This window comes from Halomonas colorata (assembly GCF_014897985.1).
Lineage (GTDB): Bacteria > Pseudomonadota > Gammaproteobacteria > Pseudomonadales > Halomonadaceae > Vreelandella > Vreelandella colorata.
Map to the genome: position 1 here is coordinate 1 of NZ_JABUZA010000041.1, position 41,202 is coordinate 41,202.

The 41,202-nt window shown below is 51.6% G+C and carries 24 protein-coding genes; 4 read left to right on the top strand and 20 right to left on the bottom strand.

Features of this window, described 5'->3' with window-relative positions; translation table 11 throughout:
• Positions 1-220 precede the first annotated feature (220 nt).
• The 11 genes from INT33_RS16855 to INT33_RS16905 form a co-directional block, all read right to left on the bottom strand.
• Positions 221-433: a DUF6447 family protein gene (locus INT33_RS16855; RefSeq protein WP_192538839.1), complete on the bottom strand. Its 213-nt coding sequence runs from the start codon at positions 431-433 to the stop codon at positions 221-223.
• A gap of 936 nt (positions 434-1,369) precedes the next feature.
• On the bottom strand, positions 1,370-2,119 hold the full coding sequence (locus INT33_RS16860) for a SapC family protein (RefSeq protein ID WP_193092488.1): 750 nt from the start codon (positions 2,117-2,119) through the stop codon (positions 1,370-1,372).
• A gap of 134 nt (positions 2,120-2,253) precedes the next feature.
• On the bottom strand, positions 2,254-5,532 hold the full coding sequence (locus INT33_RS16865) for a DUF4214 domain-containing protein (RefSeq protein ID WP_193092489.1): 3,279 nt from the start codon (positions 5,530-5,532) through the stop codon (positions 2,254-2,256).
• A gap of 1,594 nt (positions 5,533-7,126) precedes the next feature.
• Entirely contained in the window at positions 7,127-8,020 is an 894-nt protein-coding gene (locus tag INT33_RS16870) for an NAD-dependent epimerase/dehydratase family protein (protein WP_193092490.1), read from the bottom strand.
• Between the two features lie 36 nt (positions 8,021-8,056).
• Positions 8,057-9,088 carry a GDP-mannose 4,6-dehydratase gene (gene gmd / locus INT33_RS16875; RefSeq protein ID WP_192538844.1) on the bottom strand — a complete coding sequence of 344 codons (1,032 nt, stop codon included), beginning with the start codon at positions 9,086-9,088 and terminating at the stop codon, positions 8,057-8,059.
• A 113-nt stretch (positions 9,089-9,201) separates the two neighbouring features.
• The gene (locus INT33_RS16880; RefSeq protein ID WP_193092491.1) at positions 9,202-12,717 is read right to left on the bottom strand and encodes a glycosyltransferase; all 3,516 of its coding nucleotides are present in this window, start codon (positions 12,715-12,717) and stop codon (positions 9,202-9,204) included.
• Positions 12,717-13,997: an ABC transporter ATP-binding protein gene (locus tag INT33_RS16885; protein WP_193092492.1), complete on the bottom strand. Its 1,281-nt coding sequence runs from the start codon at positions 13,995-13,997 to the stop codon at positions 12,717-12,719. Before INT33_RS16885 ends, INT33_RS16880 begins: the two co-directional genes overlap by 1 nt.
• Positions 13,994-14,788 carry an ABC transporter permease gene (locus INT33_RS16890; protein ID WP_193092493.1) on the bottom strand — a complete coding sequence of 265 codons (795 nt, stop codon included), beginning with the start codon at positions 14,786-14,788 and terminating at the stop codon, positions 13,994-13,996. The genes INT33_RS16885 and INT33_RS16890 overlap by 4 nt, the downstream gene beginning before the upstream one ends.
• 137 nt (positions 14,789-14,925) lie before the next feature.
• Positions 14,926-15,306 carry a GtrA family protein gene (locus INT33_RS16895; protein ID WP_193092494.1) on the bottom strand — a complete coding sequence of 127 codons (381 nt, stop codon included), beginning with the start codon at positions 15,304-15,306 and terminating at the stop codon, positions 14,926-14,928.
• Positions 15,307-15,315: 9 nt separating this feature from the next.
• Positions 15,316-16,323, bottom strand: a complete 1,008-nt coding sequence (locus INT33_RS16900; protein WP_192538849.1) for a glycosyltransferase family 2 protein — start codon at positions 16,321-16,323, stop codon at positions 15,316-15,318.
• Positions 16,320-18,017 carry a DUF6311 domain-containing protein gene (locus INT33_RS16905; protein WP_193092495.1) on the bottom strand — a complete coding sequence of 566 codons (1,698 nt, stop codon included), beginning with the start codon at positions 18,015-18,017 and terminating at the stop codon, positions 16,320-16,322. Before INT33_RS16905 ends, INT33_RS16900 begins: the two co-directional genes overlap by 4 nt.
• A gap of 191 nt (positions 18,018-18,208) precedes the next feature.
• Here INT33_RS16905 and INT33_RS16910 point away from each other — a divergent pair, with 191 nt between their 5' ends.
• Both INT33_RS16910 and INT33_RS16915 read left to right on the top strand, forming a co-directional pair.
• A complete protein-coding gene (locus INT33_RS16910) occupies positions 18,209-19,612 on the top strand; it encodes an MBOAT family O-acyltransferase (RefSeq protein ID WP_193092496.1) in 1,404 nt (467 codons plus the stop codon).
• Between the two features lie 30 nt (positions 19,613-19,642).
• Positions 19,643-20,635: a hypothetical protein gene (locus INT33_RS16915; RefSeq protein WP_193092497.1), complete on the top strand. Its 993-nt coding sequence runs from the start codon at positions 19,643-19,645 to the stop codon at positions 20,633-20,635.
• A 45-nt stretch (positions 20,636-20,680) separates the two neighbouring features.
• On the opposite strand, the gene INT33_RS16920 is transcribed toward INT33_RS16915, so the two are convergent.
• The 7 genes from INT33_RS16920 to INT33_RS16950 all read right to left on the bottom strand — a co-directional run bounded on the left by INT33_RS16920 (position 20,681) and on the right by INT33_RS16950 (position 31,850).
• The gene (locus INT33_RS16920; protein WP_192538853.1) at positions 20,681-21,799 is read right to left on the bottom strand and encodes a glycosyltransferase; all 1,119 of its coding nucleotides are present in this window, start codon (positions 21,797-21,799) and stop codon (positions 20,681-20,683) included.
• A 15-nt stretch (positions 21,800-21,814) separates the two neighbouring features.
• A complete protein-coding gene (locus INT33_RS16925; RefSeq protein ID WP_193092498.1) occupies positions 21,815-23,254 on the bottom strand; it encodes a mannose-1-phosphate guanylyltransferase/mannose-6-phosphate isomerase in 1,440 nt (479 codons plus the stop codon).
• Between the two features lie 128 nt (positions 23,255-23,382).
• Entirely contained in the window at positions 23,383-24,759 is a 1,377-nt protein-coding gene (locus tag INT33_RS16930; RefSeq protein ID WP_226940250.1) for an undecaprenyl-phosphate glucose phosphotransferase, read from the bottom strand.
• 9 nt (positions 24,760-24,768) lie between these two features.
• Complete coding sequence (locus INT33_RS16935; RefSeq protein WP_193092499.1) at positions 24,769-26,220, bottom strand: TolC family outer membrane protein; 1,452 nt, start codon at positions 26,218-26,220, stop codon at positions 24,769-24,771.
• Complete coding sequence (locus tag INT33_RS16940; protein WP_192538857.1) at positions 26,220-27,599, bottom strand: HlyD family type I secretion periplasmic adaptor subunit; 1,380 nt, start codon at positions 27,597-27,599, stop codon at positions 26,220-26,222. Before INT33_RS16940 ends, INT33_RS16935 begins: the two co-directional genes overlap by 1 nt.
• Position 27,600: 1 nt before the next feature.
• Positions 27,601-29,361, bottom strand: coding sequence for a type I secretion system permease/ATPase (locus INT33_RS16945; RefSeq protein ID WP_193092500.1), 1,761 nt, complete (start codon positions 29,359-29,361; stop codon positions 27,601-27,603).
• 152 nt (positions 29,362-29,513) lie between these two features.
• Entirely contained in the window at positions 29,514-31,850 is a 2,337-nt protein-coding gene (locus INT33_RS16950; RefSeq protein WP_193092501.1) for a DUF4214 domain-containing protein, read from the bottom strand.
• A 276-nt stretch (positions 31,851-32,126) separates the two neighbouring features.
• Here INT33_RS16950 and INT33_RS16955 point away from each other — a divergent pair, with 276 nt between their 5' ends.
• Together INT33_RS16955 and INT33_RS16960 are read left to right on the top strand one after the other, a co-directional pair.
• The gene (locus INT33_RS16955) at positions 32,127-36,725 is read left to right on the top strand and encodes an ExeM/NucH family extracellular endonuclease (protein WP_193092502.1); all 4,599 of its coding nucleotides are present in this window, start codon (positions 32,127-32,129) and stop codon (positions 36,723-36,725) included.
• Between the two features lie 210 nt (positions 36,726-36,935).
• Positions 36,936-38,369 (top strand): phosphomannomutase, encoded by a 1,434-nt coding sequence (locus INT33_RS16960; protein WP_193092503.1) that lies wholly within the window; start codon positions 36,936-36,938, stop codon positions 38,367-38,369.
• 124 nt (positions 38,370-38,493) lie between these two features.
• On the opposite strand, the gene glyA is transcribed toward INT33_RS16960, so the two are convergent.
• Both glyA and INT33_RS16970 read right to left on the bottom strand, forming a co-directional pair.
• Entirely contained in the window at positions 38,494-39,759 is a 1,266-nt protein-coding gene (glyA, locus tag INT33_RS16965) for a serine hydroxymethyltransferase (RefSeq protein WP_193092505.1), read from the bottom strand.
• Between the two features lie 734 nt (positions 39,760-40,493).
• The gene (locus INT33_RS16970) at positions 40,494-40,922 is read right to left on the bottom strand and encodes an REP-associated tyrosine transposase (RefSeq protein WP_193092504.1); all 429 of its coding nucleotides are present in this window, start codon (positions 40,920-40,922) and stop codon (positions 40,494-40,496) included.
• Between the last annotated feature and the right edge of the window lie 280 nt (positions 40,923-41,202).

Genomic DNA, 41,202 nt, shown 5'->3' on the forward strand with positions numbered 1-41,202 from the left:
CAAGCAGCTTTAGGGCGATGATATGCGTGGCGTGCATAGGCCGCTGCTTGCGAGCCGACTTTTCGTACAGAACCTAACCTATCCCCCCACATTTATAAGCGATGCGAAGACGCTTGCTGACGCTATTTTCTATAGCATGGCTGAAAATGCGGCGTCCTACATCTATAAAAAAAGCACAGCGAAAAAGCTGTGCTTCATTCAATACTTTTACAACTCGCTCTTAATGAGACTTTTTCTCTGGCAGCTCTGCCTTTAACGCGTTCGCGTAAGCAGTGCGTGCCGTTTGTCCAATTGCAAGCTGCTGATTTAATCGCTGAATTTCTTGATCGGTTACACGCAAATTAATCAGTTGATTACGCGCGTTTTCGGATAGATCAGATAAAATGTACTCATGCCCATCAATCGTGACATATTGAGTTTCATCTTTTGCCATGCCAGGCTCCCTTTAAATTAATCATAAAATATCAGGCATATATTGTAGCAGTTATGATGCTATCAAGCTGCCCGAAAAGCTATACTGCATCTACACCAATTCGAGCATTCAGTGCACTCAATAAAGGTTCAATATTAGCATCTGCAGGTAAACGCTGTGATGCTCGAGTTGGGTGGCGTAATGCATACTCTCTTAACACCTTAGCCGATATTGCGTCAGCCAGAGCAGTCACCCTACACCGCCAGACCAGTAAGCGCTTTGTCGAGTGCCTATCTAAGCGAACCTCCCCCCAGCCGCATACACCATAGCCTTTAACATATATCAGCAAACAGTCACCCTCGCGGTAATGCTCGCTTGCGCCAAAGTTTCGCATCAACAGCTGGGCACTTTCCGGAGGCCACGGCTGATGTGCCCACTCAGCAGGTGCCATCTGCCAATAATAGCGCTGCACTTGGGAAGTTTGACTGGTTGGCAGCGACCGACTCAGACTATCTTGACACTGCTTCCGAGCAGCTAAGTAGTAGGCCAAACGATCCTTTAGCTCAGCAATGTGAGCATCCACCTGCTTTAAGTTGATCAACTGCTGACGGGCCTCTGAGCTTAATGCCCAGGTTGGGTATCGGCGACCGCCCACTACAACGCTTTTGGGCAACGTAGACATCATGCTCCACTCTCGTCGCGATAAATAAGCGAACTATTCTACTGAATTAGCATCACGGGGTAAAAAACTGTTTTGCTTAATTTGATAGCCAAGATATATTAGGCCCCGTCTAAAAGTAGACGAGCGAAAGAAAGATAAGGCATAAATCCGCCAAGAAACGGAGTTTACAGAGTAAATGAGCACTCTGAGCCCTTCTCTAATGCCATACTGTCTAGCGCAGGCACTTCTCAGACAAGACCACGGAAGCCAACCCTCCTGCATTAGGCAGATGATGATTAAAAATTAAAATGCAAGTCTTCGTCATTATCTGCAAAGAGCTCATCAATAGATCCAGGCACATTTAGCTTAGCGTGCAACTCTGAACGCTGAGAAAGCTGCTCATGCTGAGCCATAGAAAATAGCTGGCCATATGCTATCGCCAGAGGCACACCTTGTAACTGATAAAAACTTGCCTCCGATAATTTATTCAGTTTTTCTTCGTTAATTTGGTATAGCCCAATAGCGTTGGGCTCATCCTTGCCAGTTTGCCAAGGCTGTAACACACCCTCTTCGGCGAGGCGATGGCATGCCTCATCCGTTTTTTGTCTATTTTTCGCACACTCACCTAAAAAGCTTAATTGCTGTGCGACCGCGCTATTAAGCTCACCCGAATCATTAAATAAAGGCTCTCCCGCCTCATCCGATAAGTGATCGGCATGAACCTGTAAGACCATTTCTCCTGTTGTGTCTTGCTTGGCAAGTCCAAAGGGATGCCCGCGAAAAACGGCAGGAACATAAACGCCCAGCCAACTAGCGTCTTCAGGATGTATATAGTGATGTGAATGTGCACTTTTACCGAGCAGAGCAACCAAGATAAATCGTTCTTCACGCTTAATAAAGCCCATCACAAACTGTGTAACCGCTTGCCTTAGCTCACCCGCTAGAATTGGCACGACGGCATGCTCGGCAGTAAAGTGATAGTTATAACGCGGCAAATAAAATAGATCTGAGTGCCGCTGACGCGAAATGGTAACCCATTTAGACATGCTAACCCCCTCTTTCAAAAAGAAAAACCCCAATCCTTGGATTGGGGTTTTGTGTTCCTAATAAACGATTAAAGAAATCGTAACTAGGAAGCTGGTTGTCACAATAATCAACTGACAACCAGCGTTTTCAACGATTAAGCGAAGTTAACCGCGGATCCATCGATAGTGTTACCGAAATCAACGATACCCACCAGCTCAGCACCCGTGAATTCATTGGCAGTATCAGCGTCATTTACACCGCTACCAGTCAATGAGAACACTTTGTACTCACCCGCGTTGTTGTTATTTTCTACCATAACAACAGCATTGATGGTGTTGCCCACGAGGCCAGCGACGTTACCAACGTCAAGGGTGCTAGACTGCAGGTTGCCATAGTCAGCGCTGTTGGTGCCATTCTGGATAGCAGTCAGCAGGCTTTCAGCAGTCAGGTTGCCCCAAGTCTGGCCGGAGTTGTTACCAGTACCAGCAGCGAAATCATTCAGTGTAATCACGTTGTTAGCAGTAACAGCTGAAGTACCGTTAGAGCCAACAGTTGCGAATACGTCACGCGATTCCGCTGAATTGCTGGTACCTTGGAACTGCTCATTGCCTAAGTAAGCAGTGAAGTCCAGTACATCAGCGCCATCACTGGTGCCATCAGCATCAAAGTTAACAACGGTATTGCGACCGAAGTTCTCTTCGAAAACAATGGTCTCGTTGCTAACAGCGTTGGTAGAAAGAACGATTACGTCCTGACCATCGCCAGCATTGATGAGGTTACCAGTGTTATCAGCGGTAGAAGCTGTACCCGTTAGGCCATCAGCCTGAACACCACCGCCAGTGCCAACACCGTTCATGTTCTGGTGTACAGCGCTCGCAGAGCCGTTTAATACATCTTGCAGGTTGTTACCATTGTAAGCAGAGTCGTTGGACTCTTCACGGATGGCGTTTACCAGACGACCCTGATCAGAAGTGCCGATGTTAGCAATATTAGCTGGCGTCAAAGTGATCTGCAGATCATCAGCATTAAATTCGCCGTCTACCAGCGAACGGATAACCAAGCTGTTATCAGGACCGTTCTCAGCAACCAACAGCTTGCTCAGCACGTTGTGGTTGTTAACAACCTGCATGATTCCAGCATTGATATCAGTCTGATCACCGAATACGCGATCACCCAGGATATCGTTCAGATTGAGGATACCTTCGAAACCATTTGCGAAACCAGCTGCTGCTGCGTTAGTTACAGCACCACCAGTGTTTGCACCTGCCAGAGTTACGGTCAGACGAGCACCGTACAGTACGGCAGGAATATCGTTACCAGCGCCATTCGTAGTCGCACCAGAAGACAAGCCAGCGACAGTACCGCGGATGTCGTTAAAGTCAGTGTTAGCAGCATTTACTAACCAAGTGGCGCCCAGATCACTGTTCATCTGAGACAAACCGCTGTTATCACTGTAAATGGTGTCGTTGCCAGCACCGGCAGTGATGGTTACACCGCCCGCACCTTCAGTCCAAACAGTGTTATTGTCACTGCCTGCATTGATATTGACGTTCTGCTGCAGATCCTGTTGGTTAGGCACGTTGTTGCCAGCGTCGCCCACGGCAATAGTGTGAACGAAGTCATCGCCCGCACCAGTATTAACTGCCAATGAGAAACCGTTAAACTCAGCAGCTTTATCGTGAGAGTAAACAACGGTAACACTATCGTTACTGCCAGCTTCGTTAGCGGTGTTGTAAACGTGAGCACGCGCTTCAGCATTCGGCTCCCAGTCACCAGCAACAGAAGTCATACCAGCCTGGCCACCAACAGTCAGGTTAGCCCCTTCGAATGCAGTGGCATCGAAGTTGTAGACATTGCCAACATTAGTGATCGACAGGTCGCCCTGTGCATCGCCAGAAGTGACTTCAATCTGCTCGAAAGCAACCTTAGTCTCAACATTGTTAACAACACCATGACCCATGCCGAAAGCAGAGAATACGTCGTTAACTTTGCTGCTACGGTCAACTTCCAGGTTCAGCTTTTCAACAACCTTGCCGGAGTTAGACATACCGCCGATAGTAACGTCACCAGCAGTGGAGCCACGGCCAGCATTGTCAAGAATCAGGTTGGTTTCGATCAAGTTGCTGCTAACGGCAGGATCAACTGGTTGGGCATTACCCGCCACCAGGAAGCCATCAGCTACAGGCTCAATAGCAGCCTGGGTAAAGTTCACGCTGCTGAACTCGTTACCAGAAGCGTCGGTAATGAGGATTTCTTGAGCAGTGAACGGCAGAGTTACAGTGTTACCTGCAACAGTTACCTGCTCGTAGGGAGTAGACAAAGCTACATTTACATCAGTCTGACCAGCTTCTGCCAGCTCAGCACGCAGCGCTTCTACCAGACCAGCGTAGGTACCGTCAGTAGACCGGATACCATTAAGCGTAACTGTCTCACCGCCAAGGTTGAAGCTCAGGTTAAGATCAACGTTAGCCAGCGGAGTAGTGGGCGTCTCGGTGCTAACATCAGCAATACGAACCAACAGCTGAGAGTTTAACTGAGTAGCAGGCGCACGAACCAGAGACTGGCTTTCGAACATAGCACGCAGGCCAGAGTCGAAATCCACGTCGCGCATACCGAATGTCACGTCTTTAGTGATATTCAGGTTGCTGCCGTTCAGGTTAACGCCAGAGAACGTCATATCGCTGCGGCTGAAGTTGGACCAGTACTGCTCAACGTTCTGCATACGAGTTGCGTCGAGAGTAGCGTTACCACCATCGGAAGAGTTGCTTTCCAGCGCTTCGATGTAAACTTCTTGAATGTTCTCAGTGATCGGGCGCGGTGCCTGGGTGACACCGTTATCAACTTCGTTATCGTTGATAAGAGAGGCTTCGATAGTGTTGCGGCCACCGGCACCGTCCAAACGGTCGCCAGTAGATAAGGCGTTAGAAATCGCGCCATTCTGATTCTGACCAACGTCACCGATGAAGGTGTCGTCGTTTGCAGTACCAGTCACGTTGTCGCGACCTTCAGTTAGTACATAAGTTTCGCCCGGAGTGCCCGGATCTACAGGATCGGTCGGATCTTCAATTTGAGCTTCGTCAGCAGCAACACGATCATTGAATGCAAGACGATCTGTCGCTGAAGCAGCGGAGATAAACAGCTGCTGAAGTTCGCTGGCAGGTACAGATGCGCCGCCACCGTTCACCCAGTACTCTAGGCCTTCTGCATCAGCTTCACGACCGAACATATTTTGATAGACAGCTTCTACCAGTTCAGCGCGAGTGCGGTCACCGTAAAGTTCGACGTATTCAGGCTGGGCGTCATTTGCCAAGCTAGCACGAAGCTCAGCAATAGAAACGTCTTGCTCCTGCCAGTAATCCAAACCTTCACGATCAACAGGACGACCGAGGTAGGCCGTATAAAGCTGCTGAATTTGAGTATCTGATAAAGCCATTGATGTAACTCCATATTTAGGTGTCGAATCGACATTAGTCGCGTTTTAAGCCTGTATGGAAAACGCGACCGTGAGCGAGGCCTCGCTCCAGAGATTAGGCTGGTAGCTTTCACCAGCGCTAATACTCATCCCTTATGTTTCGGCTTAGACTTCGCAGAATTATCGGCGAACACTTAAGACCGTCACGAAAATTTAATAATGCCATTAGCATTCGCCGCTACGTTTTAACCGTAGCAGGCATAGTAAGTCAATAGCATTACTACAGTTAAAAAACTTGCCTTTGGCATACTATTCGTTTGTCACCAAACGTTACTTTGCAGTGCAGCAATGCATCGCACAACTTTAGTAGCATAAAAATGCACTTTCGTAGCCTACTGTTAATTACTGCATAGTGACTTTTTACCATTGCTCACGTTTTAAAACCATCCATTTTGATATCGAATTTTTGTCGAAAATCGTAAATTACGTTGTGCTATTACCACTTTGGATGCTTCATTTTACTTTTTTTACCGCCAACTTAATCTTAGTCGACTGTTTAGTTTAGCTTAATCCTGCCATATTTCACTATATTTTCCAATAAAAAACACTGTTTTCTATCAGCTGCTTATGGCGCCCCCACCATTTTCTAAAATTTTTTTTCAAGTAAAAACCTCGTCAGCTGGGGCGCTCAGGCATTTAATCGCTTATTAAACGATTTTAGTTCGAGAATTTCGTTAGCCGTACAAAAGCGAGATTAACTCTGACTTTCATGTGATGCTGGACTAACGTTTCCAGCGATGCGATCAAGGCATGCAGCAATACGACCTCACCTCGCACCTCGTTGAATAAGCGGCCACTTACCGCTCACTCAGTCCACTTTGCTAGCAGTTGATAGTAAGCACTTACTATATCCTTAACATCACTAAAATTACGACTGACATGGGTATTAACTAACGCTATGACACTTTCGAGTCGCTTAATATGCTCAACAATTTTCGACTTTAGAGAGTGCGGCGGCTACCCTGACCGGGTGCAATTAAACGCCCTGGCAGTATGCAGCGGGAGCTGTCCTGCGAATATTCTTCATGGTTATTTAGGAGTTGGCTTTGTGCTCAACCGGCCCTGGCGGCACATACTCATCAATTACCGCCTGGGCGTTGGCACTACTGGCGAGTAGTTAGTGCGCGCGGTGACGTTGACAGCGCAATCAGGGCTTGTAGTAGGGCTCCAGTGCCAAGCACGTTAACGCCAAGCGAGGGATGGCCCACTAACGATAGTGCCGCTAAGCAACATACAGATTGAGGTACGGCTTGATTGATGACACGCTGCAGAATGGCTGCATCGTTAATGTCAATAGAGTGAGTTTAATTAGCACCGCAGCTGGCTTGCCAAGCCCACCCAGTGCCTTGGCGTTTTTAGATGAGCAATCAGATTACGGCCCATCAAACCAGCACTTTTTGGCGCAAAACAACATAAATTGCATCGTTCTATTATGGGCGCAGTCATGGGAATTTACTTTGTTATTACCAACCTCGCCTAGGCCAACCGATTCGATTGGCTCAGCATTGTCATTTCTTACTATATCCTTATGATAAAATCATTTTCTATCAAATAGTTATGGTGAATCCAACATTGCCTGCAAGGTTTGCTCAAGGGAGTGCCGCACCAACTGCGGCACCCAGGCTTTTAAGCGTTTATTACACGCTCTTAGCTCTGGAATTTCATTAGACCGCACAAAAGCGGGGTTAACTCTTATTTCGATGCGATGCTGGGCTAACGCTTCCAGTTTTTCTATCAATGTATGCAGCGATACGGCCTCACCACTCCCCACGTTTACCAAGCTGCCACTTACTGCCTGCTCAGGCCACTCCGCCAGTAGTTGATAGTAAACACTTACCATATCGCGAACATCGCTAAAATCACGACTAACGTGAGTATTACCTAATTCTATAACGCTTTCGCGGCGCTTGATATGTTCAACAATTTTAGGCACTAGAAAGTGCGACGCTTGCCCTGGCCCCGTGTAATTAAACGGCCTCGTAATGAGCAGAGGAAGCTGATCGGCATAGATGCGGGCAATATGCTCCATAGCGACCTTGGAGTTGGCGTAGTGGTTAACAGGTGCCGGCGGCACGTATTCATCAATCACCGCTTGAGCGTTAGCTCCATAGACGTTAGCGCTACTGGCAATTAATACACGCGGTGGCGCTGGCAGCTTAACCAATGCTTGCAGCAGGGTTTCAGTGCCGAGTACATTCACGCGATAAAAATCCAGCGGCGTAGGATGCCCCACAAATGATAATGCAGCTAGATGATATACATATTCAGGTGCGACTTGATTGATGACACTTTGCAGAGTGGCTGCATCGTTGATATCAATATGGTGAGCTTCATCAGCACCGCAAGGCTGGCTTGCTAAGGCCACCACACGGTGGCCTTGACGTTTTAGGTGAGCAATCAGGTAGCGCCCCGTAAAACCGCTACCGCCCGTTACCAGGCTGGTTGGCATGGTACCTCCTTGGGCCATCATTAATAGGCCGTTTGATTAAGCGCCAGTGCCGTTTTTAACTCTCTCTAGATCGGCCTCCACCATCATCTTGCATAGCTCTTCTAGGCTGGTGGCGGGCTTCCAACCGAGTTCCTTTGTGGCTTTTGCAGGACTACCAATAAGCAGCTCCACTTCTGCCGGACGGTAAAAACGCGGATTGATGACTACCACACGACTGCCGGTGGCAATATCTACCGCAAATTCATTTTCATCCTGCCCTTCCCAGCGTAGCTCAATGTCTACCGCTTTAAAGGCCAGGGTCACAAAATCACGGACAGTTTCAGTGCGATTGGTAGCCAGCACGTATGTGTCGGGAGTGTCGGCTTGCAGCATACGCCACATACCTTCCACGTACTCTTTGGCATAGCCCCAATCGCGCTTGGCATCAAGGTTACCTAGTTCCAGACGCTCCTGCTTGCCAAGCTTGATACGGGCCACGCCATCGGTAATCTTACGGGTTACAAACTCGCGTCCGCGCAAAGGCGACTCATGGTTAAACAAAATCCCGCTGGTGGCGAACATATCGTAAGATTCGCGATAGTTAATCGTCATCCAGTGGGCATAGAGCTTGGCCACGCCATAGGGGCTGCGGGGGTAAAACGGGGTCGCTTCTGTTTGCGGCACCTCTTGCACTTTGCCAAACATCTCAGACGTGGAAGCCTGATAGAATCGGATTGAGCTGTCCACAATACGAATGGCTTCAAGCAAGTTCACAGCGCCCAGGCCGGTAATTTCAGCGGTGGTCAGAGGTTGGTCGAACGACACCCCGACAAAGCTTTGTGCAGCCAGGTTGTAGATTTCGCGGGGCTTGCACTGCTGCACCAGGCGGATGCTGGAGGAAAGGTCGGTGAGGTCGTATTCGACCAGGTGCAGGTTGGGGTGGCTTTCGATCCCCAGCTCTTCTATCCGCCAGAAGTTGACCGAACTGGTACGGCGGTAGGTGCCGTATACGGTGTACCCCTTGTCAAGCAGCAACTCGGCAAGATAAGCGCCGTCCTGGCCTGTTATTCCTGTCACGATTGCATTCATGACGCAGTTCCTTTCTTGGTAGTAGGTGTAGAGGGTTTGCTGGCGGCCCCGGGGACGGGGCAGCGTATTGAATCAGGTATTGTGGCGGGCCAGGCCCAGGTGTCAACCTGAATTCACTCAGCCGTTTGAGCGAGTGCCTGGTCAACCAGAGCAGCGCCAAGAAGCCCCTGGTAACGCGTGGCCAGGGTGGGCCAGCTACGCTGGGCCAGCCACTGTTCACGCGCGCCATGGTACTGGCTGCGCTGTTCGGCCGGGGCGCCCAGCACGCGGGCAATCCCTTCGGCGATGTCGTGGCTGTCAAACCCGTGGGCTTGCCATACAACGTCTTTTACTTCATCGAAGATGGGAGCGGGCGTGGTCAGGATATTGGCACACACGGCCACGGCGGTGCGTACTGCGGCACTGCTGGATTCCTGGGTGTACTGGTAAGGCAACACCACGGCATTACACTCGCCTAGAAGCTGCTGGACTTCGTCCAGGGGCAGGAATCCGGTGTGCCATTCGATGTGGCCATCAACGCTCAGGCGCTGTGCAGTACGCTGGCAGCGGGCCAGCTCTTCTTGCGAGCTGGATTCATCCAGCACGGAAGTTACCAGGCGCAGGGTGGTGCCTTCGGGGAGCTGTTGCTTCTTGCGCAGCGCGGCAAAGGCTTCGATCAGGGTGTTCACGCCTTTGTGCGGCAGTAGGAAACCGAAGCTGCCGATCACCGGCGCGTGGGCTGGTTGAGTGGCGGCAAGCGTGCCTTCTGCGGGGGTATCAACTTTAGGAGAATCAACGCCCTGGTGCATTTGCGTGACGTTGTCAGTCAGGCCGATGCGCTTGAGGTAGTTGAGGTCATCCAGGGTGTGTACGAATACGCGGTCGAAGGCGGCCAGGGTGGCGGCCACCGTGCGGCGGCGTGTGGCGTCGAAGTCGATGACCGGGCGCGTGGTGTGCAGGGTGATGTATACCCGCTGGCCTTGCTGACGGCATTGCTGCACTTGCTGGTGCAGCTGGCGGTCCAGCTCGTAGAACGCGAAGTGATGCTGTAGCCATACCACGTTGCCGGTGGCGTCTTGCAGGTTTGGGCTTTCGCCGCGCTGCCAACTGCGCGTAACGTTTTCGGAAGCGGCCGGCCGGTTGCCTTTTTTATCCAGCGTTGGGGCATACAGCGTGTAGCTGGCTGCCTCATCTACCGTTTGCAGGGCGCTTAGCAGGTGGCGGCTGTATTCGGCGATGCCGCAGGGCTCGTCCCAGGTGGTGTATACGCTAAGTGAAAGCGCCTGAGCGGGCTGCTGCGCGGCGGCTTGCAGGCGCGTTAACGCAGCCATTACCGAATGGGTGGCGCTGGGCGCGAAGAAGCGTTCCTGAATGGCACCTTGCAGCGAGGCCACAGATGCCGTGGCGCCCTCGCCTTTGCCTCGCAGCTGGGTAATTTGCTGCTGGACCTGCTCGACAAGGCTTGCCACGCTGGGCTCTGCCCATACCGCCTGACCTGCACTGAAATGCGATTGGGCGTGGTCGAAGCAGTAGTTGACCCACCCGCTGTGCGCAGCCGGAGTGAAATCCGTGTGGGCGCCGTAGCCGGTGACCACCAGCGCACGGCCAAACTCGCCTGCTTCAATGGCGGGCATGTTGAGCCCTTCCCCACGCGTGGGCAGCACCACGATATCGGCCTTCTGGTACAGCGCGGCCATCTGCGCGGCGTCGTAATCCTCCATGATGAGGTGCAGGCGTTCGCGCGCGGGCTGGCTCAGGTACTGCTCTGCCCAGGCGTCTACCTGGTTATGGGGATTGGGGAAGGTTTTCAGGGTCAGGGTGATATCGGGTTCGGCGGCGGCCAGTTTCTCGAACGCCTGAAGCAGTACGTCCACGCCCTTGCGCGGAAAGGCGGAGGAGACATGCAGTAGATTGACCGCTTGATGCTGGCTTACCCGGGTCAGGTCATTTACCTGGCTGGTGGCGGCCTGGGGGTTGGCTACCAGCGGCATGGCAATCACGTGAACAGGCAGCTTGCAGCCGCTGTCCATCAGTACCTTCTTGACGAACCAGGCGGTTACCACCACACCGGCGTAATGGCGGTTCAGGGTATCTATCATTTCCCTGGGTACCCAGGACTCTTCCCAGAAAAACAGCGCGATGGGCAGGCCGTGGCGCGGGTCGGGTTCAATCAACGGGTAGTGGTGGTAAAGCGCGACGCGCTGTTCCGGTGCCAGGGCTTGCCAGGCGGCCGGGTCGGTCAGCCCGTCCAGGCGCGTGGTTTCCGCCTCCCCGCCGGGGGTGGTGCGCACGCGCTCTTCCAGGCTGTTTTCGTGAGGCACCAGCCATAGGGCGGGGGCGTCGTCGCTCTGCTGCAAGCGGGTGAGCAGGTGGCGGTTTACCGCGGCCAGGCTGTAGCTGCCGTTGACATGGCCTTCCAGGCGGATACCTTTCAAAAGCACATGGTGCTCAGCCAACGGGGCGTCGCGCAGGGCCGCGGCCTCAAGGCGTACGGCGGCGAGAACATCGCGGTCCAGGTTGATGAAGTCTTCATCACGGAACTGCCCTGCCCGGCTGAACAGGCCTTCGCTTGCGGCCATGCGCTTTAAAACACGCACTTTCAGCGCGGGAAACCGGTTGAGCACTTTCAGCGCCAGCCGCTTCAGCCAGGGGATCTGTGCCATGCGGCGCATGAGCTTGCCGCTTGACATGGTAGACTGGCGCTGAAGGTGCATAACACCGCGCAGGGGTTTGGTTATCCGCCAGGAGCGACTGTTATAAACACTGTTGAGCTCTTGCAGCAAGTGCTCAGCTTGCTGATGATAATGCTGGCGCTCTTGCTCAACCTGCTTAAGCTCAACGCCGCGCTGTGTAAGCTCAGTGTCTCGCTGGGCAAGTTCAGTGTCGCGCCTTGTGAGTTGTTCGGTCTGCTCTTCTATCTTGGCGGCCAGCGTTTCCAGGCTGCCCTGCTGGGCTCCGGTAAGCGTATCCAGGTAGTCAAACCAGGGGGCGCTGGCTTCATCGGCGTGCTTGTGCGCAATCAGGGCGTAATCGGGGTAGGCAGACACCACCCAATCCATGTACTGGCGCAGCGGGGCGTCGCCTTGCGGCGGCTTGGGGCCGTTCAGGCGTAGAATATTGGCTTTGGCATAGCCTGAGTCCGTGGCCACGAAGTGCAGAAGCGGCGGCGGCAGCGGGTGCAGGTGAGTGGGGTCGAGGTAGAAACTCCACAGCCCGACGGTGAGGTTTTCCGGGTTGGGCGTTTCAAGTATCAGTACGCCGCCGGGCACCAGCGTGCGCAGCGCTTCCTGTATCAGGGTTACCAGGCTGTCAAAGGGGATGTGCTCGGCAATATGGAAACCGGTAATGGCGGCCAGGGTATCGCTTTCGGTTTGCTGAAGTGCGCTGAGCGCGTCGTTGACCTCGACCACAAGGCCGCTTTCATTACACGCCTGGGCCATGCTTTCGTTGGTATCGATACCTTTGGCGGGCCAGCCGTTTTCCTGCATCAGCTCGAGCCATTCGCCCCGGCCGGAACCCAGGTCGACCACCTGGGCTTCTGGGTAGCGCGCCATGATGGGCGCCAGCAGCGGAACGTACACTGTGAGGCGCTCTTTGATGGCGTCTTTTTCGCCGCGAAAGTGATTGGTAAATCGGGTATAGAAATCCATTACACTGACTCGTTAGGTTCTGAACTGATCGCGACGTGGCGCTTGCACTCAATAGCGGGCATCACCCAACTGCTACCCAGGAAGAAATCTTTTTCCATATTGACCATCTGGAACACCAGGGCGTGGTCTACCCACTGATAGTTATTCAACAGGTGGGTATCGCTGCTGTGCAGGGAAAGCGACACGGAGTAGCTGCCCGGCCCCAGGTTGGCATCAAAGCGCATGCGATAGGTAAGCTCTTCCCCTTCGCTCAGCTCGCGTTCTACCTGGTCGGTGTGCCAGGTATTGGTGCCGAACACCTCCTGGCCAACGCGGTCTTTCAGCTTGTAGCCCACCACTAACTCGGGCAGGTTGGCGTGAATGGTCACGGTAATGCGCAATTCTACCGCCTGGCCTACGTCCACGACATCTATTGCATTGCCGTTTTCAGCGTGCAGGCTTACCTGCTTGACGCTGGCTTCGCCAGAGCCGGACTGGGTTTGTATCTGGCCACTGGCAAGCGGCGTGATCTCTACCCGGTCGTTCTCTTTTTTGGCGATGAGCGCGTTGTAGTAATCCATAATGTCCTGGGGCAGGCCATCCTCGAGCACCCTGCCCTGTTCCAGCAGAATCGCGCGGTCGCACAGGCTTTGTATGGCGGCCTTGTCGTGGGACACGATCAGCAGCGACGTGCCCTGGCGCTGGAACTCGCGGATCCGGTCGAAGCTTTTATGCTGGAAGTAGGCGTCCCCCACCGAGAGCGCTTCATCAACGATGAGTATTTCGGGGCGAAACGCAGTGGCCACCGAAAACGCGACGCGCATCTGCATGCCGCTTGAATAGACGCGCATGGGCTTGTCGAAGTAGCTGCCTATTTCAGCGAAGGCTTCGATGTCGGCCATAGCGGAATCTATCTGGGCGTGGGTAAAGCCCATGAGCCCGGCGGAGTGAATCACGTTCTGGCGGCCCGTCAGCTCGCCATTAAACCCCATGCCCAGCTCCAGAATGGCGGCCACGCGGCCGTGAGTGCGTATGTAGCCTTCGCTGGGGCGTAGCGTGCCGGTGATCATTTTCAACAGCGTGCTTTTACCGGCACCGTTCTGCCCCACGATACCAACGGCTTCGCCCTGGGCAACATCGAAATTGATATCGCGCAGTATCCAGGTTTCATCGAGCGGCTGTACCGGGCTGAACCAGCTGGCCACGCGCATCAGCTCATTGCGATAGCGCCGGTAGGCTTTGCCCAGTTCGCGTACTTCAAGCAGTGCCTTGGGGGCCACTGTGGTCTGGTCAAGGCTCATAGGGCGTCCACCATTTCCGGGCTTGCTTTACGAAACAGCACCGCGCTGACGAGTACCAGCCCAGCGCCGAGTGCGGTCAGCGCCGCAAGCGCCGGCACGGAAGGCGCATGGCCGTAGGCAAGTACATCGTGATAGGCGCCAATCAAGTGAAACAGCGGGTTGAAGGCAATGATGGCCTGCAGCGATTCCGGGACAATTTCAGCGGGATACACCACGGGGGTAAACCAGAAAAGAAACTGCAACACAATGGGCATAAGCTGCCCTATATCGCGTATGAACACGTTGAGGATGCCAAGCGTCAGCCCCAAGCCCAGGGCCAGCAATACGGTAATGCCGGTGAGCACCAGCACCCAGGGCAGCGTGCTGGGGGTGAAATGCCCAAGCACCGCAAACACGACCAGAATGACCACGAACAGGGCCAGGTTATTGATCAGGCAGGAGCCGGTAATAATAACGGGCAAGGCAATCTTGGGGAAAACCAGTTTTTTCATCAGGTTGGCGTTTTCAATAAACACGCCAAGGCAGCGGTTGAGAATCTCGCTGAACAGGCTCCAGCCCAGCATGCCTGCGGTAAGGTAGATCGCGTAGGCGTATTGGCTTTCAATGCCGGGCAGCTTGGCCGACAGCACCGCCGAGAGTATCAGGGCGTAGATAAGTACCATGGAAAGCGGATGAATGATCATCCAGGCCCCGCCAATTCGGCTGCGGGCAAATCGCGTCACGAGTTCGTGGCGTATTGATGTGGCAATAAACTGGCGATAGCGCCATGCCCCTTTTAGGGATTCCAGCATTCCGTTACCTTTTACCCGAACCAGGTAGTGATTAATTCAAAGGGAGCCATGGTAAGCCAAGCGCTAAGCACACACCACCGTTACTGGCAGCCAAACGTGTTGATAGTTCCCACTTTGCATGGGTTTTAGCGGGTTACTCAGGGCATGGCAAACGTATAATATTTAGCCAGCAGGTAAGTACTCACCGCGGCGGTCGCAATCGCACTGAGCATGGCAAGCAAGGGAGGAAGCGGCGTTAGCAATAGCACCCCGAGCGCCGCGTAATTGATGGCTAATCCAGCAAGCGACATAAATAAAAAGCGGCTTAAGGTTGTTTGACGCTTAAACGTTACTCGCTGATGCCCCCAAAATGAAACGCCAAACGCGACCAGCCAAGCAATAAAATTGGCAAGCGCGATATAATGGCCTTGCATAAGGGTAAACAGCAACGTGGCTACCCCCATGTGTGTAGCCGTTGCGGCTGCACCCACCGCGATGAACCGCAGCGCTTGGAGTACTTCGGCGCGGGTTTTCGTCATGCCAAACATCTACTCATGTTCAGGTGTTGTATGGCCCGATACGACATGGTCATGCGCAGCAGGCAAATGGCTATTATCAGGCTCAGAGGACTCTTGCAGTACATACAGAGGTCGGCCTTTTACTTCGATAAATAGCCGGGCGATATATTCGCCTAAAATGCCAATCGAGAGCAATTGCATCCCCCCAAAAAATAGCACTACGCTCATTAAGGAGGCATAACCAGGCACATCGCGCCCGCCTATCAGCACGCCTGCAACTAGCACTACAATATACAGAAATGCGAGTAAGGCGACCCCCGCACCTATATAACTCCACACCCGGAGCGGAATAGTGCTAAACCCGACTAACCCATCGAGTGCAAAATTCCACAGCTTCCAAAAACTGAATTTACTTTCTCCTGCGTGTCGTGAAGGACGTTGGTAAGGAACACCGGTTGTTTTAAATCCCGCCCAGGCATAAAGCCCTTTCATAAATCGGTTGCGCTCGGGCAGCTGTAGCAATACATCCACCACGCGCCGTGACATTAGGCGGTAGTCGCCTGCGTTTCCAGGAATGGGCGAATGGGTAATACGATTAAATAGGTGGTAAAAGCCTTTGGCGGTAGTGCGTTTTGCAGCAGAATCTTCGGGGCGTGAAGCTCGCACCCCATAGACCATATCGAAGCTCTCTTCGCGCCAAAGTCGCACAAACTCGGGAATCAGTTCGGGGGGATCTTGTAAGTCAACATCCATGGGCACCACCGCATCGCCGGTCGCGTGACGCAGCCCTGCCGTCAGAGCCGCTTCTTTGCCAAAGTTACGGCTGAAAGACACATAGCGAATACGAGCGTCCTGCCGATTAAGCACTTTTAGCTGGGCGAGCGTGTCATCAGTAGAGCCGTCGTCGATAAACAGAATTTCAAAGTTAGGTGCGCAACCTATTAATACAGGAAGCATCTGCTCAATAAACGGCTCCAAGGAGTCACTTTCATTGAGCACTGGAACAATGATGCTTAGGTTCCAACTAATTTCGCTCATTGGGTTTCCTCAGAAGTAAGTTGCCAAGCAAAGGTTGCCATAGGAGTGACAATACACTGCATATTGGCTAGGTTGCAGGCCTGCACAGCTTCAGGATTGGTGATAGCGTAGACCACACTGGGGTCTGGCTGACCAGCCATCAGCGCTTGCTGGGCAGGTGCTACCGCTTGATGAATAATGGTTGGGGTAATCCGAGCCACGTAGGCGACGTTAACGGCCATGCCGTGCTGCCCAGCCAGCCATGCCAGAGGTAACATACCGACAATGTCATCAGCTTGAGTTATATGCAGCGATTGGCGTTGGCTAAGCGCCGCTTGCAAACCTGATGAATCCCAGCCAGTAAAGCGCGGATCTTCTGCCATGTGGTAAGTTGCCGCTTGCTGGCTACGGGTGTGAAAGTAGTGGTGCCAATGCTGCAAGTCAAATAGCTGTATTACCAGCACACATAAAGCGGCCAGAGTGGCATTACGGGGCGTTAGGCGCTGAACAAGTATTGCACCGGCCAAGAAAATACTCAGGTACATTAGCACCCATACCATTCGGCCGCTTGCACGTAAAATGGCCTTTAGTGATTCAGGCCAAGGTAAAGGCAAGTTAACGGTATAAGGACCTATGACGACTTTATCGCTCAGTGCAAAGATAAATAAACCGATAGCCAGCGCCCCTAAACCCTTTACCGGCCATCGGTAGGTAGTAGGTATATGGATAGGACGCCGGATAAATAGCAGCAACGCCATCAACCAAAGCGCCATTATCCCTGCCCCTACATAGCTCATCCCTTCGTATTGACCACCAATGCCAGGTACCCAAACGGGCAAGGCTACTGATGCAGAAATAATGCCCGCCAGGAAGCTGTAGGCATTGAAATACGCGACCAGCTCCGCCGAGTAAAAACCGAATCCATCAGCGCCTGGCGACTCGCCACCGCTATGTAAATAGCCGACACCCCACATGACGAATAAGATAATGAGCGGTTGAAGCAGGCTATAAGCTCCCCATAGCAGCCACCATTGACGATGATAAGCGAGCCCTTTCAGGCGATATTGCTGCGAGGTTCTTAACAGCCACCATAAGCTCCATAGCAGCCCCACCAGTAGAAACAAATAAAAATGTACCAATACGGCAAGCGTCAGCATTAACGACCATTGGCAGCGGGCCTTCCAACCCGGGTCAGTGCGAAAAAGCACTAAATAGATAGCGAATAAAAACGTCCAATGCGCCATTAATGATTCGTGCCCGGCCCCACCCGGCCCACGAAACAATACGGCTGGCATAATTGCCACTACAAGGCTTAGTGCAATCGCCGCAATAGGAGACATCTTCAACCGTGTAAAGATAAGACAAGCGGCGATAGCATTAAGCATCAGATGTGCAACCGATGCGAGTCCTTGATATTGAAAAGGATCAGGTAACCATGCTTGGATTAGCTTTAGCGGTATAGCAAGTAGCGGCAATGAATCGGTAAATACAATGCTGCTACGAACTTCAGTGCCATAGGTGTGCAACGCACCTATTGGCCAGTCCCAGGGTTCGTGACGATAATAATGCCAACCCAGAAAGTGTTGTAGTAAATCCCCCTCTTGCAGTAGCCACTCAACCTTTAAAGGGTTGAGAATACCGGCATATAAATAGCTTCCCAGCAGACCCGCTAAACAGGCAGCAATTACTATGGTTACCCGGCGTTGCATGTCCATTTGCTCGCTCTTACGTCAAAATAATTGAAAAAAGGCATACAACCACTTAATGAAGGATGTCGATGCTACATCTAACCGCCTCATACGTTGGCTATGATATGCTTCGCGCTCAGTGTTGATGCAGCGGTAGCCTTGGCATTGTAATCCTGCGTTACTCTTTTTATCCTCTGCCATAAGTGAGCATCATCGGCATGGTTTTTAGCACACCTGAATTTCTTCTTGTGTTTTTGCCCACTGTTTGGCTAATTTTTTTAATACTTTCAATCTATTCCTCCCAGCGTTTTCTACTTGGCTGGCTAGGCGCTGCTTCGCTGTTTTTTTACGCCGCGTGGGATATTACGCTTTTACCCTTATTACTTGCCAGCATTGGCGTTAACTACTGGCTGGCAGGCTATGTAAGCAGCCAACGCAAATATTGGTTATGGCTCGGCGTGGCCTTTAATCTTGGCTTGCTGGGTTGGTTTAAATACTCGGTCTTTTTACTTTCGGTAGCCGACCTGCCCCCTCAATCGTTTAGTCCGCTGATATTGCCGTTAGGTATTTCTTTTTTTACCTTCCAACAAATTGCTTTTTTGGTAGATGTACGCAGGGGGATCATTCAGCGCGGACCACTTTCGTTATACGGCGTGTTCGTTAGTTTTTTTCCTCAGCTGATTGCTGGACCTATCGTCCATTATCGCGATCTAGCGCCTCAGTTAAGCCGTTTAACACCGCCAACTACTGCGGCTATTCGATGTGGTTTGCTGTTACTGGCGCTGGGTTTAGCTAAAAAGCTAATTATTGCCGATAACCTCGCCCCTTATGTTGATCAACTTTATAGCCTCCCTGCCGAGGCAATCGCGGCAGGTGATACCGTGATGGCTGGCTGGGCATATGGCTTGCAGCTTTACTTTGATTTTTCTGGCTATGCAGACATGGCGATTGGCCTGGCACTTTTGTTTGGCATTAAGCTACCCGAAAACTTTGCGTCGCCTTACAAAGCGCGAGATATCCAAGCCTTTTGGCGACGCTGGCATATTACCCTTTCAGGGTTTCTCCGTGACTATTTATATATTCCGCTAGGGGGTAGCCAACATGGCTTACCTCGCCACCTGCTAGCGCTACTCGCTACCATGCTGCTAGGTGGATTATGGCATGGCGCAGGCTGGCAGTTTGTATTGTGGGGTGGGTTACATGGCAGCTTACTCATATTAATGGTGGTATGGCAGCGGATTACTACTTTTCGGTTACCACTAGGCATCGGATGGGCATTGACTTTTATGGCTGTCATGCTGGCCTGGGTACCTTTTCGTGCTGACAGCCTTGAACACACATGGGCCTTCTACTCGGCGCTTTCAATATGGCATTGGGGCGCCCTAGGCGAGCTGTTGAACGGTTTAAATCAGGGAGCTATGGGGTTACGCGCACCGGGCCTGCTAGTTATAGGGGCTACCTTTACCGTGTTAATCATGCCGAACAGCATGACATTAACCTCATGGCTTGCTCAATCACAGCGTCATTATTACCAAGGCGCCTTGGTAGGCGGGATTTTACTAGTGGTAACAAAAGCCATGCTGGACCTGCCTAGCCAGGCTTTCCTGTATTTCAACTTTTAATCTTGCGTGGGCGATAAGTGAGTAACGAGCATGGCTAGCTTTATTAAAGGAATAGTAGGCGGAAGCTTGATGGTCCTTTCGCTGTGGGTAGCACTGTGGGCTGGGCAATTGGGCAACGAGCATCCTAATAACGTATGGATTGCTGAAGCGATCACGTACAAGCAGGAGGCTGCCAGCGCGCTACCTTCCCCAAAGATTGTTGTGGTATCAGGCTCAGGTGCCATGTTTGGTATTAATAGCGGTGAGCTGGAGGCAGCCTACCATCTACCCGCCGTTAACCTGGGTGTAAATGCAGGCATTTCCTTACCGGTTATTTTGCACGAAGCTGTACCGGTCATTAAGCCAGGCGACTTAGTACTCCTCCCCCTTGAATACCCGCTTTATAACCGCGAGGAGACTATTTCCAGTTCGCTGGTTCATTGGGCAAATAGCCACCCTGAGACCTTCTTAGAACTGCCCCCAAAACGCGCGCTCAAGGTATTTGCACAAACCTCGTTTACACGCATTTTAGAAGGCTACAGGGGGGTTCCTGCCGATTTTTCCGTTAGCGGTGACTATGGTCCTCACAATCTGGATAGCCGAGGTGATCAGTTGCATACAGCACGGGCATTACGCGAAGAGCGGCATTGGAACTTCTTAAACTCTTTGCCTGATGAAACCTATGGAGCGGCCTTGCAGCAAGGCAGTTTTGACTGGGCTCGTTTGCAACACTTTCGTGATGAGCTACTTATTCAGGGAGCCTGCCCTGTTTTCCTACCGCCACCGTTATTATGGCGACAGTCTTATAAGGATTCATCTTTAGAAGCCAATTTTTATGAGACGCTGCCCCAACGGGCGACGAGCGAAAGGCTTTTTTGGGTAGGAAAGCCATTCGAGGCAATGCGGGAAGCAAACGATTTCTTTGACACTAACTTTCATTTGGTAGATGAGGCGCGCTCAATATATACCCAACAGATTATCGGCTGGCTGGGTAGCCAACCGATGGCTGCATGCCAGCAGTTCTATCGAGCAAATCAGCGTTAGGCACGAAGCATTCCAAGAATACTATTAGTGGAAGAATCATTGAAACTAGGGTTTAGGTATATGCTTAGCCACTAGTGATTGGATCGCCCGAGCGAAGTTGGCGGTCGCAAACCTTTCTGCACTTTGCCTGCATGTCAGTGGCTCAAAGGCACCTGCATCATGCTGCTTGCGCTCTTCAAATTCTTGAATACTTAATGCCAGCGCAGTACTGGTTTGCTCCTCAGCCCAAAGTGCGGTGACATTATTTAGCGTTGTTTCGGCTAGACCACCTACACCGTAACCAATCACAGGCGCTCCCGCCGCCTGGGCTTCTACTGGCAAAATACCAAAATCTTCTTCCGCCATAAATATAAAGGCCTTGGTTCGCTCCAAATGATCAATTAACACGTCATCAGACTGGTACCCAAGCATTGTGACATTAGGCCCTGCCAGCGCAGCCAATTTGGCGTAGTCTGGACCATCGCCGATAACGATTAGTTGTTTATCGGGCATTTCGTTAAATGCTTCTATGACCAGATCAATACGTTTATAGGGGACCATCCGAGAAGCAGTCAGATAAAAGCTCTCTCTTGGCTGATCGTAACGGAATTTTTCTACTTCGACCGGCGGAAATATAACGTCGGACTCTCGTCGGTAACAGGCTTTAATGCGGCGCTGTATATAGCTTGAAATGGCTACAAAGTGATCAACACGCTGGGCACTTAAGTAATCCCACTGACGTAGACGATGCAACTGCCAGCGCATTACCCAGCTTATCAATCCCTTTTCTTTACCTGATTGGCGCAAATATTGATGCTGCATGTCCCATGCGTAGCGCATTGGGCTATAGCAGTAGCATATGTGAACCGCATTGGGATCGGATATCACGCCTTTTGCTACGGCGTGACTACTCGACAAAATCAAGTCAAAGCCTTTGAGGTCGAACTGCTCTATCGCTAATGGCATTAGCGGCAGATAGTGGCGATACCAGCGGCGTGCGAGGGGCATACGCTGAATAAAACTGGTGTGGATAACGTGCCCCTGCAAAGCAGAAATAGCGCTTTTCTCAAGAAAATTAACCGTGGTAAATATTTCAGCTTGAGGGAAGCAGTTAAGCAACTCGGCAAGCGCTTTTTCAGCGCCCGCCCAAGTGGTTAGCCAATCATGAACAATGGCAACTTTCATTACAGCGGGTTGCTCCTATTCGCGCCCATACTTATCGTTATAGCGCACTATGTCGTCTTCACCTAAATAGGATCCGGTCTGCACTTCGATAAGTTTAAGAGGAATAACTCCCGGGTTTTCAAGGCGATGGACTGTACCCAGCGGAATGTAGGTCGACTCGTCTTCTGAGAGCAGAAAGCTGCGAAGATTAGCGGTATTGCCATGGCCTTCGCCTTGCGTCACTTGAGCGGTCCCCTGTACGACTACCCAATGTTCCGCGCGGTGGTGATGCATTTGTAAGGAAAGCTTGCCGCCCGGCTTAACCACAATCTCTTTCACTTGAAAGCTATCTGTTAACACCATGGTGCGATAGTGTCCCCAGGGGCGATAGATTCGCTGGTGTGATTGAAATTCCTTACGACCAGCAGCTTTCAAGGCATTAACAATAAGCTTGGTATCCTGAGCCTGACGACGGTCGGCCACCAGAACAGCATCGTCAGTCTCGACGATCACCAGATTATCGACCCCCACAGCTGCAACAAGACGAGACTCGCTATAAACCAGACTGTTACGGGTTTGATGCAACATGACATCGCCATGAATGGCATTGCCATTTTCTTTATCATCCACTGAGCGCAGTTCATGCAGCGCATCCCAGGCACCTATATCGCTCCAACCAGGTGACATGGGGATAACGGCTGCCTGATCAGTATGCTCCATTACTGCATAATCAATGGACTCACTTCGACATTCAGCGAAGCATGCTTCGTCAATGCGCAGAAAATCCATGTCCTCAGTACGCGCTTCAAAAGCGGCCTGACAGCTTTGCAATATATCCGGTGCATATTGCCCAAGCGCTGCTAGAAAACTGCTAGCTTTAAACAGGAAAATTCCGCTATTCCATAGGTAGTCGCCGCTTTTTAAATAGTTTTCCGCCGCCTCTAAATTGGGTTTTTCAACAAAAGCTGCAACTAAAAACCCCTGTGTTAACGCCTGGCCTCTTTTGATATAGCCGTAGCCTGTATGCGGCGACGAAGGAGTAATGCCAAAGGTTACCAGCTTGCCTTCTTGACTCAGCATATGGCCCTGCTCGACGGCATGGGCAAAGGCTTCGGTATCTTTGATGACATGGTCTGCCGGCATAACCAGCAGCTCAGCATCAGGGTTGGCGGCACTTGCTGCCAAGGCAGCAAGTGCCAACGCGGGTGCTGTATTACGGCCACACGGCTCTAAAATAATTGTGCTATCTTTAAGGCCGACCTGCTGCATTTGCTCTGCGACTAGAAAACGGTGTTCTTCATTACAAACAATGAGAGGTTCGCCTGAATTCGCAATGTCTTTTATGCGCAGCGCAGCTTCTTGCAGCAGGCTAACATCTTCTTTATGAAGATTTAAAAACTGCTTGGGATAATGTTCGCGTGAGACAGGCCATAAGCGTGAGCCTGAGCCTCCTGATAAAATGACAGGTAAAATCATTATTCCTCCTTGAGATAAGACATGGGGGGAGATTACTACTCTACCCAGTCTTTCTTTATAACCTGACTAAAACGCGCCGATTATTCCAAAACGCGATATTTAACTTAATGCACTGAAATACTTATAATTTATGGCTGGCCATTAACGAATCCGCGCGTTAGCGTCATAATTAATATTTTCAAATCAAAACCTAGCGACCAGCGTTCAATATAATATAGGTCGTATTCAACGCGCTTCTCCATTAGCTTAACATCATCAGTGATGCCTCGCAGTCCATTCACCTGTGCCCAGCCTGTCATACCGGGCTTGACGCGATGCCTTTGCATATAGATATCGATATGATCTTTATAATGATCGTTATGGTCCATGGCGTGCGGCCTTGGCCCTACCAGCGACATGCGCCCTTGAAGAACATTGTATAGCTGAGGCAACTCATCCAGGCTAGTACGGCGTAAAAAACGGCCAACAGGGGTAACACGCTCATCAATAAGTGAAGCCTGCTTGGTGACGGAACTCTCGTGCAGATGCATCGTTCTAAATTTATATATTCTAAAGCGTTTTCCATCTAGACCATGGCGCTCCTGTTTAAAAAGAACAGGCCCACCCATTTTCCAGCGTATGGCAATTGCCACGGCAAGCATCACAGGACTAAACAGAATAAATAGCACAAGCCCCAGCACCCGATCCTCCAACGCTTTGATAAACCGCATAGGGCCATTTAAAGGAGTGTAATTTAGCTCTAACGAATAGAGACCTGCGACTTGCGTAATTCGGTGGTTCAACAAACGGATATCGGGCAAGTCAGGAAAAAACCGTATGCTAGTCGGGATTCCCGCGAGAAGCCGCATCAGATGGCGTACACGGTTGCCCTGAACCAGCGGATACCCTAACCAGATTTCATCAAAATCACGCTGAAAGATATTTGCTTTAGCAAACGCCGCCATTTTATGAAAAAACGTAGCATCGTCTTGGTCAATATAATGCCCTACTATGATGTAACCGGCGTGGGGCGTTTCAACAACTTTCTCTTCCAATAGTGCAATATTGTCTTTTTTACCGATTAGCAACACGCGTTTAAGGTTGTGCCCCTTGGCACGCAGACGTCGTAAGTAACCATAAAGCAAGGTGCGCATTATGCTGCCGATAATGAGTACTGCCAAGGCTGAAACGCCCATCCACAACCGCGAGAAACTTTGCGTTTCTTGAATAGCCACCAACAGCAAGCTTAGCAGCCCTAACGTGGCTATCCAGGCGGCTAGGTAAATACCCAACATGTTGTACAAACTACGACCGCGCCACGGCTGATAGAGCCCTATCATCTCCCCAACGGCGGGCAGCAGTAGGCTACCGATCAAGATTAGGAAGAGGTAATCATTGCCCTCTACATCAACATGCGGCATCAGCCACAGCACAATAAGAGCAACACCCGTGGCTATACCTGCATCAAAGCAGCGCATGGCGCGCCGCAACCATTCATTGCCTTGACTTGTCCTTATAACGGCCATAGATGCTGATTACCGGGCTACCTGTACGGACGTAGACATCGAGGCCAATAGCGCCATGATGCGATCCAAGTCTTGACCCTCCAGACCGCCCACGGCGGAATGCAGCGCCAGCATGTCCAGAGCATAATTACCTACCGTATCGACATACTGAATACGCTGGTCGTAGAAGCTTGCGCGAGCATCCAGGACATCCACCAGATCACGTAGACCTAGTTGCTCTCCTTTTTCTGCCGCCTCCAGAAATAGCTGCCCTGAGGCAATTGCCTGATTTAGAGCTTCCAACCGACGCTGGCCGCCATTCAGTGCACGAATGCGGCGGCGAACTTCCTGTATTGCCAAGTTGCGTTCATTATCAACCGTAGCCTGACCTGCTTCAATGCGTCTTTCACCCTGGCGCACGCTGGCATTAGTATAACCACCGCGATAAATAGGCACGCTCAGCTCAACGCCAGCTCGGTAGTCCTCACTTTCACGCACTGGATCATCACTACTGCGATCGGAGTAGCTGAGGTTCAGGTTAAGCTCCGGATAGTAGCCAGCGCGCCTTACACCGGTATCTGCCTGGGCAATTTTCTGTTGTTCAGTTGCAAGCAGAACACTCAGGTTTTGTCCTGTACGCGCCAGCCATTGCTCGACATCACCAATCTCGTCATTTAGCGTTACGCTGGATAGCTCGCCCGGCGAGCTGCTTTTGAAAGAAGGCATCACGCCTGTCAGGCGTTCCAGCTCACTAAGCGCATTGTCCAGTTCGTTTTCTGCTTCTACAGCGTCTGAAACAGCCTGATCATAACGGGATTGAGCCTCAAGCAGATCAACGCGGTTTCCCACGCCCAGATCAAAAGCGCGACTTGCCTGGCGCACCTGCAAATCAAGCGATTCCTGCTGGGCTTCCAGCAAGCCTGAACGCTGAGCCGCCAAATAAGCTTTTATGTACGCTTCGCTGACTTGCATTGCAAGTTCTTGCTCGATCACGGCTAACTGAAGCTCAGCAGCGCTTACCTGGGCGCCTGCTACATCGACGCTACGCCAACGCTCAAGACTAAAGAGCGGCTGCTGGAGCTGGATTTGCCAGTACGTTTCGTCTATCTCACCAGGCCGCTGGGTGTTACCAAACTCATCTATCTCTTCAACCGTTTGAACATTGGTTGAGTCTTGCCACAAGTATCCGCCCGTAGCGGTCACCTGGGGCAACAACCGTGAGCGCGCCATGGGAATTTCTTCGCGCGTGGCTTCAAGCTCAAACCGCTGGCGTGACAGATCCGAGTCGTGCTCCAAGGCACGAACGAACAGGCCTGGCAAAGAGGGCAGCGTTCCGGGCTCACCGGTGGCATCGGTCAGCGCTTCGAATTCGTTCAATGACTGCTGATCAACCGGCACGTCGCTTTGCGAGAATGCTACATGGCTGAATAAAGCAACCGCAATGGTCAGCGCACTTAAGGTAAAGCGTGGCGTCCGTGTCATTAGTCCTCCCGGATAGCGCGAGCCAGCATATCGGTAACAGGCTTGGCAATGTAGCTGGCAAAGGTACGCTCACCCGTACGAATCATCACTTCGGCTGGCATGCCGGACAGCAACTGCATCTGTTCGGTCATATCTTCGCGCCCAGATTCCGTGACGCGAATGCGCGTCTTGTAATAGCGCTGGCCGGTTGCTTCATCTTCAAAGCTATCGGCACTAATATGGATAATTTCGCCATCGATGATATTCGTCAGGCGCTGGTTGAACGCGGAGAAACGAATTTCGGCGAGCTGGCCCAAAAACAGGTTATCGATATCGCGCGTGGGCACGCGGGCTTCGACCACGAACCCGTCATTGGAAGGTACAACGTCCATGATGGGATCGCCTGGGCGGATCACCGCGCCAACGGTATGCACCTGCTGGCCTACGATGGTACCAGAGACAGGCGCGCTTACCACGGTCCGATTCACTTGGTCGGTCAGCGAAGTGATACGCTCTTCCGCTTCGGCGATCTGCGACTGAGCGTTACGCAACTGCTCACCCACTTCAGCCTGAAACTCCTGCTGAGTAGTCTCTTTTTGCATGCGGTTTTCGCTTATCTGCGAACGCAGCTGAGCCATATTGGCCTGGAACTCAGCATTGTCACCTTCGTATTGCAGAATCTGGCGCTCAAGCTCACGCAGGCGCTGGTTATCACCCAGCCCTTCACGGTAGAGCGAACGGAAGTCTTCGGCTTCAGAGCGCAGCGAGCTGATGCGCTGGTTATTGACCCGACGGCGGGACTCCAGACCATCAATCTGCTCTTGCATCTGAACGATCTGCTCATCCATAGCTTCCATGGTACTGATAAGCGACTGGCGGCGGGCCTGAAAGAGGCCTTGCTGCACGGCGGTCACTTGCTGAACACGCTCGTTATCTACAGAGCTGAGCTCTTCGGGCATTTCTAGCAGCTCTGCCCCTTGCTGTTCTGCCAGCAAACGCGCTTCCATTGCCCGATTGATGTAATACTGAGACTGGGCAATTTCCAGCTGTGAACGCACTTGGGTGTCGCTCAGTACCACCAGCGGCTGGCCGGCTTCTACCTGGTCACCGTCAGAGACCAGCAGTTCGCGCACGATACCGCCTTCAAGATGCTGAACGGTGCGCTTGAATGACTCCATCGATACATTGCCTGGTGCGACAACGGCAACGGCCAAAGAGGCGGTCACCGACCATAATATGAAGCCGCCTAGCGCAATAATTAAAATCGCATAACCCAGCTTGCGATAGCCCTTATCGCTGGTGGGCAACACTTCCTGGGCCTCACCATCAATAGTGGCCGGTCCCTGAGGGGTTACATCAATTTCGTTTTTCGCAGGAAGTTGATCTTTATGCTTGCTCATATTACGACTCCTCACTGCCGCCACTACGACCACCGGAAATAGCGGAAAGGCGAGCTGAACTTTGCTGGCCTACTTGTGGGCGCGATTTTTTAGCAAACTGGGCAAGCACTTGGTCTCTAGGGCCAAACATACTTACTTGGCCTTCTTTCATGACCAATAATTTATCCATGGACTTCAGCACGCTAGTACGATGACTAATGACAAACAGCGTTGTACCTTCAGCTTTCAAATGGGAGATCGCCTGGCCTAGCGCACGTTCACCTGCGTCATCCAAGTTGGCATTGGGTTCATCTAACACGACTAAAACAGGGTTTCCATACAGCGCTCGCGCCAAGCCGAGTCGCTGACGCTGGCCACCGGAAAGAGCCCCGCTGGTAGAAGATATTACGGTGTCATAACCGTTTGAAAGCTCTAACACCATCTCGTGTACGCCAGCTTTTTTCGCCGCTAAAACCACTTTTTCAGGATCTATATTGCCAAATCTGGCAATGTTTTCACTGATAGAGCCATCAAACAATTCAATATCTTGTGGCAAATAGCCAATATAAGGGCCTAGTTCATCACGGTTATACTGATTGATCTCACCGCCATCAAGACGAACATCACCAACTTGGGTTGGCCATATACCTAACAGCACACGAGCCAATGTGGATTTACCGGCCGCACTAGGACCAATAATGCCGACATGCTCGCCCTTGTCCACGCTAAAATTAATACCTCGAATGGTTGCCATACGCGTGCCCGGAGGCGCCGCAGCGACGTTTTCAATATCAATGATACCTTTAGGAGCCGGTAACGACATACGGCGTTGATCATCGGGTATTTGGGTAAGCAAATCATTCAAGCGGCTATAGGCACCTCGCGCCGCGACAAAACCTTTCCAACCGCCGATCATCTGGTCAATTGGCGCCAGCGCACGCCCCATCAGGATGGAGCCTGCAATCATCATGCCTGGGGTCATATCACCATTAAGCACCAGAAGCGCGCCCAGGCCAAGAATCAGCGACTGAAACAATAAACGCATCACTTTGGACGTATTGGTTAACGCGCCCGCACGATCACTTGCCTGGGACTGTTTGGCCAAAAACTCATGGTGGCGCTTTGACCAGCGTCCCATGATGCCAGGTAGCATCCCCATAGCATGTAGCACTTCAGCGTTTCTTAAATTGGAGTTGGCAAGATTTTGCGCCTGAATTTGCTCACTGTTGGCTTCTGCTAACAGGCCTTTTGTTGATTTTTCATTTACCAAGGCAAGTACGAATAAAATGATGCCCGCACATGTAGCAAAGACACCTAGCCAAGGATGAAAAATAAACAAAATACCAAGATAGATAGGCACCCAAGGCGCATCAAAAAAGGCAAACAGCCCGTTGCCCGTTAAAAATTGACGCAAACTCGTTAAGTCGCTTAATGGCTGAGCGCTCGGAGTCCCTTGAGCGACTAGGCTGCGCCGGAACATGGCGCTGTACAGGCGATGATTGATAGTTGTATCTAATCGGTTACCGATACGTACCAGCATCCGAGACCTTACAAGCTCCAACCCTCCCATCACCATAAAAAGAAATACGACAACCAGTGTGAGCATAACCAGAGTATCGAAGCTTTGCGTGGTTAGTACGCGATCATAAACCTGGAGCATATACATCGGGGGTACGAGCATCAGCAGATTAACAAACATACTGAAAAAGCCCACCGATACAAACGAACCTTTACAAGCGCGGAGTGCACGCTGCAGATCCGTTGCTTCCTGTTGCTTTGCCATGGAGGGGTCACCGTTGAATCAAAGAAGTCACGCGAAGATTAATCGCGGCAGCATAACAGAAACGCCCCTGCCAGGGGTAGGGGCGTTATGGGAACTTAGTAATGCCAAACTGGAATGTCTATAACCTTTCTACTACAAGGCCATAGAAACTATTACCCGAACAGCAACAGGCTTTCGTCGGACTCGGTAAAACCAATCATTACAGCAGCTTTATCTGCACCGCTATCTAGTTCACTAAGCCAATATTGCTTGCCTGCTAAGTCCGCTTGTCTTTCGAGCACGTTCGAATACATTAGTTCAATAAAGGCTTCATTTTGAATATCGTTGTGCTGCTCGGTAAACTCATCTGACAAGATTAAGTTTTCGGCAATATCGCTAAGGCTTGCTGATTGGTTCACATCAAGCCAGTAGCCCAGCCCCTTACCATCAGCCTCGCGATCAAAAGCAGCATTATACAACCGTAATAGTGGATCAACAGGGTTACTGAATACGGCATCATCACGTATCGCAAGATTCTGAATGCGCAGATCCTCACTGGCAGACGTTTCGGCTTCGCTGAAAGGGGTTTCACTGAACATGGCCCCCATATATTCGGCAAAAGCGTCTTGCTCTGTGCCTTTTTCAGCAAAGTCAAACTTGCCTTCTAGATCATAGCTATCCACTAGATCAATGCGATCAACATAGCGATTTTCTAGCGGGTAGCCATCGCCGCCATCTGCCATAAACCCTAGCGTAACTACTTTAACCGTTTCCTCTGCGCTTCCAACTAAACGACCATTCGCAGCCAATACATCGTGCACGCCACCCTCTTCGTTAACAATAATGGCGTTTTGAATGCGCTCGCCGGCTGGCAGACTCCAATCATAGCTGTACTGTATGCCACCCACCTGAGCAAACTGACCAGCTGTTATATTCGGTGCAGCAGCGGCTACTGCATGCTCAAGTACGTCCAATAGCGTACCGCGTGAAAGAGTCAAAATGGCCAAATCATTATTGAACCGCAAGGCGGAAGCGGCATCTAGCTGAGAAACACCGCCTTCAGGCTTGCCAATCGCAGAATTACCAGACGGGGCCTGGTAGCTAGGTGCGCTGTCGCCACCTTGGACGACTACATCACCAATGGCCTCGCGGATACCGCCACCATTTTTGAACGAAACCATTACCTCATCATCAAGCTGGCGGGCATACCAAAGATTGGCATCAGCCGTCAGGTTTCCCAGGTTGGTCTCTTCGGTACGTACAGCACCACGTTCACCCACCAGATAAACGTCTGTAAGACCCAGGATATTTCCATCCTGATCGGCCACAAAATCACCTACTGCGCCGACTAAATCCTGGGCGATTTGCCCTTTGGTGCCTTCAGCAAAAGCGGCTTCCAGGCTACCCCATAGCGCCTCAACCTGTTCATCAGTCGAAGCAAACACGCCCGATGTGTCCTGTTCGATAGAATCGGCGATAATATGGCCATTCTCGTCAAAATCAACAACTAGCTGTGCGACGTAGCGCCAACCGGCATCGGTATTAACGACAACAACGTCATTGCCAGAAGCATCTTTAGTAAGAATCGGGTAGGTGTCATAAGGCTCACCGGCACCGGGGAATAGCCCGCGTTCAATGTCTGCCTCATTGGCCAATAGCGAATCTGAACCACCCGCAATAATAATATCGACTCCATCCAGCAGGGTTGCCAGTTCTTCTTCGAACTGAATTTGCTGGAGATGCGCACTGAGAATGATTTTATTAACGCCCTGGGCTTCAAGATCATCAATCACAGGCTGAATGATATTCGCCAAGGCTTGCATATCGTTGCTGCCACCTGAAAGTACGTCCACACCACCGATCGACGAAATACTTTCAAGAATTTGCGTGGTAACACCGATAATCCCAATTTGCTCACCTCCCCGCTCAGCAATCACCGCGGGAGCTAGCTTGGGCTTATTCGCGCCAGCTAATACCTCTTCCAGGGTTGTCTGGAAAGCCTCGTGAGAGAAAATCTCGTTAGTGGCTAAGCCACTTAGGGCCGCATCGCCAGAGAAATCAAGATTTGCAGAAATATAAGGGAACTGCGCACCGAGCCATGCCACATCCGATGCGTTTTCACCATTCACTACAGGCGCAAGCATGTCGGCAATCAGGCCGGTTCCAAGATCAAACTCATGATTGCCTAGAGTAACCGCGGCTGCATTGACCAAGTCCATCAGCAGGGACTCAACCCGCCCTGAGGCGGCAGTGATACCACTCATTGAGCCTGATTCTAAACCGTAAACATCCTCAACTGCTGTTTGAAAAGCAGCTTGCAAACTAGCCTCAGAGGCAGCGCTTAAGTAAGGGCCAGGTAACACTAAATCACCCGAACTTATAAAAAGAGAGTTGACGTACTGATCTTCCAGATGATCGACAATAGAAATAAAGTTCGGGGCGTTAAGCAAATCCCCGCCCCCTCCTTCCATATCGGCTGCATGCAGTAGTTGAAGTTGGTAATTACTCATAATGAACCCTTTTTTTTAATCATTAGTGAAAAACCGCTGAAAAACAGCGTAATCACCAACAATGACGAGAAGATGACGTTTTTAAGAATCGATTATTTTGCTAAGAAAAATCACATCCATTTTCAGCGCCGCTGCGATTTTTTCTGCCACAGCGCAAAGGTAAAAAAAGAAAATGAATATCTAGCTTCAAACAAACAGTCATTTAATTGCCATCTTGTATGAGTAGTTTCTTTTTTTCTGTCACTCAACAACCTTATCCCCAAAAGGATTAGCAGCATGACAAACCTACAACTTGTTACGTCTTTGTATCGTGATTTATTACTGCGAGAACCTGATGAAGAGGGCTTAAGCTATTGGGTAGACGCACAAAATAACGGTGAGATTGACACCCTAGGTATTGCTGAAGAATTTTTGGCGAGCGATGAATTTAAAGACTTTATTCAACCCATTGTAGAGCTCTATAGCACTCATTTACTGCGCCCTGCTGACCCGGAAGGCCTAGCATACTGGGCGTCGGAATACCGCAGCGGTGTCGCACTCCAAGATATTGCTAATAATTTTAAAAACTCTGTCGAATTCACAGAAACCCTAGCTAACAAAGATCATGCTTCTTGGTTAACACAGCTATATAACGGCGTACTTAACCGCAATCCAGATGCTGACGGTGCTAGCTACTGGATGAATATGCTGGATGCTGGGCTTACTCATGCAGAGGTCGTTGAAGAACTTATCAATAGCGACGAGGGAATTGAACAACAGCCTGCCCGTACACTGACCTCTCTACTGAGCAGATTCACGGATACTGCCGATAGTGATACGGCATCGCTACTAAACCAGTACATTGAACAACTGGAAAGCGAAGCCCCCGAGCAACCTGGTCTCGAACAACCAGAGCCTGAGCAACCAGAGCCCGAACAACCAGAGCCCGAACAACCCGAGCCCGAACAACCCGAGCCCGAACAACCCGAGCTAGAGCCTACGCCTAAACCCGACTTTTCTCTGGGTGAGCGCTACTACCAGGGTGCCTCGGACGCTTCTGCCGCTATCGCGATTGATGGGCGATTAATGCTGGTAGCCGATGATGAAGACCAGATCTTGCGCCTTTTCGACCGTGAAGCGGGCGGTACGCCGCTGTTAGAAGCCGACCTTAATGAGGCGCTGGGGTTAAACGATACTCAGGAAGTTGACCTGGAAGCGGTTGCGACCTATCAGGATAAACAGTACTGGGTGGGTTCCCATGAGAGCGGTCAGCGCTCAATGATTTTTTCCACTGAGATTACAGGCGACAGCGCTGACACCTTTAATATCAACGTGACTGGTCAGTTTACCGACCTCGCCGAACAGCTAACCAACTGGGATGCCAGCAACGGGCACGGGCTAGGCGAAAACGCACTAAAACTCGAGTTAGGGATAAACGTTGAAGGTGCCGTGTTTATCGACGATACCCTTTATCTTGGCCTGCGGGCGCCGCTAGATGATGGCTTCGCCCAACTGCTACCGGTGACCAATACTATCGATCTGGTCAATGGTAGCGTTGCACAGGCGTCTTTCGGCGAGCCCCTGCGTCTGGACCTTGACGGCCGAGCCGTACGCGCCATTGAGCAAGCCGACGATGAGGGCTACCTGATTCTGGCAGGCCCAGTAGACGATGGCGACGAAGCTGGTTTCGGGCTCTACTTCTGGGACGGCCACCACGCCGTTCGTGAAATTGAGGGTATCGATCTCAATACCATTCCGAATGCGCTCACCGCGAAGCCCGAAGCGCTTTTCGATGTAAAAATGAGCGATGCGGGCATTTCGGCCAGCGTGCTTTTTGATAGTGGCACGGTTGATTGGTTTGATGATGGTCGCGCTTCAAAGGATCTCCCGGATAGCCAGCAGCAGTTTATTGGCACCGACATTGCTTTTGCCGCATTGCCGGATATGGCACCCCGCCCAGGCGATATAGCGGTAACGGCCGTTAGCGGCAGCGAAAAAGAGTTTCAGTTTGTGGTGTTACACGGTATCGCCGAAGGGGCGGAAATTACCTTCACGGATTCCGGCTGGACAGGTGATGGTTTCCGAGCCAATGAAGGTGCGGTGAAGTGGACAGCGCCTGCTGGCGGTGTTGCCCCAGGCACGGTAATTTCTCACACTCAAAACGCCGACCAGTTCTCTGATGCCAACAGCGCCGCGGTAGGTAATGGCAGCTTCAACCTTGCTGTGGGCGGTGATCAGGTCATCGCGTTTGTGGGCGAAGATACAGATCCTACGTTTATCTATGCTATTCAAACCAATAGCAGCGAGTGGCAGGAAACGGCAACAAACTCCAATAACTCTGCCCTGCCGCCGGGCCTTGAAAATGGCACGACGGCCATTGCCGTCGGCAGCGCGCGTAATGCGGCCTTTACTGCCGATGGCTACGGCACCGCCGATGCGCTTCTGGCAGCGATTGGCAATCCCGACAACTGGACATTCGAACACAGCGCCCTGCCTGATAATGCAACAACGGCATTTCGTATCGGCACGATGGAAGCGCCTTATGTGCCGGGCGAAAGCGACATTGGCCTGGCCATCACCGAGATCTGGCCAGGCCAAGCGGGGGCGGATATTACCGAAGACTGGTTTGAAATCACCAATCGCTCTGGTGACACTCTGGACTTTACTGAATCCCCGCTCTACTACGATGACGACAGCGCCAACCCGCAAGATGCCGTGCTTATCGAAGGCCTCACCACGCTGGCACCGGGCGAATCCGCCATCGTGATCGTGGATGGCGGTATTGATGCCGTGGCCCAGTTCCGCGAGGCCTGGAGCAACATGAGTAACATCGATAGCCTTAACATTGGCTTTGCCGACAATGCCGCCGGGTTGGGCAGCGGTGGCGACGCAGTGACTCTCTGGCAAGGCGACCCGCGTATTGATGGCAACAAAGTCGCTTTTGAAGCCTACCCCGACACGTCGAAAAACGACGCCGCTTCGTGGAACGTAGACCGCCAGGCATTCACCCAGGCAGATGAAGAAGGCGCGGCTAGCTCTTCTGCTGCTGGGGGCGATAACGGTGACATGCCCGCCCTCGCCTCTCCGGGCGTTGCAATTAAGCCAGAGCCTGAGATTACACTGATCTCGACGGTTCAGGGTGAAGGTGGCACCAGCGCGCTAGATGGTGAGAACGTCACGCTAGAAGCGATCGTTACCATGGTGACGCCCGGCATGGATGGCTTCTTCCTACAGGAAGAAGACGAAGACAACGACGATAACCCGCTGACCTCTGAAGGTATCTTTGTTTATACCGGAAGCGGCAGCAGCGCGTGGCTCGAGCAACTTGCCGCCGGTGATCAGATCCGTATCAGTGGGAATGTTTCTGAGTACTTTGAAAAGACTCAGTTAACCGCGGATCAATCAAGTCTGAATATTTTGGCCCGCGAACAGCCGCTGCCTCAAAGCAAAGTCATCAAGCTGCCTTTCGGCAATAAGCAGGGGCTTGAAGCTTTTGAAGGCATGCGCATCGCTATTGAGGCCTTGGACGGCCAGCCATTAGTGGTCACCGAACTTTATGAGCTGGGGCGTTATGGTGAAGTAACACTTTCTGCTGGCGGACGGCTTGAGCAGTTCTCTGAGGTCAATGCGCCTAGCGTGGAAGGGTATAGCGACTGGCTTAAGGATGCAGAAGCCCGCACGATCAAGATCGATGATGCCAACACCGCACAAAACCCAGACCCGATTATCTATGGCCGCAACGGTGAAGAACTCTCGGCCACCAACCCACTACGCGGTGGCGATATGCTGGATACCCTGGAAGGTATATTGGACTTCAGTTTTGGCGAATGGAAAGTACAAAACGTCGATAGCTTAGATTTTTACGGCCCTGAGCGCCCCGCCACACCCGATGTGGATGCGTTAGGCGATGCTGAAATCAAGGTTGCATCATTCAACGTACTTAACTATTTCAATACGTTGGATGAGAATGGCAATAAAACAACGACTATTGATGGCACGGAACATTCACCGCGTGGCGCCAACAGCGCTGATGAATTTGCCCGCCAGGAAGCCAAGATCGTTAACGCCATCAATACCAGCGGTGCCGATGTCGTTGGCTTGATGGAAGTTGAAAACAATGGCTTCGGGGAAGATAGCGCCATTGCCGCCCTTGTTAATGCCTTGAATGCCGATGCGCAAATGAAAGGTCTTGATGGCATCACATGGGCTTACAGCACACCCAAGGATACTGAAGGCAATATCGTAAGCCCGGGGAGTGATGCCATTGCGGTGGGCGTTATCTACAACAGCCAAGCTGTTTCGCCAAAAGGCGATGCCGTTACCAAAACCGATGGCGCCTTCTCAATGGCTAACCGTGCCCCGGTGATGCAAACCTTCGAAGATGAAAACGGTGAACAGTTCTCCGTGGTTGTAAATCACTTTAAATCCAAGGGCAGCGTGGTCAACGGCGAAGCCGACATCGGCGATGGCCAGGGTAATAACAACCCCACCCGCGTTGAGGCGGCGAAAGAGCTACTCGCGTGGCTGGAAAGCAACCCCACTGGAAGTGATGATCAGGACGTCCTCATCCTGGGTGACCTGAATGCTTATGCCATGGAAGACCCCATTACGGCACTGAAAGACGCAGGGTTTGAGCTACTTGATGACGATTATAGCTACGTCTTTGATGGTTTCTGGGGATCGCTGGATCATGCGCTGGCAAGCGAGTCTCTTGCCAAGCAGGTTACCGGCACCACGACTTGGCATATCAACTCAGATGAAGCTACCGCACTCGATTACAACACTGAGTACACCACAGAGCGCCAAGTTGAAAACTTATACGCGCCAGATCCATTTCGCAGCTCTGACCATGACCCTATTCTGGTGGGTTTAAACCTAAGTGCGGCAGAGATCTAAACCGTACTTGTAATCTAAACAGTACTTGCAATCTAAACAGTATCGAAACGTTCGCTATCGATGGTCTCCGCTTGCGGGGGCCATTTTTTATGCCTCGAATAGCGCCCCAAACACAGGTAATGCATGGCCCCGGCTTTACAGCGTGTTAAATTCATTGCATAAACTTATACGCTTACTCATCACATCTGCTTTTAACCTTGGAGAAACACGTTGAGCTCAACACGTTTAGCAGCGGTCATTATTGCTGACAGCGGCATCGCCTTCGGTACCAGCGGCGCACGGGGGCTGGTAGAGCAGTTTACTGACGAAGTATGTGCCGCATTTAGCGTAGCGTTTATTTCCGCCATGCAGTCGAGCTTTGACGTTAAACGGATTGCAATCGGTATGGACCGCCGTCCCAGCAGTCCAGCCATGGTAGCAGCGTGTACTGGCGCCGCCCACGCCATGGGTATCGAGGTTGATGACTATGGCGTGCTGCCTACTCCTGCGCTTGCTTTGCAGGCCATGACTGATGGCATTCCCTGCATAATGATCACCGGTAGTCACATCCCCTTCGACCGAAACGGAATTAAGTTCTACCGCCCTGATGGCGAAATTACCAAGCAGGATGAAACCGCTATATTAAGGTCAACTGCGCCGATGCCTGCAGAGATACTCCCAGTACGCAACGATGTTTCGGATGCCGCCAACGAAACATACGCTCGACACTTTACTTCGTGGTTTATCGGAGAGCCGCTAAAAGGTTGGCGTATAGGGCTATATCAACACTCAGCTGCCGGGCGCGATTTAAATGCTCATATATTGACCGAGTTGGGTGCCGATGTCGTTGTACTCGGCCGTAGCGAAACCTTTGTTCCTGTGGATACTGAAGCAGTCAGCGAAGAAGATCAGGCAAAGGGCCGCGCTTGGGCAAAACAGCATCAGTTACATGCATTACTATCCACCGACGGTGACGGCGACAGGCCCCTGGTCGGCGATGAGACAGGTACTTGGCAGCGTGGCGACGTGGTGGGTTTACTGTGTGCACAAGCGCTGAAGATTGAAGCATTGGCGGTGCCGGTAAGCTGTAATACTGCCATTGAGGCATGCGGGGCGTTTAGACAGATTGAGCGGACCCGTATTGGCTCGCCCTATGTATTAGCCAGTATGGCAGCGCTCAACAAGCAGTTTGATAGCGTTGCGGGGTTTGAGGCAAACGGCGGTTTCTTATTAGGCAGTGACCTAAAAGCTGATAACCGTGAACTGGCGGCGCTGCCTACGCGTGATGCGCTTTTACCTGCATTGACCTTGATGATAGCAGCAGCCCAACGCGGTATGAGACTGTCGCAGCTCTTTAGCGGCCTTCCATTACGGTACACCGCCAGTGACCGACTCAAGGATTTTCCTACCCAGCAGAGCAATGCCCTGTTAGCAAAGTGGCAATCAGCTCCTGAAAAGATGCAGGAAGCCTTGGGATTGGCAGCGCCGATTAAAGCGGTGAATACTATCGATGGCTTACGCGCAACGCTGGAAAACAACGATATTGTGCATTTGCGCCCGTCTGGCAATGCCCCAGAACTGCGCTGCTACTGTGAATCAGACTCGCAGGCGCAAGCCTCTGCCCTGGTTCAGAAAAGCTTGGCTAGCCTCGCTGCTCTTGCTTAGATTAATCGCTTTTCGTCTTAAAAGTTTGATCTGAAAAAGCAAAACACGGGAGGCCTTTAGGGCCTCCCGCGCGTTGCGGCTATCCATAGCCGGAGAACTATCTGTCCGATATAACGCTAATGGCTTATTTATAAACCGGGAAGCGGCCACAAACTGCTGCGACTTTTTCAGCCACTTGGGCTTCAATAGCGCTGGTGTCTTCGCCTTTGGCCAGCACATCCAGAATGTCACTGATCCAACCTGCCAGCTGACGGCACTCTTCTTCACCGAAACCACGCGTAGTTACCGCTGGCGTACCGATACGCAGACCTGACGTGACAAACGGGCTTTGCGGATCGTTAGGCACAGCGTTTTTGTTAACGGTGATATGCGCACGGCCTAATGCCGCATCGGCATCTTTACCGGTTACGCCCTGCTTGATTAATGAGAGCAGGAACAGGTGATCTTCGGTACCGCCGGAAACGATATCAAAACCACGCTCCATAAACACGCCCGCCATCACCTTGGCGTTTTTAACGACCTGCTGCTGGTAGGCTTTGAACTCAGGCGCCATAGCTTCTTTAAAACAGATCGCTTTTGCCGCAATCGCATGCATCAACGGGCCACCCTGACCACCGGGGAATACGGCAGACTGCAGCTTTTTCTCAATGTCGGCATCATTTTCTGCCGACAGAATCACACCACTACGCGGACCGCGCAGCGTTTTATGAGTCGTTGAGGTAACAACGTGTGCATGGGGCAAGGGGCTTGGATAAACGCCTGCCGCGACCAGACCCGCTACGTGGGCCATATCCACCAGCAGGTAAGCGCCTACTTCGTCAGCGATTTCGCGGAACTTGGCCCAGTCAATCACCTGCGAATAGGCTGAGAAACCAGCAATAATCATTTTAGGCTTGTGCTCACGGGCAAGCTTGGCCACCTGATCATAATCAATCAAGCCCTGCTCATTTAGGCCATACTGAACCGCATTATACTGTTTGCCAGAGAAATTGGGTTTGGCACCGTGAGTCAGATGGCCACCAGCATCCAGGCTCATACCTAAAATGGTGTCGCCCGGCTTAACCAACGCTAAAAACACGGCGCTATTGGCCTGTGAACCTGAGTGCGGCTGCACGTTAACGTAGGTCGCGCCGAACAGCTCTTTGGCGTAGTCAATCGCGAGGTTTTCAGCGATATCTACAAACTCGCAGCCGCCATAGTAGCGCTTGCCAGGATAGCCTTCAGCGTATTTGTTGGTCAGCTGGCTGCCTTGCGCTTCCATTACGCGCGGACTTGCGTAGTTTTCAGAAGCAATTAACTCAATGTGAGCTTCTTGGCGAGCCACTTCTTTCTGCATGGCATCAAACAGCGCATCATCAAATCCGGCAATTGTCATATCGCGGCTGAACATTGGCGGGAAACCTCGTAGATAAGGATCGATCATGGAAGAAATCAGGCCGCTATCATAACGCAGCCGGACGCGACTTTCATCGCATCAGCGTCAGGTACTGCATGAATGCCGCTCATGGCGATCAGCGCACTCAAGATACACCCTGCCGGTTAATGGTAAAAACAGGCCTCAAACAGGAATGGGGTTGGGTGGTGCAGCCACTAAGGGAGGCCGTTGGCCTCCTTCGCCCAGTGGAACTGGGCTCCCACAAGGTTAATTCAAGCTCTCAAAGCCACTAAATAGTAGGTGCATCTTGAGATGATAGAAGCCCGTTTAAGCCAGCAGAGATGCTTTGAAACCTGCTCCGGCCTTGTGGGAGCAGGCTTCAGCCAGCGAAGGGGTTGGCCTTAACCAGGGAGGCCGACGGCCTCCTTCGCCCAGTAGAACTGGGCTCCCACAAGGTTAATTCAAGCTATCAAAGCCACTAAACAGTAGGTACATCCTGTGATGATAGAAGCCCGTTTAAGCCAACAGATTTGCTTTGAAACCTGCCCCGGCCTTGTGGGAGCAGGCTTCAGCCAGCGAAGGGGTTGGCCTTAACTGGGGAGGGAGGCCGTCGGCCTCCTCCGCCCAGTGGAACTGGGCTCCCACAAGGTTAATCTGAATTTGGTGGCAAATAGACTATAGGAGCTGATGAACTATGGCAGACCAGCAATGACTTGGGCTTCCACGAAGCCCATATTCATGATGTCAGATCAAAGCCAGACCGCATCCCAATAACTGTAATGATTTATATCCTGCACTAAATTCGCTCTTAAAGGATTACCTACTATGTATCTTGCTACATCTCTTAATGATTCTTCCTGACGAATCATTCGATCATGAAAACCTCGTTGCCAAGCGCTTTCCCCCAGCCCCAACGAAACATAGCTTTTATAGCGGCGAACAGCTTCTGGGAGCCGCTCATTAAGCTGAATAAGCCAGTGGACATGATCAGGCATCACAACAAATGAAATTGTTGCTGCAAGCTCTTGAACGCGAGGCTGGTAAAAGCATCTGGAGGCACAGCAAGCGGCCTGAAAACTAGTAAAGGCAGGATAGCGGTTTTGCGTGGTGATCGTTATTAAGTAATAGGCATTTTCTAGCGAGAGCCTCCCTCTCCTAAGCCGATAACTTTCTTGCATACCGTCCCCAAATGCTTAATTTAATTAGCATAGGATATTATCAATTGAAGCACAGAGGTCAAAAGCGTTATGAGAACAGATTTTAGTCAAAAGAAAAGCGCCAAAGCCCATTGAGGCTCTGGGAGCAGGTTTCAGCTAGCGAAGGGGGTGGCCTTAACCAGGGAGGGAGGCCGTCGGCCTCCTTCGCCCAGTGGAACTGGGCTCCCACAAGGTTAATTCAAGCTCTCAAAGCCACTAAATAGTAGGTGCATCTTGAGATGATAGAAGCCCGTTTAAGCCA

Bases quoted from the DNA above. Each gene is read 5' to 3' on its own strand.
- INT33_RS16855 (WP_192538839.1), bottom strand. From the start codon at position 433: ATGGCAAAAGATGAAACTCAATATGTCACGATTGATGGGCATGAGTAC.
- INT33_RS16860 (WP_193092488.1), bottom strand. From the start codon at position 2,119: ATGTCTAAATGGGTTACCATTTCGCGTCAGCGGCACTCAGATCTATTT.
- INT33_RS16865 (WP_193092489.1), bottom strand. From the start codon at position 5,532: ATGGCTTTATCAGATACTCAAATTCAGCAGCTTTATACGGCCTACCTC.
- INT33_RS16870 (WP_193092490.1), bottom strand. From the start codon at position 8,020: ATGCCAACCAGCCTGGTAACGGGCGGTAGCGGTTTTACGGGGCGCTAC.
- gmd (WP_192538844.1), bottom strand. From the start codon at position 9,088: ATGAATGCAATCGTGACAGGAATAACAGGCCAGGACGGCGCTTATCTT.
- INT33_RS16880 (WP_193092491.1), bottom strand. From the start codon at position 12,717: ATGGATTTCTATACCCGATTTACCAATCACTTTCGCGGCGAAAAAGAC.
- INT33_RS16885 (WP_193092492.1), bottom strand. From the start codon at position 13,997: ATGAGCCTTGACCAGACCACAGTGGCCCCCAAGGCACTGCTTGAAGTA.
- INT33_RS16890 (WP_193092493.1), bottom strand. From the start codon at position 14,788: ATGCTGGAATCCCTAAAAGGGGCATGGCGCTATCGCCAGTTTATTGCC.
- INT33_RS16895 (WP_193092494.1), bottom strand. From the start codon at position 15,306: ATGACGAAAACCCGCGCCGAAGTACTCCAAGCGCTGCGGTTCATCGCG.
- INT33_RS16900 (WP_192538849.1), bottom strand. From the start codon at position 16,323: ATGAGCGAAATTAGTTGGAACCTAAGCATCATTGTTCCAGTGCTCAAT.
- INT33_RS16905 (WP_193092495.1), bottom strand. From the start codon at position 18,017: ATGGACATGCAACGCCGGGTAACCATAGTAATTGCTGCCTGTTTAGCG.
- INT33_RS16910 (WP_193092496.1), top strand. From the start codon at position 18,209: ATGGTTTTTAGCACACCTGAATTTCTTCTTGTGTTTTTGCCCACTGTT.
- INT33_RS16915 (WP_193092497.1), top strand. From the start codon at position 19,643: ATGGCTAGCTTTATTAAAGGAATAGTAGGCGGAAGCTTGATGGTCCTT.
- INT33_RS16920 (WP_192538853.1), bottom strand. From the start codon at position 21,799: ATGAAAGTTGCCATTGTTCATGATTGGCTAACCACTTGGGCGGGCGCT.
- INT33_RS16925 (WP_193092498.1), bottom strand. From the start codon at position 23,254: ATGATTTTACCTGTCATTTTATCAGGAGGCTCAGGCTCACGCTTATGG.
- INT33_RS16930 (WP_226940250.1), bottom strand. From the start codon at position 24,759: ATGGCCGTTATAAGGACAAGTCAAGGCAATGAATGGTTGCGGCGCGCC.
- INT33_RS16935 (WP_193092499.1), bottom strand. From the start codon at position 26,220: ATGACACGGACGCCACGCTTTACCTTAAGTGCGCTGACCATTGCGGTT.
- INT33_RS16940 (WP_192538857.1), bottom strand. From the start codon at position 27,599: ATGAGCAAGCATAAAGATCAACTTCCTGCGAAAAACGAAATTGATGTA.
- INT33_RS16945 (WP_193092500.1), bottom strand. From the start codon at position 29,361: ATGGCAAAGCAACAGGAAGCAACGGATCTGCAGCGTGCACTCCGCGCT.
- INT33_RS16950 (WP_193092501.1), bottom strand. From the start codon at position 31,850: ATGAGTAATTACCAACTTCAACTACTGCATGCAGCCGATATGGAAGGA.
- INT33_RS16955 (WP_193092502.1), top strand. From the start codon at position 32,127: ATGACAAACCTACAACTTGTTACGTCTTTGTATCGTGATTTATTACTG.
- glyA (WP_193092505.1), bottom strand. From the start codon at position 39,759: ATGTTCAGCCGCGATATGACAATTGCCGGATTTGATGATGCGCTGTTT.
- INT33_RS16970 (WP_193092504.1), bottom strand. From the start codon at position 40,922: ATGCAAGAAAGTTATCGGCTTAGGAGAGGGAGGCTCTCGCTAGAAAAT.